This window comes from Pontibacillus sp. ABV4_188, from assembly GCF_056311905.1.
Genome location: NZ_CM149975.1, coordinates 3052305 through 3109975 on the forward strand (window position 1 = coordinate 3052305; position 57671 = coordinate 3109975).

Here is a 57671-nt window from a genome sequence, read left to right on the forward strand (position 1 = left end):
TCAGCGGTATTAAACAATACCTGTTCTTGTAGCGTAAGTACCACACCTCGGTCCGTTCGATTGGCTGTAATCTTTTCCGTCAAATCATTGTTTTTAAGAAATGTTTCTACCTCTGTTACAAGCTGGTTTAGCGAATCCTTTGTATCTTCAGACCCAGTTTCCTTATCCTTATTCACATCTTCGTCTTCCTCTGATTCAAACTCACTTATATCTTGTTGCTCATCATTCTTTTTATCAGCGGGGGACTCTAACTCAACAACAGAAGGGTTAAAATCAAAGATGGCTCGGCTCCTGAACGATTCGGCTACAGCTTCAAATTTTTCTTTATCGATTTGTGACATGGAAAAAAGCAAAATAAAGAAAACAAGAATTAATGTCATCAAATCAGAGAAGGTGACCATCCATTTTGGGGCACCTTTGTCTTGTACACGGTCTTTCCGTTTAAGCTTCATACGGCGCTCCCTCCATTGCGTCTTGTTCAGTAAGCTCTTCCTCCTGACGTCGACGCTCATCTCCAGAAAGGAAAGCACTTAGCTTTTCTTCTAGGATTTTTGGATTCTGCCCGGATTGTACTCCGATGACACCTTCTATGGTAACTTGTTTGATAAAGATTTCTTGATCTGTTTTATTCGCTAGTTTCCCTGCCATAGGTGAGAACACAAGGTTCGCAAGGACTGACCCATAAAAAGTTGTTAACAAGGCAATCGCCATATTTGGTCCTAGAGTCGTTGGGTCTGTCAGATTCTTAAGCATAAGAACTAATCCAATTAAAGTTCCAATCATCCCCCAAGCTGGTGCATATTCTGCAGCTTTTTCGATGATTGCACGACCCCGCCTGTGCCTTTCTTCGATGGCTGATACTTCAGCATTCATAATATCGTTTATGACTTCTGGTTCAATACCATCCACAGCAAGCAGAATTCCCTTTTTAATAAAAGGGTCTTCTACTTCATCTAATTCTGATTCTAATGCCAAAAGGCCTTCGCGACGCGCCCTTTCTGATAAACGTACGAACAGATCAATTAGCCCTGACAAATTCTGATCATTTGTTTGGAAAGATTCTTTTAACACCTTTCCTGTCAGTTTGATCTCGTCCAACGTAAAGTTAATCAAGAGCGCAGCCGCAAGGCCACCAAGCACGATGATCATCGAGGAAATCTGGATAAAGGACACAACATCCTCCACTCCCCCAGTGGTAAAGATTCCTACAAAAATCATCGTAATTCCTATAAATATGCCAATTGGAGTTAATAAATCATTTCGTTTCATTTTCTCTCTCCCTAATATAAAACCTAATGATCTATTTTTTATATCGACATATTTATGATTTTGTTGAGTTTCTTTCAATATTTCGATGTGGAAGAATTACATTTTGTTCTTCGACTTTTTCGTTATTCATGTATTTCGTCAATAGACGCATGGAAACAGCACCAATGTCATACATCGGTTGTACAACGGTAGATAATGTAGGACGTACCATTGTCGCTAAACGCGTATTATCAAAGCCAAAGACTTCTACATCCTCAGGTACACGAAGACCTTTATCTTGAGCACCATGAATGACACCAAGAGCCATTTCATCTGATGCTACGAATACGGCACTTGGGCGCTCTTCCATGTTAATTAGTTGATCAAGAGCTTCAATTCCACTATCATACGTGTAATCTCCGCGTATCACATAACGATCTCCATAAGATTTACCTTGTTCTTCAATTGCACGGTAATAACCTGACAATTTCTGATCATTAATATTCGTCTCAAGCGGCCCTGAAATGAAGGCTACATGCTCATTACCTTTTTCGAATAATGTTTTTGTTGCTTCATAGGAGGCTTCATCATAATTAATGTTAACAGATGGAACAGAATTTGTTTCATCTACCGTAGCTGCTAGTACAACTGGAACAGACGCATTTTGGAACTCTCTTACGTGATCTTCTGTAATCTTGCCACCCATGAATACAAGTCCGTCTACTTGCTTCCCTAACATTGAGTTAATAAGGTGAATTTCTTTCTCTTTATTCTGATCTGAGTTGCTTAAGATAATGTTATAGTTATACATTGTCGCAATATCCTCAATACCTCGAGCTAATTCTGCAAAGAAGATACTTGAGATATCTGGAATAATTACGCCTACTGTCGTTGTCTTTTTACTTGCTAGACCTCGAGCCACTGCATTAGGTCGGTACCCTAATCGCTCAATTGCATCTAAAACTTTCTTTCTTGTAGCAGGTTTCACATTTGGATTCCCATTGACAACACGTGAAACCGTAGCCATTGAAACATTGGCTTCTCGTGCTACATCGTATATTGTTACATTCATTCCATTTAACCTCCTCAAAGTTACGTCTCTATCTTTATTTTCCCTCATTCTCTCTCTTCATTATCATACGACACTGCTAAAGAGAGCGCAATAAATCGGACATATTCATGCTTTTATATGCAGTATTCACCATACATTCAGAAACAACTCATATGTAAACAAAGTTGTCGTGAATCCTGGACGTCAAATACATATTTTTTTACAGAAAAAGAATACGCCAACAAATTGTTGGCGTACTTTTCCTCTTTAAAATATAGATTAAATTGTCTATTTATGCAAGAATCTATTTCAATTCTTTCATAAATTGATTAAATGTTTCAATATCCATTTGCTGTGCAGCGTCTGACAATGCTACTGCTGGGTCAGGGTGAACCTCTGCCATGACTCCATCTGCACCGACTGCAATCGCCGCTTTTGCTGTAGGAAGAAGAAGATCGCGACGTCCTGTAGAGTGGGTTACGTCTACCATTACAGGTAAGTGCGTCTCTTGCTTCAAGATCGGTACAGCAGAAATATCAAGCGTGTTTCGCGTTGCTTTCTCGTACGTGCGGATACCTCGTTCACATAGAATGATGTTTTCATTACCTCGTGATATGATGTATTCCGCAGCGTTCACAAATTCTGAGATTGTTGCAGATAATCCTCGTTTAAGTAGTACTGGTTTATCAACAGAACCTGCTGCTTTTAACAACTCAAAGTTCTGCATGTTGCGTGCACCGATTTGAATAACATCAATGTACTCAACCGCCGTTTCAATATCGGCTGGATTCACAATCTCACTTACAACACCTAAGTCATATTCATCGGCAACTTGTTTTAATATTTTCAAACCTTCAAGGCCAAGTCCTTGGAAATCATATGGAGATGAACGCGGTTTGAAAGCTCCTCCGCGAAGTAGCTTCAACCCTTGAGCTTTAACTGCTTCTGCCACTTTAGCAACTTGCTCGTAGCTCTCAACAGCACACGGTCCTGTGATGAAGGAAGGATCCCCAATTCCAATTTCTTCGCCTCGAACTGTAACAACTGTATCTTCAGGCTTCTTTTTACGTGAAACAAGAAGCGCTTTTCGGTGATCGTCTTCTTGAAGCTCAAGGCTTGCTTTAAAGATTTCTTTAAACAACTTCTCAACTGTAGAATGTTCAAAAGGACCTTCATTATGGTCCGTAATCGTATCTAACATCGCGCGTTCACGCACGGGATCAAAACGATTCATTCCTTGTTTTTTCTTCACCTGTCCAATTTGATGCGCGATCTCTGCTCTTTTGTTAATTAAATCTAGAATGTCTAAATTTAATGTGTCTAACTCTTGTCTTAACTGGTCTAATTCTTCATTACTCAACTCATACGCCTCCAATTTGTTTAGAAAGATGAAAATTATGATAGATTCATAATAATTAGACATCATTATAGCTAATATTATTTTAATTGTCACGGGAATTTTCAACATTTTTAGTAAAGAATTTTATTAAAGTATCGAGAAATTGAATAACAAGGATGAAATCTTTCTCATTTCATCCTTGTTATTCTAGGAAATATCTTTACACTATGGGCGTTTTGCCCTTTCATTTATTGGTCAGCATTAGCCAACGCATCTTCTTTAATATGCCAATGAGAAGTATTCCACGTTACTTCCTCTCCGTTAAATACCAATACCTGTGGAGACTCATGCTTCACACCAAATGCTTCTGCAACTTGATTGGAGAACTCTCTTGTTTCTTGGATATTTAAGATAAACATAGGAGTTTCTGTTTCTGAAGAATAGCTTTCGTATGCTTGTTTTGCCCCTGAACTAATAGGACAAGTCAAACTATGCTTTAACAACATCACTCGTTCATGTTGATCTAATTTCTCTTTTAACTCGTTGTAGTTCTGTAAAAGTGTTATAGCCAACGTCAATCATCCTCCTCTATTTAAGCCCCATCTCGAAAAGGGTCTTCATGACAACAAAAAAGTTGCTAGTATTAATGTAGCATACTAGCAACTTTTCCCCAAAATTATTCGTTTAATTACATCTCTTAGTAAGTAGTGGTCGTTGTTGTTTCCTGTTGTCTTTCAAGCTCTTCGGCTGCCTCTTCGATAGCTTCAGCTACTTCTTCAGCAGCTTGTTCAGCTTCATCATTTGTGTTGCGGAATTCGCCAACTTTCGTTTTCACTCGAGTACCAAGGTCCTGGGACTTCTCAGAAACGTTTTGAGACCACTGAGAAGATGTTTCTACAGCACGGTCCTTCCATTCCGTTCCCTTTTGGTAAGCGACATCTTTCCACTCGCCAGCACGCTCACGAACGTATCCTGACTTTTGATTTAGGTCATCTCTTACTTCTTTTCCTGACTTAGGAGCAAATAAAAGAGCTGCAGAAGCTCCTACGATGCCACCAATTAGTGTGCCTATCATAAAATCTTTACTGTTAATGTTTTCGTTTTGATTTTTGTTCTGGTTTTGATCTTGTGCCATACTCTATTCCTCCTAGTAAAATAAAATTATTGTACTGCTTTTTCGTCTTGTGGTTTTTCTTTTTTCCACTTTTTATAGAGATCAATACCGACCTGACCCCACTTCATGGCCTGAGCAGCATTGTCTTTATTCTGGTCAGCTGTATGCTTTAGATTGTTCGACATCGTGTGTAGTGATTGATTAAACTCATGAACAGAATCCCCAATCCCTTTAACACCGTCTACTAATGTATTTAATTTTTGACTCTTGTCCCCAATATCCTCTGCTAGGTGATTGGTCTTTTGTAATAATGATGTTGTTTCAGTTGTAATGCCTTCCATTTGCTTCTCTAAGCCGCCCATTGTAGATGCTACGTTTTCTAGCGTTTTACGAGCTGACTTTAGAGTTTTGGATATGTAAATAACTAAAACAGCAAATGCAATAGCAAAGATGAGTGCTGCGATATATAGTATGATGATCATAATCCCCTGATTCACCCCTTTAAAAATGTAGTATAGTTAATCGTCTTCCCTTTTACTAGTTCGTATAAACGTGTCGAATTCCAGATTGGGATTATTTTATAGTATTCTCTTTTTTTGCAGAAACTCCTGCAACTCATTTCTTTTTTTTAGCTAGAAATTTCTGTATCATTATAAATAGAAAAGGAGGAATTGTTATGCGCGATCCAAGACTGCAACAACTTGCACAACAAATTATTCACTACTCTATCGATTTACAAAAAGATGAAAAAGTACTTATAGAAAATACAGGGCTTCAACAAGAGTTGGTTTCCGCTCTAATTGAAGAGGTATATAAAGCAGAAGGTCAACCCTTCGTGAATGTGAAAGACCCAAAAGTGCAGCGTTCTTTATTAAAGAATGCGTCTGAAGAACAGCTCAACTTACAAGCAGAACAAGAGGCTTCTTTCATGAGCCAAATGGATGCATATGTAGCCATTCGTTCTGGTGAGAACATCTCTGAGCTGTCCGATGTACCTGCTGATAATATGAAGATCTACAACCAAACTGTTGGACAGAAAGTACATAGAGAAATTCGCGTTCCAAAGACGAAGTGGTGTGTGCTCCGTTACCCTAACGCTTCTATGGCTCAACTAGCAAACATGAGCACAGAGCAATTTGAAGACTTTTACTTCAATGTCTGTACGCTTGATTATAAAAAGATGGACCAGGCTATGGACTCACTAGTAAAACGTATGGAGGAAACAGACAAGGTACGAATTACAGGACCAGAAACAGACTTAAAGTTCTCTATTAAAGGCATACCAAATGTTAAATGTGCTGGTCACTTAAACCTACCAGATGGAGAAGTATACACAGCTCCAGTGAAAGATTCCGTTAACGGGACCCTTCACTATAACACGCCTTCTCCTTACAATGGTTTCACTTTCGAAGATGTCTTCCTTACGTTCAAAGACGGAAAGATTATTGAAGCAACAGCAAATGATACAGAACGAATCAACGAAATCTTTAATACAGACGAAGGCGCTCGCTATATTGGAGAATTCGCAATAGGTGTGAATCCTTATATTCTCCACCCAATGAAAGATATCCTCTTTGACGAGAAAATAGACGGCAGCTTCCACTTCACTCCAGGACAGTGCTACGACGAAGCACCAAACGGTAACGACTCAGCCATTCACTGGGACATGGTTATGATCCAGCGCCCTGAATATGGTGGCGGGGAGATCTATTTTGATGATGTTCTAATCCGTAAAGATGGCCGCTTTGTTGTACCTGATTTAGAGGCTTTGAATCCTGAGAACTTAAAGGAGTAGTTAGTTGACCTTCATTCTAAACTATATAAATTCATGATTATATCACGAAAAAGCGCGTAGGATCTCATCCTACGCGCTTTACTATTAGTAACAAACCGCTCACTTATATTAGGTAAGGAGCAATTATATGGTATACATTATTCCTTCTCATAAGCCTCTTGGAACTTCTGAATATCCCCAGCGCCCATAAAGATCAGCACACTATCCCCATGCTCTTTTAGGACAGCTGTTTCATCTAATTCCAGTAGTCGTGAAGCTTCAATCTTCTCCTGAAGGTCATTGATCGATAAATTACCTGACTCTTCGCGAGCAGATCCAAAGATATCGCAAAGGTACACGAAATCAGCTTCTTTTAAGCTATCGGCAAACTCTTGCAGGAACATTCGCGTCCTCGTGTACGTGTGAGGTTGGAAAATCGCGACAACGTCCTTCTTCGGGTATTTCTTCTTAGCTGATTCAATCGTTGCTAAGATCTCACGTGGGTGATGAGCGTAATCATCAATAACTACTTGATCATTGTGCTTCTTCTCTGTGAAACGACGCTTAACACCTTTAAAATCAGAAATATGCTTAATATCATCAGAAGGAATTCCTTCATATTGGCATAGCGCAATAACTGATAACGCATTTAATACGTGATGATTTCCATATCCAGGGATCGTATACGTGTTGTAATACGTGTTCCGAACAAAAACGTCAAATGTTGTACCATTCTCATCTTCTGAAATGTTAGATGCCTGAAAGTCATTACTATCATCTAAGCCATAGTAAACTACAGGTACTTTGGCCTGGATTTCTTGTAACTGATCATCATCTCCACATGCGATAATGCCCTTTTTCACTTTATAAGCCATTTCCTGAAAAGCATCAACCACATCTTCAAGGCTTGTAAAATAATCCGGATGATCAAAGTCAATATTTGTCATAATGGCATAATCCGGCTCGTAAGCTAAGAAGTGTCTACGGTATTCACAAGCTTCGAATACAAAGTACTCCCCATCTTCGTGCCCTACCCCTGTTCCGTCACCAATTAAGAACGACGTAGGCTTAATATTGCTTAGTACGTGAGCAAGCAAACCTGTAGTCGAGGTCTTGCCATGTGCACCCGTTACAGCAATACTAGTGTAATTCTGTAGCCATTCTCCTAAAAATTCATGGTATCGGAATAAAGGCAAACCTAATTCTTCCGCTGCCTTGATTTCCTCATGATCATCCCCAAATGCATTTCCGGCAATGACCGTTAAGTTGTCTTTAATATTTTCTTTTGAAAAAGGAAGAATTGGAATGTTTTTCTCTTCAAGAACTTCTTGTGTGAAAAAACGCTTCTCAATATCAGAACCTTGTACACTCTCTCCAGCATCATGAAGGATTTGTGCTAGTGCACTCATCCCGGTACCTTTAATACCAACAAAATGGTAAGTTGTCATATAGATAGAACCTCCACAATTATACAGTCATTTCTGTTTCATAGTATATGTATTCAAGCTCAACTTGCGCCTTATTTACTTTAACTTTTACGTCCTTATCCATTATAACAAAACAGTGTGTAGACGTGAATCAATTCGACAAAAACCGTTAGTAACCCCCATAACGTTTCCAAGTTTTTCTCTACGCACAAATGAACCGCTCTCCTATTTTCCCACCTTTAAGCCCCCACAAACCTAAACAGGGAAATAAACTTTAAGACTTGAAGTTGAGAGGATGTTTCCGTATGCGTTATTGGAGCGTAAGATGATTCAGGAAATTACTCGCTTTCCGCGGCGAGCCGTTCCCCAGACACCCCAAGCACTCATCAAACGTAACGGCCCTGTCTACACAAAAGTGTCTCAGTTTCTGTGTTCCATACAAGGAGCCTTATATGGAACACAGAAATTCAAAGAAAAAGACTGACAACAAAGTGTCAGTCTTCAGGATTGTAGTATTCCACTTTTTCTAAGCGTGGATTAGGACGATAGCGTCTTCCGTCTTTCGCTTCAGGCTTGCCATTGATCATAACATTATCCCCTGTGAACGATGTATTCATTTTCAATAAGCTACTGCCTACTCCATAAATATCTACAGGAACTTTAAGCTTCTCGAAATCACGAATGCGCTCTTCTGTGAAACCACCACTTACTACAATTTTCACATGCTGGAACCCTTCTGCATCTAATGCCTTACGAAGGGCAAAGATTAACTCAGGATTTACGCCTCTTGGATCAAATGTACCCATCAGGTGTTGATTTCTCAGGAAATACTTATCGACAAGAGCTCGGGATGTATCTACTCGCACACCTTTTAGTTCGTCTCCAAACTCCCTTGCGACTTTAAGCGAATCTGTAATGACATCGTTGTTGTAATCCACGAGTGCTGTAAGCTCATCATTAGGGAATTGCTTATGATACGCTTTAGCTGCTGCTACAATGTCTCCTTGGAACATTTGGATTAAGGCGTGAGGCATAGTTCCCATGCCTTCTTTCCCCCACCATTCGTTCATGGCATGAGTCGCCTGGGCCGTTGAGCCACCAATATAGGCTGCGTAGCCATCTCCTGCCTGTTGGGTGTAGTGGTCATCACGATCCCCCATAAATATAACAGGCTTTTGTTTGCCTGAGGCGCGTGCAGCCTTTACCACGTTATATACGTTCGTGGATACTGAAGTTCGGCGAGAAAGAATTCCGTCAATAATGCCTTCTAGATACCCAAAATACTGATATGGACCAGTAATGGTTAAGACTGTTTCAAAAGGCTTCACACGGTCGCCATCCTTCAATGAATGAATCTCTAACTCTTCCGGGTGGTCAGCAAATGTATGGATTAGCGCAATGGCTTCGTCTGTACCACATAGTACTGCGTCATCTTTTTGGAAAAACTGCATAGTGATATAGTTGTCTGGAAGTGTGCTTTCAACAATATCACGTGTTTTTAAAAAGTAAACAGCCGAGAACCAACCCTCTCGAATACGTTCATCAAACTTAAATGTTTGATTCGTGAGGCGCTTAATCTCGCCGTTCATCTTTTTTTCAATTTCTTTCATAACTTTGTAACCCCTCTTATGGTCATTCTCCTCGTAAATCATCCATCTTCTTATAGTATAAAATTCCTTGGATTTCGACAAGTTTTATATGTTAATGGGAAATTATTCATGCTCGCGTCGTAACTCTTCAAATCCAGCATGATCCATATAAACGTCACGAGGTTTACTACCTTTAGATTCAGAGATGATGCCTTTCTCCTCCATCGTATCAATTAGGCGTGCAGCACGATTATAACCTACTTTGAAACGTCTTTGCAGGAGAGAAGCACTTGCGCCATTTTGATCAATAACAAACTGAACCGCTTCTTCAAACAAATCATCTTCAGCTTCTTCAAAGTTAGGCTGTTGCATCAGCTCTTCTTGTTCAAATAAATAGTTTGGAGAAGCAATCTTTTTGACATGATTAGTAACCCGCTCAATTTCCTCATCTGATACAAATGCGCCTTGAATACGTTTTGTTTTCCCTGCCCCATTTTCTAAGAATAGCATATCTCCTCGACCTAATAGTTTTTCAGCCCCTGCTGAATCAACAATCGTTCTTGAGTCGACCTGAGAGGATACGCTAAATGCAACACGAGTTGGAATGTTTGCTTTAATAAGTCCTGTGATAACATCCACTGACGGTCTTTGGGTAGCTAATAATAAGTGAATTCCACAAGCTCTTGCTTTTTGGGCGATTCGGCAAATAGCATCTTCTACATCTTGTGGAGACATCATCATTAAATCGGCAAGCTCATCAATAACTATAACAAGATAAGGCATTTTGTCATCTAGTCTACCTTTAGCCTTTATCTTATCATTATAGCGATCAATATCGCGAACCCCTTCCTCCACAAAGCGTTCATATCGTTGCTCCATTTCTTTAACTGCCCATTTCAAAGCAGATGTTGCTGCTTTCACATCTGTAATAACAGGTGCTACTAAGTGTGGCAATTCATTATATGGAGCTAATTCTACCATCTTTGGATCGATTAACAGAAACTTTACATCTTCATGACTTGCTTTATATAACAGACTGAGCAATATTGTGTTGATACATACACTCTTACCAGAACCCGTTGCACCTGCTATTAACCCGTGGGGCATTTTCTTTAAGTCTGTCACAATTGGTGATCCCTCAATATCAAGTCCTAATCCAACCGAAAGAGGTGAAGACTCCCCTTGAAAAGCTTCACTTTCAAGGATTTCCTGAAGCCCAACCGCTTCTGACTTCTGATTCGGAACTTCAATTCCAATTGCATTTTTACCAGGGATTGGAGCTTCCATTCTTATATCCTTTGCAGCTAAGCTCATTTTAATGTCATCAGAAAGGTTTGTTATCTTACTCACCTTCACACCGGGCTCAGGCTGTACTTCAAATCGCGTTACCGCAGGACCCTTCATCGCATTAACGACTTTAGCCTTCACATGGAAATTATGAAGCGTTGTTTCAAGCAATTGCATTTGCTCTTCAATCCATTCATCCTCACTTTCCATACGTTTTGGTGGATCGTTTAATAAGTGATAAGGAGGGATGGTTGATTTAGTAGGAACTTTCTCTTGTAGCTCCTCCTTTTCTTCAACTACCTCTTCTTTAGAAGGCTCTTCGACTTGTTTAGGTTGGGTCGGTGTTACAGCCTTTTGTTGATCACGATGTCTTTTATCACGCGGTGTCATAATGACATTGAAAGGACGACTTCTACGTTTGGGACGCTCTGATTCTGCTTCTTTGGCTTCTACCTTTTCTTTGTCAGTCACCTGTGTCGCTTCAGCCTCTTCTTCCCCACTCTCATCTTTATAATCCGAGGATTGTTCTTTTGTTACAGTAGAATTTACTTCTTCAGAAGATGATGTTTGTATTTGGTGCAACACTTCTTCCTCAAAGCTTTGTTCAGAAGCTACATTCTCCGCTTCATCGTTATTGGAGCTTTCATTCACCAGTTGTTCTTCATTTGTTTCCAATGCATGGTTTTCTTCACCTTCTGGCTTATCTGTTGACTCGTCCTCAAACGTCTGTGTTTCATTCAAGGAACCCTCAACTTCATCCATTGCAAACGTTTCGTCAACTGTATCAAGCTCTTCAAGATCGAAGCTACTTTCTAATTGCTCGTCAACTGTCGGTTCAGGCTCTTCCGAATAGGCAGTATTCTCGGGAGTTCTTTCATTGTCTTCTTTTTCTTCAGCGCTGCTAGGCGTCTCACCTATTTCAAAACCATTCACCGCTTCCTCAGTCACCTGCTCGTCCTGGTAAGTAAACTCTTCATCCACTACAGAAATTCCTTCTCCCTCATAGGTTTCATCCATTTCTATCATGGAGGGAGGAAGATAACTTTTTTCTGGATCGCTTGCGGTCTCATCTTTCACTGGTTCTTCATTTTCTACTAATGGTTCGTCTGCAACGATCTCTTCATCCGAAGAGTTTGGTTCCGTATCACGAGACCCATACATAACAATAGTCGGTGGTACATCTTCTTCGTCTTCGTCTTCTTGATTTGAAAAATACTCCTCTTCATGGGAACTCTCATTTAGTTCCTCGTGATCGAATAGGCCAATAACATTATCCTTTTCTGGCTCTTCTACTTCTTCAACTTCCTGGTCTTTTGAAACTAATGCCACCTCTTCCTCCTCTTCTTGCATAGAAGGGGTCATAGACGTAGAAGGATGTGTTTCTGGCAATACTTTCGCTAAAGTAGATTCATAGAGTCGGTCGTCCTCATCTGCTTTCTTCATGATAGATGGCAGGTCATCTAAAACCGTCTCACTGAAGTGCCCTTCCCTTTTACCATACCCATAGATAGGAGAAGGAACGTTGCTTGGTGTGAATGGAGATCCTTGTTCGAAGGAGGATGGTTGGTATGTATCCTTTTTGCTCCATTCATTATTTTGTTTATTTGAAGAATATTTATATGAATCATAATTGGATCGTTGACTTTGAGTATGATTAGACTGTTCATTTTTAGAATTCGTGTTACGTTGACGTGGCTCTCGTTTCTGTTGACTATCAGGAATCATAGGGAAGCGAAAGTTACCTTGTTTCGGGTACTGATACACCATCTTTGTTTGAAAGTGCTGCTGACTTTGTTGACCTTGTTGTCTCTGATGTGTCGCTTCATCCTCTTGCGGAAATGGGGGCTGTTGATCTTCTGGAGATTGCTCTTCTTGTCGCATTTGCTGCAACCAATTTTTCATTCTATTCCACATGAAACCTCACTCTTTCTTTCAATTTTAGAATTAATCCTATTTTAACAGTTTTTTGTCTATTTGAGTGCGCCATAATGCCCGATTCTAAAAATCTTACTTTAGACGCACAAATCCATACACTATTCGTATCCCTAGTCTCTTTCAAGGGGGAGGAATGGATTGCTTTTCATAAGGAACCATTTTTTTCAGATGCAGATGAACAGCCTATCCAATTACCATTCGTAACAAATGAACAAAACGACCAGAGAATCGTCTCTGGTCGCTTTGTTTGTCTTTCTATTCATTTCAGCATTACGCTAAGCTGAAAGGTTGTCCTACTTCATACGAATCCTCAAGGACAAGAATTCCTTTTTCTGTAGGTGCATCAGGAAGACCAAGTTCTTTTGCAGAGCAAATCATACCGCTCGATGGAACACCACGAAGTTCAGCATCCTTAATTTCCATGCCACCTGGCATCACAGCGCCTACTTTTGCTACAACTACTTTTTGACCAACATCTACGTTAGGAGCTCCGCACACGATCTGAACCGTTTCGTCCCCTAAGTCTACTTGGCAAACGCTTAGTTTATCAGCATTTTCATGTTGATCTTTCTCTTTCACATATCCAACTACAAATTTTGGAGAAAGATCTACGTTTAACTCTTCAGCTAGTTCATTCTTCTGGAAGATACCATGAATCTCTGTAAGCCAATCATCCGTTAGTTGAATGGCTCCTTTTTCGTTAATATTCAAGTAGGAAGAAGCGTTAAAGATATTGTACCCTAATAGTTTTCCATTTGACTGATCAGTTATCTTCACAACATCACCAAAGCGCTCTTGCTTCACCTCATTGCGATCTCCTTGTGCTACAGGGATAATTAATACATCCCCAATTCCATCTCGGTTATAAAATACTTGCATTCACTTGACTCCCTTTCTATTCCATTTAATCTGATTTCGGTTTATTTTGAGCTAAAACGAAGATCGGTTCTAGGTTTTTATCTTCATAAAGGAATGGCAACGACGTAATCGGTACACGGCCTTCTGCAAAAAACTTCATATTCATCTGAGCTAAAATATCATAACCAGATGCATTCTGAATGTCTGCGAAGATACACACATCCCCATGAGGGACAGCTACAGCTAGTTCACCCACACTCTGAGCTTTCATTTGCTCTAATAAAGCTTCATTTAGAATACGTGACGCATCATAGCCATCATTAGAAGATAAGAAATAAAATGTGTTACCTGCGACTTCATCTTGTTTCATACCTGTTTCTAAAGAACGAAGGTTAAAGCGCGCAATTTCTCTAATTCTTTCTTGATCTAATCCCTCTTCTTGTAACATAGCATGATCGATTAAGCGATACGACTTCCCAAGATCCAAGGCATAATAAATACGCGTCTCCGCAGTATGTTCATCCGTAACAAGCTTTTGTCCTTCATTGGATTCTGTCGGGAAAGAAGCAGCTCGGACCACAGGATAAATACTCTTTTCTTTGCCAGCTAACTGCTGTTTCTCATTCATAATGCGTAATGCTTCATGAATGTGTTCTTCTAGTTCATCAAGAGCTTTTTCTTTCTTTTGCTCATATTTAGAAATAATGCCTGGTAATGAAATCTCTATCCCTTGTTTCGTATCTGCCCATTCTACACGGAATGTATCTTTATCACGGTTGAAATGAGTCTTCCATTCTGGATTTTGTAACCTAGACTCTAACAACTTCTTCATCTTAATGCTCGTCATCTTCATTATTCTTCCTCCTTTATATGATGAAGGAAACATATACGTTTGTTATTTTAGCATGAATTCGAGAGGGAAAAAAGTTTCTACCCTAACCCATCTAATCTGCTCTGTTGGAAAGAAAGAGCTGTCCTGAAAGGATTTCAGAACAGCCCCGTATCCATTTATTAAGCTAACTCTTGAATAAATGATTCAATTTCATCACGAGTCTTACGATCCTTACTTACAAATCTACCTGTTTCTTCCCCATTTTTGAACGCCACAAAGCTTGGGATACCAAATACAGATAGATCTGCACATAGATCAATAAATTCATCTCGGTCTACATAATAGAACTGAACATTTGTATACGTTTCTTCTAACTCTGGAAGGAACGGCTCAATAACACGACAATCCGGGCACCAAGTTGCAGAGAACAGCAGTATGGTTTGTTGATCTCCTTGGATAATCTCTTTATATTGTTCAATTGACTCTAATTGCTTCATTCTAATCGACTCCTTATTCATACTCAATAGTTAGATCGCCATATTGGATCCAACCTTTTTTTCTAAACCACTCTGATAATAACAAAGTGATCAGGGCTGGACCAACAATATGCAACAACAAGATTTGAATTAGTATTTCAAAAGAAAACCCATATACTTGAAAGGTCATGATTTGCCCTACGAAGCCACTAGTCCCCATACCTGCTCCAGGTGCATTGTTTTCTAATTGTAGCCACACTGTAGCAACAGGCGCCAAAATGGCCCCTGCAATGGTAGGAGGAAGTATAAGAATCGGCTTCTTCAAAACATTCCCGACTTGAAGCATAGACGTTCCAATTCCTTGAGCTAACCAACCGCCCATCCCGTTTTCTCTATAACTCATCGTTGCAAATCCAATCATCTGCGCCGCACATCCTACTGTCGCAGCTCCGGCTGCAATTCCACTAATGTCTAACATAAGAGCTATTGCAAGGCTTGAAATAGGTGCCGTCAACGCCCATCCCATCAAAATGGCGACGATCATCCCCATAATAAAGGGTCGCTGATCTGTTGACCACTGAATAACTTCACCGAAGCTAACCATAAACGTGTTTACGGGAGGCCCTATAACAGAAGCAACTCCGTACCCTACAAAAATCGTCACAAGAGGCGTTAAAATGATATCTAAACGTGTTGTTTTATTGATCAACTTTCCAGCTTCAACAGACAACAGAGTAGCCACATAGGCTCCTGCTGGCCCACCAAGGCTTGCCCCAAATGCACCGCTAAATAGAGCCGTGAATATAACAAGGGGCGGTGCTTTCAGCCCATAAGCAATCGCAACGCCAATCGCCCCACCCCATACTTTTGTATCCATAGCAAACGTCCCCATCTCCACAAGCATAGCAGAACCCGGAAGCGCAACTTGTTCACCAATTGTTTTAATAATAAGTCCTATAATTAAAGATGAGAACAAACCAAGTGCCATATAACTAAGGGCGGTAATAACATACTCTTTCCAAGAAAGGCTTACCCCTTTCTTGTGCAAAAATGCTTTGAGCTTATTCACTCCACATCAGCCTCTCAATAGTATCAATCGATTACATCTTACCGAATTACCAAATCCAAAACAACTAAAAACAAGGCTCTGTTCATTTTTTACTCATTCCATATAAGACCTCTTATATAGTCAACTTGAAGTTGAGATAGCTTGTGAGGAGTCGTTTCCGTCAGCCTTAATGGAGCGTAAGGCGGGCCAGGAAATCACTCGCTTTCCGCGGGCGAGCTGTCGAGCCTCCTCGGGAAAACCACCCTGCGGGGTCTCGTCTACCTCTTTCTCCCGCAGGAGTCTCGCAATTTCCATGCCCGCCTTTTCCAAATGGGAAGAGACGGAAACACACCATATTTTTGGGGGGAGGGGGGTTAAGAGCAACTATAATAAGTGGGTCCGTTCACCTCATTAGCGTCAGGGCAGGCTTGGGGACTGCGAGACTCCCTCGGGATTAGGAGCCTATCCAGTTCCGGAGTGGAGGACCTAGCGAGATAAGTCATCTTTTTTACAAAGGCTAGTCGCCTTTTCCAAAAAGCTGTCTTATCCGTACGGTCCTAGGCACCACGCCTGCACTTTAAATTCTAGGTGAGACCCCGCAGGCCGGCTTTGCCGGTTGAGGAGGCTCGCCAGCTCCCCACAGGAAAGCGAGTGGTTTCTAGGCCCATCTTACACTCCATTAAAGCAAACGGAAACATTCTCTCAGCATGAAAACAAAAGCGGAAGTACACGTTTAGCAACGTATAGACTGGACCAAACCGCATAATATGCTTATTATAGACCGCGTTAAAAAAAGCTGACCAAATATGCTTGGTCAGCCTTTTCATACTTCGTTAGTTTGATGTTGATAGAACAATGGAGTGAACAACCTTCATCATTTTTCCGGCGTCTTCTTCCATTGCATTTAAGTCCGTTTCGGTCGTCATCTTGACGCCGCCTGCTCCAACTTGTAATTCATACGTGTCATCATCAATGGATGAAACTTTCATGTAACCAAATACTTCATCACTCTCAAATGCTTCGACAACAAGAATATTTCGGTCTTCTTTTGCCGACTGATAGAACGTTTTACTCGTTTTCTTTTCAAAAGGGTTGTAAAAAAGAATAAACTGTTTCTCATCAGATTCTAAGAGGATATTGTTAGGAGAATTAGATACTACTTCCATAGAATCAGGCAAATACATGGATACGTTCTCAAGCTCCGTATTTAACGACAAGTCATCTTCATTTATTGAAGATTCAGCAGCTTGTTTCGCTTCTTGAATGACAGCTTCTTCTGACTTAAAGAAACCTCCAACAAACAAACCTAGCAGAATAACAACAGCTATCCCAATTAAAAACATTAATAGCCATTTAGGGTTGAAAGCTTTCACACACACTCTCTCCTTGAATAGTCTCGATACTTCCTTCAGTAACCGTTCCTATACATATCATACTATGGAATACAAATTTGACAAGTAAAGATTTGAAACTTGCAATCTGTTATATGAAAGCGTTTGTGCTACACTTTAGGATGAACTATATAGAGTAAAGAAAGGGGAAAATTTTAATGAAACTAACCGTGTATTTAGCAGGTCAGATTCACGATGATTGGAGAAAAGACCTAGAAAAGAAAGCCGAGGAAAAAGGTTTACCCGTGCAGTTTGTAAGTCCTCAAACGAACCATGACCGGTCTGATTCTATAGGAGAAGATATACTAGGTGAACAACCAGATAACATTTATCGTGATGACACCGCCTCAAGTATTAACAATTTAAGGACCAAAATTTTATTAAATAAATCCGACCTTGTTATCGCGCTTTTTGGAGATAAGTATAAACAGTGGAATACGGCAATGGACGCAGCTACAGCAATCAATCAAGATATTCCTACTATACTCATTCGCCCTGAATTCCTACACCATCCACTCAAAGAACTATCAAACAAAGCCAACGTAACCGTCGAAACCATCGACCAAGCCTTAGAAGTAATCGAGTACATTTTCGAATAGACCCGAACCTTTACAAGTAGGGCATGAAGCTGAGACATTTGTGTGTATGGGGCCGTTACGTTTGTTAAGTGGTTGGGGTGTCTGGGGAACGACTCGCTTTCCGCAGGCGAGCTGTCGAGCCTCCTCACTCACTACGTTCGCTCCGGGGTCTCGTCGACCTCTTTCTCCTGCAGGAGTCTCCCCGTTCCCCAGACACCCCTTATCAGAAGTTGTATAACGTCCCCTCAGCTCGAGCATGGTGAGGCATCAACAATACGCCCTCCTTATGTAGCATGCTTACGTTCCCTCAATATACGGCAAAGGTGGTTCGGGAAATTGCGAGACTCCTGCGGCAGTAGGAGCCTAGGGGAGACCGCGGAAAGCGCGTAGCGATTGAGGAGGCTCCCCAGCTCGCCGCGGAAAGCGAGTGATTTCCCGAACCACCTTACTCTAAATAACGCTAATGGAAACATTATCTCAGTTTCGTATATTCAATACCACACAAAAAAGGGCGATTATTCATCGCCCTTTTTACTATAATAAAACTCATATTGACCTCTTAATAGTTGAACAATGTGAGCAAACATACCGGATCGATTCACAAGTTCGTTTGTGAACACACCGATTGCGCCTTCATTGTGACGAACGTTCTCGCCCTTAGCATAATCATCTATTACTTCGCCAAGTTCTTTTCCTTTGTTTAACTCATTTGCAATTGAATCGGGTAGAGGGATTCGTGCACCGCCTGCAACAAACGTATTCTCCTCAGAGTCCACTAGCGCTCCCCAGTTGCATAGGTACAAGTCATTCTCTAACTCCATCACGCCACCTTCAAGACCGATTCCTACAACACCTTTTTCTGTTTTGGCGCATTCTCTAGCACGATTAATCGCTCCTTCAAGTGTCTCTTCGTCACAAAAAGGTTGAGAAGAAACCTTGGAGGAAACTTCAATCCCTTCCACTTGATCATTACCAAAGATTTGTTGCACAGCTTCAAGTTTTGCAGGGTTGGTAGAGCCAACGATTATTTTCATCGTTACATCCTTTCTTGGATCAAAAACCTACATATTAACGAATCAAAGGTTGTTCTATTTGTTATAAGAGAACAACCTTTGAACATGTTACCCGTTTTGTTTAATTTGTTCAAGAGTATTTTGATCAGTTGTTCGTACTAGCTTCGTAATCAGTTCCTTGGCAGCTGCATAATCATCCACGTGGATCATTGAAGCGGAAGTGTGAATATAGCGTGAGCAAATACCAACAACAGCGGAAGGAACCCCTTCATTCGAAGTATGAACGCGACCTGCATCTGTGCCACCCTGTGATATAAAGTATTGATATGGAATATCATTGGATTCAGCTGTATCAAGAATAAAATCACGGATGCCTCGATGCGTTACCATCGTTCTATCAAAGATACGAAGCAATGCTCCTTTTCCTAGCTGACCGAACTCTTTCTTATCTCCAGACATATCATTTGCTGGAGAGGCATCAAGAGCATAGAAAATATCTGGTTGAATCATGTTAGCAGCTACTTGCGCACCACGCAACCCTACTTCTTCTTGTACCGTAGCTCCAGAATACAATTGATTTGGAAGCTTTTCACCTTGAAGTTCCTTCATAAGCTCCACAGCAAGCCCACAGCCATATCGATTATCCCAAGCTTTAGCTAAAATTTTCTTCTCGTTCGCCATTGGAGTGAACGGGCAAATTGGCACAATTTGTTGCCCTGGTTTAATGCCAATGTGTTTAGCATCATCAGCATCGTCTGCTCCGATGTCGATCATCATGTTCTTAATTTCCATCGGTTTCTTACGTTGTTCAGGAGTAAGGTTATGAGGAGGAATAGAACCAATCACCCCTGTAATTGGACCGTTCTCAGTCATAATCTGAACTCGTTGTGCTAATAGCACCTGGCTCCACCAGCCGCCTAGTGTTTGAAAGCGAATCATTCCGTTTGGAGTGATTTGAGACACCATAAAGCCGACTTCGTCCATGTGGCCTGCAACCATAACTTTTGGCCCTTCACCATTTTTCACTCCGAACACGCCACCTAAGCGATCTTGAATGATCTCATCTGAGTATTTCTCAAGTTCCCCTTTCATAAAAGAACGGACAGCATGTTCATTCCCCGGAGCTCCCTGTAGCTCAGTTAAAGTCTTGAATAAATCCTGCGTTTCTTGATTCATATGTATTCATCTCCAATTTTTTATCACTTGATCTCTTCATTATTTTAACGAATGTTCTGAATTGTTTCCACCTATCTAACCCTATTATTTTCTATTTTGCTCATTTTCGTCTATACTATTAAGTATAAATCGTTAGTAGAGAGGTGTTAGGTATGAAATTGAAACGTTCATTGTTAGCTTTAGGTATCGGTACAGTAGTCGGTGTTGTGGCTTGGAAACAGATTAGCGATAAACAGCAGCTATCTCCTGAAAAGGCTCTTAAGCTCGCAAAGGAATCCTTTAAACGTCAGGGTCCTATTAGCGGCTCTTGGATTCACATGAAGACCGAAGAATTCTCAAATGACGATCTCCCTTACACAGTTTATCGCGGGGGAGTTTCACGCTCTCTTGATGGCCAGACAAAGCAATATGAATTCTATATGGATGCCGTTACAGGCACTATTTTAGATGTTAGCGTTGTAGCCTAGATTGTAGACAAAAGGTATCTCCATATATGGAGATACCTTTTTCATGTCTAACGATCCCTTTTTACTTGGTCTATGATCTCACCACTTGGATTAAACTGTAAAGCCCTATAGTACGCATCATGATAGAACGTATACCAAGCTTTACGTTTATATCCATACTTCATCCAATCTTCCTTCTGATGAACAGATGTAACAGGATAGTCATCATAAGCTAATACCCATAGGACGTTTTGATGAGCATGTGTGGGCATGATGTCAGCCATATGAATGAATAGATTTTCTTCTTCAGAAAACTTTATGACGCTATGACCCCCACTATGTCCACCAGTGTGAATCATGTATAACCCTTCTGTTATCTCTAGAGATTCATTAAATGGCCGAACTCTTGACTCAATTGGCTTCCAATTCTCTTCCCAATATGTATTCTTTGAACGAATATTAGGAGACCTCATCTCATCCCATTCAACAGAAGAAGTATAGATTACAGCATTTTCGAAAGCAGGAACCCACTCATCTTCATTCCATTTGGTTAATCCACACGCATGATCAAAATGAAGATGCGTCATTAAGACCCCATCTATTTCACTTGTATGGTAACCTAATTCTTTAAGGGAATCTTCTACAGCAGACTGCTCATCTACACCGAAATTCCTTAGTTGTTTCTCTGTCATCTTACCATTCCCAATACCTGCATCAATTAAGAACTTTTTACCGTCTAGTTCTAGCAGAATAGGGTCTGTTCTAAGTTCTATTTGGTTTTTTTCATTGTGTGGATACTTCTGGCTCCATAGAGGTTTTGGAACAACTCCAAACATCGCTCCGCCATCCAAGTGTGTCACGCCTCCATTTAACCAGGTCAACTTTGCACGTCCAACTTGTAACGTTTCCATATCATCCCCCCCATTACTTTAATAGTTTAACATAGAGGAAACACGAAATGTAAACGTTATCAGTCCGTTAGTTTTTCCGGAAAACGGACACGACAACGATAAATAGGTTGTCCTTTATTTGAGAATTTCTCTTCATATTCCGTCATGACATTATAAGGATCTTCTAACGTATGAAGGTCTAAGTTAACTTCTTCAATTTTACAACCATATTGCGAAAAGCTCATAAGAGAGTATTCAAAGAGTTGTTGGTTGTCGGTCTTCATAACGATTTGACCATTAGGTTTTAATACTGCTTCATACTGTTCCAAAAAGGTATGGAACGTTAAGCGACGTTTCTCATGACGTGATTTAGGCCATGGGTCAGAGAAGTTTAAATAAATTTGGTCTACTTCATTATCCCCAAACAAATCTCTCAGATCACTTGCGTCTACATTAAGAAGACGAACATTGGATACTTCTGCATTTAATACTTTACGAAGTGCACCTACAATTACACTCTTAACTCTCTCTATACCTATAAAATTGATTTCAGGATGTTGCTTGCCCATACCAGATATAAATGCACCTTTACCTGAACCAATTTCTAAATGAAGAGGTTGATCCTCTGTAAATTCGTTTTTCCAATTTTCCTTTTTCGAAAAGGGCTCTTCTACAACAACATGGTTATTCTCATGCATGAAGTCATCGGCCCACGGTTTGTTCCGAAGTCGCATCTTGCCTTCCTCCTTACCATAATCAATGTATACCTTATCACGAACAAATGAAAAGTGAAAGTTTTTGTCGATACGTAGCAATACCGTATATCTTTGAGGAAAAGAACGCTTTTTTAACTCTGAGTACTTCTTGAGACCTTATATCACTATATAAGTTGAAATTTCATCCTTAAAAAGGGAAAAATGCTGTTGGGTTGGAAGCGCTTTCTGTTTTATGATATAGAAAGTGTTCAAATACGGGAAATGGAGTGATTACATGTTAACTCTCTTATCTAAATGTACAGAAGCATTCGTTTTGTTTATGCTAGGCCTATCCTTTGTAGGTTACGCTGTTTTTGTTTATCCATTTGAAAAGCTTCATGAGAAAACAAATAGAGAAGTAAAAGCCAACCAGCTAAAATATGCGCCTAATGCGTAACAAACTTTAGACACATTAATTACATTTACATGTGTAATTATAAATATAGCCTAATAAAAAAGAACTTTGGGATAGAATACCCCAAAGTTCTTTTTTTACGCTATACGACGACGCTTAAGTACTTAAATGTTGATAATGGTGTACATATTCCCTCTAAATCCGTAAAAACTACGGGTAGAAAGGGGATAGACAGAATGCCATTAACAGTGAAAGATCAAGTAAATGTACTTTATGATTTACTAAGTGAACATTCAGAAGACTGCTGTGGCAGCGTATCTGAGTGCCAGCAAATTCAAAGGCTAGTTCGCTCCATTCTAACTAAAAAAGAATTACAGGATGAAAATGTCCTACGTTCTTTACCGGCCATTTATGATTATGGAAAAGCAGGAGAAGATTCAGGTGACTTAACGGGTCATATTACATCGAACCAGTCTCAATTAGAAGAATGGGTAACATCGATTGGAAATGTTAAATATTAATAATCCCAAGCTTCACCATAAGCCGCTTAAGGTCCTCAAGCCAACGAGCGGCTTCTGATTCTTCATGTCTGCTATTATGCCACTGAATAAATGAAACGGTTTGGGCTACAATGTACCAATGCATACGAACCAATAAGGGTTCATCCAACTCAATACCGTAAGTGTCTAGCCAAACATCCCATTCCTCTTCAGGGATGTACCAATGTAAAATCATCCCCAAATCCATAGCAGGATCAGCTACCATCGCATTGTCCCAATCAATTAGAAACAGTTGATCTGCATCTGTCAAAAGCCAGTTATTGTGGTTCATGTCACTATGACATACCACTTTCTTTTGATTTTGAACATGGGGGAGTTGCTTATCAAGATAACGCAATGCTTGATGAATTTCTATTTGAGTATTTATGAAACTTGAACACTGCTCTTGCTTCCGTAAATCATTTAAATAATCAATAGGATCTAAAGGTTGTTTCCCTAATCGCATAAGCAGATCTAACAATTCGGAAGAATGATGAATTTTACTTAACAGTTGGGCTACTCGAGGGTGCTTGATCTCTTCAGGCTTAAGCTCTCTTCCTTCTAACCACTGTTGGGCGGTAATTACATCACCATTTTCCATTCGTTTCGTCCACACAAGCTTAGGAACGATTCCTTCCGCTGACAGCACAGCTAAAAAAGGTGAGGAATTTCGTTTAAGAAATAGGCGCTTTCCTTCACGGTGTGCATAGTAAGCTTCTCCTGTGGAGCCGCCTGCTGGGGTAATAGTCCAATCATTACCGAGTATTTGTTCCAACCAATTCACCTTCAATTCCTCAAATCTGTTCAGGTTTGTTTTCTTTATCATCGTAAGAATGTATAATTGTTATAAATATCGCACAGAGTCAGTACGTGCCTTATTAGTAATGCAATATTATCATGTTGTTTTTAAAGACACGACATCAATAGATTAACGCATTTTAACTATCGAATTCAAGTCTTATTCCGTTATTTCTTTCCTCTGTATACGGGCCTGGGTATATTCATCTTTTGGATATGACAAGCTTGGCATGAACCAGACTCCCCGTCCACATGATAAGACAAATTCTCTTCACTCTTAACAGAGATAGTAGAGCCAGTCAGAACCTCTACTTCTTTAAATCGGACATGCCCTCCCCAAAAAACGCTCACAAACAGGACAAGTACTTTCCATTTAGAAATATCATGAAGAACAAGTAGCGCCAATTGGCTTGATTGCATGCGAGCATTTGGTAATATCCTCATCCCACCACCGTAGTACCCATGAATTCCTATTGTGACCATCCATACATTTTCGAGTGTTCGCTTCTCCCCATCTACTGTTAACTCTATTGCTTTCGGTTGAAAGGATCCTAACGTTTTTAATAAAGCTAAACAATAGATAAGAAAACCAATATTGTAATGATTTAACCACTTCTTTAGGATTGAATGATTTGCTACCTTTACAATCTCTCCATCAAAACCAAATCCAATACTATTCGCAAAAAGTCTTTTGTTCTTTGTTTTACGATAATCTGTTTGATAGGTTCCTACACGATATTCTGAATAGTTCTCCTCGCTTCCTACAATGTCTTCAAATAGTTCAATAGGACCTTTCTTCAAAAGGGTAGCCTTGCCAAAGTCATTACCAGATCCACCAGGGATAAAAGCAACAGGAACAGACGGGTAATGTTTAAGTCCATTTAAGACTTCATGAATTGTGCCATCTCCTCCTATAGCAATCATACAAATTATTCTTTCTTTATATATTTCTGCAACTTGTTGAGCCAGCGCTTCTGCATGTCCTTCATGTTGAGTTATAAAAGCACGACATTCCACCTTTTTATAGGCAGGAGATTGTCGCACCTGTTCAAACACTTTCATAGCCTTGCCGCTTCCGGCAAAAGGGTTCACAATAACAATGTACATATTAAAACTTCCCCTTCTCCAAACCTTATCACTTCAGAAAATAGTCCTGTTTCTATTATACTAGTATATAAAGGAGTGATGATCATCTCTATCGATTGCCAATGGTGCGGAACATCTGTATCACTGCCTTCTAGTGGATACATGACCGTGCGAACAAAAACCAAACATCAAACTTGGAAACATTCTATTCAGCTACCAATTAGCCAGCAGCAAGAAAGCTTCCTTATGTATGAATTCAATTCTTATCACGAATTACTACAAGGTCTACAAACCTTGATGGACCACGAGATGCATCAAGAATGGGTTCATTTATCTCAAATACAGGGAAACAATTCTTTTCCTATGCAGATTAAACACTTATTTGAACGCCTCTCTCACCCTGATCTTGTAACAATAATTGAAGAAGGTCGTTTTACATCTTACCTTCAACCGATTGTGCACATGAACACAGGCGAGGTTTATGGATACGAAGCCCTCTTGCGATCAACAGAGAGCAATGTTTCTCCAGCAGATCTATTTTCTTTCGCCAAACGGGCAGGGCTTCACTCCATGTTAGATCAGAAAGCTCGAGAAGAAGCAGTAAAAGCTAAAGCTACACACCTTAATGATGGTCAAAAGTGCTTTATTAATTTTCTTCCATCCACAATCTATGTTCCGGAACATTGTTTAAGCCATACCTTTAACATTGTTAAAAAGTACAACGTTGACCCGGGAGATCTTGTCTTTGAAGTTGTCGAAACTGAAAGAATTCACAGCATTGATCACTTACATAATATTTTTTCGACCTACAAAGCTTCAGGCATGCACGTAGCATTAGATGATGTAGGCAGTGGTTATAGTACTTTAGAAGTCCTTAGTCTATTAAAACCAGACGTAGTCAAGATTGACCGAGGATACATCAGAGATTGTCACGAGGACTATAACAAACAAGCATTTTTGAAATCGGTCATCACAACCGCTAATGAATTGTCCATCACCTTACTAGCGGAAGGAATTGAAACCAAGGAAGAATATAGATGGCTAGAAGAGTCAGGGATCCACCTTGGGCAAGGCTATTTCATCGGGAAACCATCACCGCAACCTATTGAGGAATTTATTCTTCCTTAAATGTGTCTTCTTGGTTCCATTCCGTTCGTTTGACAGAAGTAAATTGTGTATAGTGGAGCAATTTCGCCATGACTTTCATCTGATGGTACTTTAGCGGTGACTTAAAGGATCTCATTCGTTCAAACCATTCTTCGTATTCATCTACTCCCACATACTCCGTTTGATAGGGTTCTAGATTAAACTCTATTTTGTTTCCTGGAGATAGGACTAGTTGTTTAACAGGGTAATCAATGTTATGAGCTTTCAAGATACTTTGCACGATTCGTGACGTTCTTTTCAGTGAAATTAAGGGACTCAGAAAACGAGTCCGGACATTACTTTCTTCTTTATACCATGAACGTTCATCTCCAGGGATCAATGTTGTGCTCTCAGCCTCGTCAATGAGTTTCACACAATAAATACCTTGGGGATGGATTATGATTGAGTCTGTTTCAATAGGCGCTTTTTTAATAAGAAAGATTGGTTCATATAAGAGAAGGAATGTGTCAGGAAATCGTTGTAAAAAATAACGGAGCGTTTTATCTTCCTCATATCCCCTGTCTATAAAAGACATCTCTGTTAACGATCGAGATGCCCACTTTAATTGGAATGGGAGTAACCCATCAAGGAAATATTGTTTAACTTCTTGCTCATTAGTGGGGACACTGCCTTTGTAAATGAAAGCACTTAAGGCTTCGTGATATTCCGTTTCTTCTAATTCAAACCTACGATCCCACAATGACTTCAACTTTTTCCAATTCCCTTGTTTGAGGCGTATGAATTGTCCGGGATAGCGATAAGGATCCACTGAATATCTTGATACATAGTCCTGAAGCTTAATTAACTGTGCCACGATAAACTCTTAAGCCTCCTCTTCTAACATAAATTTCTCAACTTCTTCATACATGGGAGTATTCCCTGGATGGATTCGAAACAATGTAAAGTGATCTACAACGTATGTCTCTTCGAACTCTACTATATCATCTAAAGGTTTACAGAGCAGCTGATTCCCTTTCCATTTCTTGGCAAGTGTGATGTGCGGTGAATACGACCTTTTCTCTTTTGGGTATCCCGCTTTCTCACACTCTTCGCTCACACCTGTATAAAGTTGGACCAGAGCATCTACTTTCTCTACTCCTGCCCATAATACTCTTGGTTGATCGTGTTCACCAAACGTCCCCAATCCTCTTAAAGGGAGTGAGAAAGAAGATCGAACGTTGCTCAGATGCCTCATTCGATCTCTTAATTCTTCTACTTTGTTTTCGGCTACACTTCCTAGAAATGATAGAGTAACGTGAAAATCTTGATAATGTGTCCATTTCTTATAAGAGACATATGGTGCAACCTTATTCTGTATTACGCCTAGTCTTTGTTGCAACGACGGTGATAAAGGAATGCCGATAAAATAATGAGCTTCTGACATTATAAACCATCTCCTCCCTTACGTTCCTGCTTGTGCAGAATAAACCGTTTGATTAACTTCAGCCCGGACCAATAATATGATTATTAACCCAATCATAGTCATAAATGCAAAAAATCCATACATCCCATATACATTCCACCGATCAAGTAATACCCCACCTATAAAGGTAAAGAACGCGTTTCCCATTCCATTTCCGACAGCTGAATATAAGCCGACAGCTGTAGCTTGTACGTCCTTTGGAGCCGTTTGACGAACAAACAAAAGGGCTGCGGGAATGTAAAGACCAACGGATATTCCCTGTACGATTGTAGTACTGTAGACTAACATTGCCGAAGGTTCGAAGAAATAAAATAGCCACCTTGCTCCTGAAACCAAAGCACAAAGCATCATAACAGGAATAACCCCCATATTGTTGATAACTTTTTGGGACAAGTTCATGAAAGGTGCTTCACTTCCGGCAGCTAGTAAAAAGGCAATTCCCACACCAGACAACGTACCACCTACAGTAAGAATGAACGTTCCGAAGTAGTAATTATTAGCAAGTACTGGACCAAATATTAAAAAGTTAGATAATAAAAATAAAAGAAACGTCTTTTGTTTTACTAACGTTTTAAACCCTGACCTGAAACTTACGCCCACATGTTGACCTTTCTTAGGAAAGGCACTAAGAGCAAATGCAGATAGTACTAAACCAAAGCTAAACGCATAAAACACCCAAGTTAAATCCTGAGTAATATCTGTAACCCGTCCTACAATAAAGACGGCAACGGCAAAACCAACCGCTCCCCATAAGCGTATATTGCCATACTCCTTATCATATTGTTGAACAAAGTGAAGAGACAAACTATCGGATAAAGGAACGACAGCTGATTGGAACAGTGCAATTGCTACAATTCCTAAAAATAAGGTTAAGAAAGTATCCATTTGTGTATAAAGAAGTGACATTGCGCTAGCCATTAGGACAGCTATGAACAAGAGCAATCTAGGACGTCTTGTAATGTCACTGATCATCCCCCAAATCGGTTGAATAAAAATGGTCACAATAGGAATAGTAGCTACAATGAGCCCAATTTGGGTATGATCCAATCCCTGTTCATTTTCTAAGTAAACAGAAAGTAGAGGGAACAAGGATCCAAACCCAAAGAAAGCTAGTACATAGAATAGTTGAAAGAATCGATACGTCCGATTTGGTGAAGTAACATTCATCGTTGTTTCATTTCCCTTCTTTAATCTTAATCACTTGTAACAAGTTCATACAATGCTTCTGCATAAATGATCGCTGCTTGCAGTAAATCATCTATAAATACATGCTCATCTGCATTATGTGCGGTATCTGGGCTATGAGAGAACATTGCCCCGTAAGCTACTCCTTGTGTCAACGCCCGTGCATAAGTTGCTCCACCGATTGCAAGTGGCTCAACACTTTCACCAGTATGCTTCTCATAGATTGCTAACAGTTGTTGGACAAACGGATGGTCTTTAGGTAGATAAATAGGTTCGAGGTGTTCTTTTATATCTACAGAAGCCTCATCTTTATCTAATGCTTCGGTAAATGCTTGGAACCATTCATCGAATGGAACGGCTACAGGATAGCGCGTGTTTACACCCATCTCACAAATACCATCCTTAAATGACAGAGTTCCTAAATTCATTGTTAATGGGCCAGATAGTTGATCCCCGCAGTTTATTGAGAAGGCCGTCCCTCGTCCATCTTCATAGCAATTGTCGATCCAATCCATAAGCTCTCTCACTGGTTGTGAGAACGGAAGTGTTGCTAGAAACTTCGCTAGACCTACAATTGCATTTGCTCCGTTCTTAGGCTCCATAGCGTGAGCGGATTTACCTGTGACGGTAACCGAATATCCGTTGTCTTCTTCAATGATTGAACCCTCATAATTAGATTGTAGAAGGAAGTCTTCAAATAAAGCATCTATTTCTTCTTCTGACTCCCCTTCAATTCGGGCCGTAGCTTTATAAGGAACCATATTTAAACGTTCTCCACCTTGAAAGTGGACGAGATCGAGAGAAGCGGGATGATCCGCATCAATCTGCCTCGTGACTTCCATGTCTATTAATCCCTTCTCTGCATGAATAACAGGAAACATAGCGTCAGGTGAGAACCCTACAACAGGCATTTCCTCTTTACTAAAATAGTGATCCATACATGCCCAGCTTCTTTCTTCATCCGTACCAAGAATAAGACGAACACGCTTCCTAGGTTCAACTCCCATGTCTTTTAACCACTTCATAGCTAAGAAAGCAGCCATAACTGGCCCCTTATCATCCTGAGCACCCCGTGCAAATAATTTCCCCTCTTTTACGTAAGGATCAAATGGGTCATGAGACCACCCTTCCCCAGGTGGGACGACATCAAGGTGTCCAAGAACTCCTACGAGGTCTTCACCTTGCCCCCACTCAATATGACCTGCATATCCTTCTACATCTTTTGTGACAAAACCTTCTGACTCACCCAATTGAAGCATATACTGTAAGGCATCTTGAATGGATGCTCCAAATGGTGCGCCTGGTTGAATCGTATTGGAGTCATACATACTAGGGAATCTTAACAACTCTTGTAAGTGTTCAAGGAAAAAAGGTTGAAGTGTTTCTAATTGGTCTTTCTCAAAATGAATCGTCATTCTGTACCCTCCTTAAGAATTTGTTTATACGTCTCAGAATCACAAATAGCATACAATTCTGCATCCTCCGGGATCTGTTCATCCAACATCCGATTGATACTAAGGTTTTGACGATCTGCAATTAATGTTGCTCCGTAGCTAAGTAAATCTTGGAATGCATCACGGTAGGTCTTCCAACTAGACTTAGTGGGGATATGAAACAAATCATCCCCTTGTGTTCGGTGAAGCAACTGACTAAACACACCGGATATTCCTTTAATAAATGCAGATCGCACTGCTAATGATGAGATCGTTTCATGAGAAAAAATAAACTCATTCACATTCACATGCTCGAAGTTTCGAATATGATGTTCTTCCATCACTTCTACTACAGTGTGTACCTCTGGATTTAACGATTCGATTGTGGAAGAAATTAAGAGTGTCTTTCCATCTTTTAATTGTGAATTATGTATCTCATCATCTGCAAATACAAGGACTGCTTTCGCTTCCATTATATTTGCTTGCTGCAACGTACCAGGAGAAGCAGCGTTTCCACGCACATAATGAACCGTTTCTGCTAACAGAGGCGCTTTTTCTATTGTATCAATGATGACAACCTCGGTGTCAGGCTTTGTTGCCAAGATTTCTTTAACTGCAAATGAAGCTTTTTGGGACCAACCAATAATAATGTAATGACCTTTATCCTTATACACAATCGTTCCATCCTCTCTCATTTTTCTAAATATCGTTAAACCATCAACAACTTTTCCAATGACGACACCGATCAGACCAATACCTACTATATATAGAAAGATCGCAATCAATCGACCGCTGACAGTGACAGGCGATAAATCACCATAACCAACTGTTGTAACAGTTGTCATCACCCACCAAAATCCATCAAACACTGTCGGAAACGTTTCAGGCTCTACCCATCTAATCAGGAGAGAAGAGAAAGAGACAAGCGCAACGGTGCTAAAGAATAATAGCTGGTTGTTAATCTTAATCATTTTTAAAATAATTCTCCTTATCAAAATCATGAAGACCTCCTTTTTTTACACCCTTATTACACTTTATTAATAAAGTGAAGGTTCTGTAAATTTAAGTTGCTACACTAGCTATTATATAACGAAATGTAGTAAAATTAATTCAACTTCCAAGATTCACAGGCACCACATCTAAAAACAATCTCTAAGGAGTGGTTTTTTGAATCGTTCAACTACCCGTATGTTAAGTAGAGTAAAGGCTGTCTATTTATTTATTAGAGAGCACGGGACGGTATCAACAACAGACTTATCAGAAGAGTTTGGTATTACACACAGAACGGTCCAACGCGACCTGCACGTTTTGCAATACAATGGATTGGTTGAAAGTCCGAATCGAGGAAAGTGGACTATAACAAGAAAAAAAGTCAAGATATCATAGTCGGTAAACGGAAAACATAATTTCCTAAAGGAAGACCCGGATGAACGTATATCCGGGTCTCTTTTATCTATTATTCACTCTTTTGACCAGTTTGCTCATACAAGAAGTTAATTTCTTCGTCATTTAATTCTCTGTATTCACCTGGTTCTAAATCTTCATCGAGTTCAAGACCTGCCATACTCATTCGCTTAAGGTAGGTAACAGTTTTCCCCACACTTTGGAACATCCGCTTCACTTGATGAAATTTTCCTTCTGTAATAACAAGTTCAATTTCGGATTCTTCTCCTGATTGAAGGATCGTCAGCTCTGCTGGTTTTGTTTTATATCCATCGTCTAGCGTAACACCAGCTTGAAAAGCCAACACATCATCTTCTGTTACCTCTCCATCAATTAAAGCATAATACCTTTTCCCAACCCCTTTCTTAGGGGAAAGAAGCTGATGAGTCAGTTTGCCATCATTTGTGATGAGCAGAAGACCTTCTGTATCTTTATCCAATCTCCCTACAGGAAATGGTTCAAAGATAGAATCCTCTGGTTGTAATATATCAATTACCGTAGTATCATTCTGGTCCTCAGTAGCAGAAATTAACCCTTGAGGCTTGTTCATCATGAGATAAATATATTCCTTGTACTCAACAGCTTCACCAAACACAGTCACTTCCTGTTGCTCAGGATCAACATGCGTCTTAGCATCTTTCACCGGTTGGGCATCTATTCTCACAACACCGGATTTAAGGATTTTCTTTACTTCTTTGCGGGTTCCATAACCCATATTCGCTAACAATTTATCAATTCTCACACTATTTCCTCCTTACTTCCTTTTCAAGAAGCGATCAAGCACTTTGACACGGTTCCCTAATACTCTTTCTAATAACGTGGTCTGATAAGCTACCCACAGGTAGAATACTCCACCAAAACCTGCACTTATAAGTAGAACGATAAGGCTTTGGAAACGACCATTTTCATAACTTAAACCAGTTAAACTTAACAACCATTTAACGATTAATACAATGAATGTCATCAAGATTGTTAAGATGATAATAAATAAGCTTCGTTTGTAAATCTGTTTATAAGAAAAGTTTGCAGCTGACCGGATCTTCCATAAATTTAAAACTACAGCTGTGAATGCAGCAATTCCAGTTGTCAGAATGATCCCTTTAGCACCAAACCAGTGGATAAAAGGAATGTTAAGGATTAATTTTAGTAAAACCCCTGCGCCCAAACTAATAACTGCAAAACGCTGTTTGTTTAATCCTTGCAATATGGAAGAGGTTACAGTGAATAAAGCATAAAACATAGCAACAGGTGCATACCAACGTAGTAAGTTCCCTTGTTGATCTATACCAACCGTTCCACCGTTACCTATAGTAACTCCAAAGAATGTTCCATATGCTTCATAGGATAATACTGATATCCCAACGACAGCCGGAAATATTAAGACAACAATAATCTGTAAAGCTTGATTTAGCTGATTATTTAATTGCTGACGTCGATCTTCTGTAAATGATTTTGTAATTGTTGGTAGTAAAGCGAGTGACAACCCTGTCGCAAGGGTTACTGGAATAATAACTAGTTTATGACTATATAAATTTACAATTCCAAATAACTTCTCTGCAACTTCTCCATTCCCAACTTCAGCCATTGCCCTGTTAAAGGTAAGACTATCGATTTGCTGATAAAGAGGAGTAGCAAGCCCAACTAAAACAAACGGTCCTGCATAAGTTAATAATTCTTTAAACAATGATTGCATGGAAATATCAACAGTTTCTTGTTGTTGTTCAATCCGCTCATCTAGCATTGGTCTCTGTTTACGCCAGAAGTACCATAGTACAGCAACAGAAGCAAGGGCTCCTATAAAGGCAGCAAATGAAGCAAAGTTCACAGCTGTAGGAATATCACCTGAACCCAATTCCATCACAACGTAAACTGAAATCAATAAGAAAGCAATACGAACGAGTTGTTCAGCCACTTGAGAAAAAGCAGTTGGCTCCATGTATTCGTAACCTTGGAAAAAACCACGCACAATGCTCATGCCTGGTATAATAAGCAAAGCAAAGCTAATCATTTGAATAACTTGAGTAACATCTTCCTTCGTAATCCCTTTAGGGTCATCGGATATAGAAAGTTCCGCTAACAACCCTGCGCTAGAGTACATAATAATAAAAGAAAGAACTCCAGTAATAGCCATTAAGCTCATTCCAGCTTTAAAAACCCGTCGGCCTGTATAATAATCACCAAGAGCATTATATTTTGAGACGAACTTTGAAACAGCTAATGGTACACCGATTGTTGATATACTAATAAAAATAGTATATGGAATATAGGCGAAGCTTAAAAGTGTACCTCCTGTATCACCTACTAATGCTTCAAACGGAATGACATAGATCATTCCAAGAAGTTTCGATAAAAATGTGGCAGCGGTAAGAAGCATTGTGCCACGTAATAGTGTCGATCCTGACATAATTTCACCTGCATTTATTGTAGTTTGCAATGGATCTATTTTATCATAGATAGAGTGAACATCGATTTCATTCTGATTACAAAATCAGATTGTCTATAGAAAGGACGAACCTAAATGTATGATGTAACTGTACTAGGAGGAGGACCCTCCGGCTTAATGGCAGCCATTGCCGCTGCCGAAAACGGAGCCAACACCCTCTTAATCGATAAAGGAAAGAAGCTCGGAAAGAAGCTCGCTATTTCAGGTGGAGGACGTTGCAACGTAACCAATCGTTTACCCCAGGAAGAGGTTATTAAACACATCCCCGGTAACGGACGCTTTCTGTATAGCGCTTTTTCGACATTTAATAACTACGATATCATCGAGTTCTTCGAGAATCTAGGGGTCGAATTAAAAGAAGAAGACCACGGCCGTATGTTTCCTGCGAGCAATAAAGCCAAAGATGTCGTAAATGCACTTCTAACCCGCATGGATGAGCTAAATGTCACCATTATGAAAAATACACCAGTGGAAACAGTAAATTATGGTAATGATCATCACACCATCCTCTTGGCTTCTAAAGAAGAGATCGAAACGAAGTCTCTAGTCATTGCTGTGGGAGGCAAGTCTGTGCCTCATACTGGCTCAACCGGAGATGGGTACGCATGGGCAGAGAAAGCCGGTCATGTAATTACAGACCTCTACCCAACAGAAGTTCCACTTCTTAGCCAAGAACCATTTATCCAAAGTAAAGAACTACAAGGCTTAGCCTTGCGTGATGTCGCATTATCTGTCCTAAATCAAAAAGGAAAGACCATTGTAACACACAAAATGGACATGCTGTTTACACACTTCGGCATCAGTGGGCCGGCCGTGTTACGTTGTTCTCAGTATGTAGTTAAAGAATTTAAAAAAGGACACAGACCGGTTCCGATGCAGATTGATTGTTTTCCAGATCAGAAAGAACACGTAATCTTCGAGGAAGCAAGAAAGTTAATGGATGAGAACCCAAAGAAGAGTGTAAAAAACATATTCAAAGGGTGGGTTCCGGAACGATATCTCGAGTTGCTATTAACTCAAAATGATATCGGCCTTGAAGACCGCGCAACCAACACGTCTAACGAGAAGCTCCAAGGTTTTGTTAAAGACCTTAAACAGTTCATCTTCCACGTGCAAGATTCACAATCAATCGAAAAAGCCTTCGTCACAGGAGGAGGCGTCTCTGTAAAAGAAGTCGTTCCAAACACCATGGCTTCAAAGAAAATGGATCGCTTATACTTTAGTGGGGAGATTTTAGATATACACGGATATACAGGCGGGTATAACATTACCTCAGCGCTTGTTACAGGTCGAATCGCCGGAACTTATGCAGCATATGATTCTTACCAATAGTATTATTATAGACGAAGAGGGTGCCTCCGTAACAGCGAGACACCCTCTTTTTCTTTTTGTCTTGGTAAAAAGAACACTTATAACTCCTTAATAGCTGCTTCCGCCATACTCTGTATGACCATATCGTCCATGGGCGGATTATGCTGTCCAGCTCGAACATCTCGATAATACTGCTCAAACGGATAGGATTTTGATAAGCCTCTTCCTCCTGCTATACGCATTGCTAAATCAACGACATCATTTGCAGCATTAGTCGCCACCGTCTTAACCGCCCCTAGAGAAGGAGCTAATACGTCTCTTCTTTCCGGGTGTTGGTCCCATTGCTCTGCAACAGAATACATAAAGTTCCTAGCCTGAAGTAACTTCAATTCCATTTCTCCAATTTTATCCTGAATGTGAGGAACTTCTGAAATCGGACGGTCAAGACTGTTTGGTTGAAATCCTTTGGCGAATTCAATCGCATCGTTTCGAGCTGCTATAGCAATACCTAAATAAACAGCTGGAATGTGTAAGAGCCAGCCCTTAGGTCCACCTTTTTTGTCCCCTTTTATTTCTACCAAATCCTTTGGTGATAGCTCTACTTCGTTCAGCACTAGGTCATGACTACCTGTCCCTCTCATGCCAACAGTGTCCCACGTATAATCAATCTCAATTCCTTCTTTGCTAGAATCAATTAAAAACCAGCCAACGGCGTCTCTGTCTTCTACATAAGCTGAAACGATATAGTAATCGAGATGACTCGCCATCGAAGTAAACGTCTTGCGGCCAGTCAGTTTGTATCCAGATTTGGTTGGAACAGCTTTCGTTTCAGGGACACCGCCTCGTGTAGGGCTTCCTGTAGCTGGCTCAGAAGCAGCTCGATTTACAACTTTCTTCTCTTTAGCTACTTCTTTCGCTAACTTGTCATATACCTCTTCATCCCATAAAGGTTCTTCATTTAGTTCCATCATTACGCCTAAATGCCACCCAATCGACAGTGCTGTTGCTCCGTCCCCAATGGCTAATCGCTCCTGCGCAAGAAGAAGTTCATATAACGATACCTCTTCTCCTCCATACTCTTTAGATAATGTTAACGTTACATAATCATTCTCTTTTAAATCCTGAAGTGTTTCGTATTGAAAGTCTGCTTCCTCATCTCCTTGCTTTCGCCTGGACTTAGCAAGATCCCCTACCTTTTCTGCTTTTTGATAAATGTATTCATGTCGATCATTTTTTATAAACGGTTCATAGATTTTAAACACTTGAGATCCCTCCATGGTGTGATCTAATTAAATCATACTAAACCAATCAGAATTATGAAAACATATTGCATCTTATGCATCATAAAAAAGATCGCCTCTGTCTAGAGGCGATCTTTCTTTTCGTATGACTATATCATTCCCTGCTTCTAACAAGCAAAACTTAGGAAGGAGAGTTCAGTTGATCATTCTTTTGATTATACGTATTCTGTAGTTCTTGAATTCGTTGACGCCCTTGATCACGAAGTTGCTTGTTTTCATCTTCAATCGCTTTTGTATCTTCCATTCCTTTAAGAATTGTATTAAAGGACTCTTCAATGGTTTCGATTTTAATGCTAGGTGCACCAGCAAGCTTAGCAATTTCCGTACTCTGTTGAGCAACATTTTGAGCATTTCGTTGCAACATTTCATTCGTACGACGGTCAAGCTCGCTCATGCCGTCTGCCACAAGTTTCTGACGTTTAGCTGCAACGGCTTGAATGACGCTCGTCTTGAATATAGGAATGGTTGTGACAAAGGCTGAGTTGATTTTGTTCACAAGCTTTGTATTCCCTCGTTGTAATAGACGAATTTGCGGCGCTTGTTGGAACGCAACCATCTGAGCCATCTGTAAGTCATAGATTCGTTGGTCCAAGAGCTCCACTCCATTTCGAACCGTTTCAAGTTCCATAGAGGCTCTCTGATTACCTTCAGCTGCTTGCTGCTCAAGTTTAGGCATGACTTCATTCTTTAATTCTTCTGCTTTTAGCTGTCCCGCTACGATATATTTATCTAATTCAAGGTAAAATTCATAGTTCTTCTCATACATGTCTTCTAGGGTATGAGTATTATCAACCATTTCATCACGGTATTTCGAGATTTCAATATTGATCTTCTCAATTTCTCCACCTAATGTTTGATATTTATCAAAGATCTTTTCAATCATCTTTTTACTACGATTAAAGAACTTTCCAATAAAGCCACCTTTGGAGTCTTCAAAGTCCTTCTTATCAAACTTGTCCATCACTTTACCAAGCTGCTTTAACATCTCAGATGAATCTTCCATGCTTGAATTCTTCATGGTACCTAGAATTTGGTCAGAGAACTTAGAGATCTCATCCGCAGGCTCTTTACCAAATGCTAATAGCTCCGTCTGTTGACGCTCATCAATGGATTCTTTTAATTGTAGAACTTGCGGATCATTTGATAGCTCTTGCTTAATCTCATTCGCTTTATCTTCCGTTAACTTTTCTTCAACAGGCTGCAGGTCCTGTTCTGTTTGAGTTCCTTGTACCATCTGATCACTCTCCTAATAATTTTAGCAATCTTGATTTCAATTTATCTTTTATACCAAAACTTTGCTTAAACTCTAAATCAAACACAATATCATCAAGCATGTGGAGGTCAAATACATCATCATCAACATACTGTTCTAAATCTTTGTTACCTGTTGGACTATAGAGAACAAGATCTACTCCTAGCTCATGTAACAAAAGCAGGAGTACAGCATCGCTTCTAGTTAACTCTCCGTTATACTCATTATTATAAAGGATAACTTTTGGAACATCTTGAGAATAATCGAACTTCTGCAAGAGACGCATAAACACATCTGGCATTTGGGTGCATTGCTTAAACAGATAGAGGGAGACATCCTCAAACTTCTCCCCGCTTTGTGGGAGAAGTTTACTTTGTTCACATAAGCGAATAATCGCTTGTGCAATACCGCGCTGCAATCCATCAGGCAAATGTTTGTATTGCCAGAAGTTCCCCTCCATTATCTTAGATGCATCTAACTTTCCTTCTCCATTTAACGAATTTCGATAGTGATAGAGATAGTTTCCTTTTATTTCATCTGTAAAAGGAAACTGCTTAACAAGATGTACGTTCTCTTCCTCTAGTAATTGTTGCACTCTAGACCAATATTCGTTTCTGTTTTCCGTTACACCCACTACTTTCGCAAAGATCGAAGGAATGTGGACTGTTTGATTTTCAATATAGAAATCCGGACGAACAAATGCTTTCTCTTTAGATAGAATAAAGATTTCATCATATGTTGTCTTCATTGTAACAGAAGCAGGAATGTACTCTCTGAATTGCCATGGTTTGTAGATTTGGGAGTTATCATGATTAATCGCACGCTCAATTTGCTTAGATGCCTTGTAAGCTACCGTCGAACTCCGTTTCTTACGCTCAGTTGGAAAAGGCAATGGATCTGCCGAGTAGGCATTTTCCACGACGATCGACCTTGAGACATCCAGATCAAAGCGTTCAAAGATATTTAATTTAGCCGGATGATAGAGAACTAAATCAAACCCGAGTCTATACAAATAATACAAGAAATACGCTTGACTTTTAGTTGCATCTCCGTACCACAGTACTTTTGGTAAATTCCCTTCTCCAACACTCTCATCCATCCACGGCTGAACATGATTGTTAGTCCATTTGATAAGATCAACAATCACACGCTGAAAGTCAGGATCTTTTAGCTGCCCAGCATGCTTTTCCCCATAAAGAGACAAAACTTCCATCAGCACTTTTCGAATATGTTTATTATAAATAGCATTGTCTAACCTTGGGAGGATCTTCTTTCCATCAAGAAAGGCTACGAATCGATTTGGGGTTAATGGATTTTGCTGATGCATCTTAATTAACTCTTGTAATGCTTTTAACGTGTCAGACTCAATTTGTTTATTTAACTCTACGTTTAACGTATGCAGGCGCGAATAAGCTTCATCATAAGTAAGATCATAAATTTCATTGTAATACTCATCTTCGTCTTCTGTAATCCCTAATACATGTGCTATATATTGTGGTATATATAGTGTTTTTTCTTCGACGCCATACCCTTTTCGTTCTTCATTCAGTTGCGGTATGGTTTCTTTCCACTTATACTCTTTCACTCCTTCTACGAGTGTAGAGTGAACACTCTGAAACTGCGTCACAGGGTAACCCTCCTTTCGATTGAAGATGTGGACGGTAAAGGGGCACCAAAGACCGCTTTCATCCCACTCACGGTTACAGCATAGGATGATCCGAATTTTCGGATCGTACCAGGAGGAAAGTCATCTTTTCGCTTACGTAGAGTTGAAGAATCAATCCCCCACAATGTACATGCAGCCTTCGAACTAAGAATTTCTGGTTTATCAAGATTAGATGAGCTAAGTAATAATACTTCTAAAAGGAGGCTCTCTGCAGATAAAATACCTTCCTTTTCAGTAACACGAAGTGCTAGAAGGTCCCCTTTACCCTCGTCCAAATCGCTTTTCTTTGCAGTATAGGCAATTGTTGTGGCCTTTAGCATAGGAAGGTCTAGTAAAGAATCACCAGCTGAAACGGAGAATGTTTGATCTTCTTTCTCTTGTATATAAGTCACAGCATCTCCTTTATTAATAGGAGTGGGGATTAAATAAAATTTTCTCCCATGTAAAGTAGCTTCCCATCCTTGTGTATGACACCACTTCTGAAAAGAAGAGAGAACCTCGTAATCTGTTTTCTCCGTGTCAATAATGTAATAGAAAAACCAACCATCTGCATCTCGTTCTTCCTTTAACCATTCTTTTGAAAAGCTTTCTTTTAGTTTATCACGAACGGTCTCCCTGCTCACACATTCCTGACTACATCTTCTTAAGATATGATGATGCCATTCTTGATCTACTTCTCCATTTCTAAGAATCGTAGCACCGTTTCCGACTACTGCATAAGATGGGATCTTGTTTCCCTGAAACAGCTGAATTCTTTCATATTGCTCTTTTGTACGAGTTGTTACAGGAACAAACATAACAGAAGATCGAACTTTATTCAGAAGGTGAAGAGCTGTTTCTGTGATAAAAGAGCGATGTTGCCCGTTTACCACTTCAACCACCTGGTAACTTCTATCTTCTACACATTGCATAAAGCGACTGGAAAAAATAATGGTTCTATCTAAATCACTTACAAATAACATCATAATCCCCTCATACTTTTTTAATTAAGCCACAGCACGCATAAGACATTTCCTTATATTCCTCAATCGGTACATTATTCTCCTTGGCAAGTTGAAGAATATGTCCTAGTGCAGGGTCTTTCTGATCCTTAACAAGGACCTTCCACGGAACTCTTCGAAGCAACACTCTTGTTGTCTCTCCTACTCCAGGTTTTATATGATTAATCTGCTCAATTCCCTGTTTGGCTTGAATACTTCTAACTTCCTCGAGCCCCTGCCAAGTAGGAGCTAATTCTTGGTTATCCAAAAACTCACTTATTCCCTTAACCATGTCTAACTCTTCTGTGATCACATCAATATACTCATTTGAACGATCATCATTTAATAATTCTTTATAATACTTGGCTCCATGAAAATCATGTTCGCTAATATAGTTATGGTTCAAAACGGTTCTACTTACTAGACCTGATACTGTAGAATTTAAGCATGCATTTGGGATCAAGAAGTCTTCTCTCGTTCCATAAAGAGGAGAACAATGACCAGGGTCCGCTAATACCGCTAAGGAGGGATCAATAGAAAGACCTTGTTCATTTAATTTTTTACAAGAATGATTTAATTCTTGTGTGATCGCACCTTTTCCAGTCCAACCATCTATAAATTGTATTTTCTCTTTAGGATGGTTTCGCCTAATATAATGGATTGCATTTTCATCAATCCCCTTCCCCCGAATAATCGACACGCTGTAATGAGGAACATTTAACCCATGAAATAATTTAAGGTAACGTTTTACTAGTATGCCAATGGGGGTTCCTGCACGCGCTAACGAAACAAGCACTATATCCTTTCCGTTCCGCTTCCGTATTTGCTCAGCCACTACGCTAACTGCATGTGCGACTTTGCCCTTATTATGGTCCAATGCTTGTTTATATAAGTTCAAATAGACTTTGGTCGGCTTGTACTCTATGGGAAGCATCTCCGAGTAATGAACACCTGATTGTATAGCTTTCTCTCTGACTTCTAACCCTTCTTCTTCCACCTGACCGTTTAAATTTTTAAGAAGAAACTGTACATCTTCACGAGCATAACTTCCGAATGCTTCGGCGGTTTGATTATTGTATTGAGACATGTTTGTTCCTCCTATGAACTGAAATCGACAAGGTAAATGACGGAAGCTCCCGTTCTTTTTAGTTGATCGATGAAAGCTTGGTCGTTCTCCCCACTTAATCCATGCTCTAGAAATACAAAGATTTCGTCATAGTGCTTGTAAGGAATATTATAAAAGTAGTGTGGAATGCTATTGTCCTCAGGACTCGGGTAATAATAAGCATTATGGACGCCGTATCCTTCACGATTGAGCGCATGAATCGGACTTCTGGTGGTAGATTGATAACGAACATTTCCATCCATAAAAGAAGCGATCTTCATAGGAATGTACATAAACTCTCCCGTGCCAAGACATAAGATCGATGTTCCTTTGCTGACCATAGATAGGTAAGCTCCTAATCTCTTCAGGGAACCCTCAAGCTCATATTGACCATCACTACTTAAACCAAATCGTCCCGAATGAGTTAAGTAGGAACGTTCTGTTCTATCTCCTTCTGTGGAGATAGCGTGCGTATACTCATCAGATTGATAAGGAAAGGTTGGCTTCACTTTTAACGTTCGAACATCGGCTTCAGTAAATTGGTTAAACTCTTCTGAACTAGATGCTAAGTTGGGTACACCACTCACTTCAATCGTACCACTGACAAGGCTTAAAACATGGATAGTTATCCCTAACCTTTCTTCTAATTCAACGAATCGTTGCCTATGTTCTTTAGAACGCCAGTCTAAGATAGAGAGAACCGTGTATTCTTTACGAGGATAAGTCTTTTGAAGAGCTTCAATGATATTAAGAGACGTTTTACCAGTAGTAATTTCGTCATCGACTAAAACTATCGGCTGATTATTTTCGAACAATTCATGATTCCCGTAACATACTTGATCTGTTGCATGAGAATGTTCTTCTTGGAATTCAAAAGTAGGTTCAACCCCGTCTAATACTTCTCTTGTTGAATGGATATAATGAGCATTTTGAAAGTTCTCAAATACTGACTGCCCCAAAGCAGTAGCCGTTTCAGCAAATCCTATAAATAGATGAGGTTGCGGAAGTATCATTTGAGCTGAACGCTCTTGGTGTAGACTCTTTTTATGATAAGCTACTGAATTAACCCATTCAGCACGTGAAGTATGTTCAACTCCAAGAACCCTTTCTTGATAAAGAACAGCAAGCAAAGCTCCAGTATCTAGAGCTCTTTGAGGTTCTACAGGAATGTGCTTACCTAGAAGCTTACTAACAAATAGGAAGCTTCTATTCTTGTTTATTCGTGCTGCCATACAAAAAAGCTCATTCATATCCAAATCAAAAGGATTGGACTCTTCCTGCACCGTTACTAAAAGGTCATCCGTTATTTGAAATGGGAATACATTCTTTTTCGAGTAAGTTAACGTATGATTTGTCTTCATGGAACACCCCGTATACTTTTGATTTCATGATTATTTCTCTGGCCCAGCGAAGATGCGGTTTGGCTTCGTTCATCTTGTTCTCATAAGGGCTAATCGACACCCCGTTTTCTCCGCCTTCTCCATTTTTATGTACAATCTCAAGCGCGTCTCTATAATCTTCCTTTGATACAACGTGCATGGCGTTAACAAGCTGAATATGAGAGGGATGAATAATTGTCTTTCCACATAGTCCATTAAGCTGATCCTTTTGAACTTCCTCAATAAACCCATGAACATAAGGGGATCCTTCAATAATCGCTGTATGTATATCAGCATACTTCCTATCAAAGAACTCCCAAACAGGTCCTGAAATCATATACTCTCCCCTGTTTCTCCCAAAGAAATTGACCATATCTCCAATAAAATCATTTAATAAAGAAATATCATAAATGGTACTATCAAATTTCCTTCTCATACCATATATTCCACTCAAGTCAGTTCCACCGATTCTAATATTTAAGATAAGGTGTTGGTACTCATCGAATAAAGTTCGAATCGAATTCATTTCTTGAAGCCGCGTTTCTTTAAACAGAAACTCTTCTGTTTCAATAATTGGCATCGCATAAAGCTGCAAGTTCAAATGTTTATTAAGGTCCTGCAGTTCTTTTAGATACATCATCCCGTTTCGAGAACAAAACTTAGGAAATACAAACCCCGTTATGATGTGTAGAACCTCTTTTAATTCTTGAGCAATGCGTTTCATCTGTTCAACGTTACGAACTCTAATGAACAAGAAAGGTAGATCTTCTTTCTCTATCCCCAACCCTCGAAGAGATTGTACTTCTTGAATAAGATGCGTTTCTGCTTTTTGAACATCTTCGTCATTAATTGAATCCTCTAAGCAGAGAACGGCTGAGGACAACCCAGGTAATTGATACGTAAGCCTGTGTCCAATTCGATCTTTAAGAGCAGGTATGTACAACGTAGCCCCGAGCGCTCGTGCGATCTCTCTTTTAGGAGAAAAAGGACCAATGCTCTGAGGAACCTTGTAAAAAAGCTCTTCATGATCTGTTGAGGTTAACATATTAAAATGCTTCATAGTTCAAGTTCCTCTCAAATTTCAAAATGAATGATACAAAAAAAGGAGGAATAGCTCCCCCTTTATTGCTGATCTTCCGTAGCTGCAGTTTGAGCAGAGGAAGAACCTTTTCTCATATAGTGAACAATAAATGTAATCGCAAATGCAGCAACAATAAAGCCAAAGAACCACCAATGTCCAATATGAACATGTACGATACTTAGCCCCATCTTAACTGCAATAAAGCCTATCAAGACGTGAGCCGTTACTTCTAACTCCGGCACATTGTGCAGAAGTTTCAAGAACACGCCAGCAATACCACGCATCATTAGAACGCCTAACATTCCACCGACAAGCAAAACCCAAACTTGTTCACTTACAGCAAAGGCAGCTAAAATGCTATCTACAGAGAATGCGACATCCATAATTTCGACCCCGATAACCGTACCCCAAAACAGACCGAAAGTACGGACTAGAATGCCGTTTTTATTCATGCCAGTTGCTTCAGCATCATCTTCAGATTGTTTTTGCTTATAATAATCAATAAAGAACTTAATACTTAACCAGGCAAGATAACCTGCTCCTAGTATCTTCACCCACCAAAGTTTGATAAGGAACATTCCTAAACCAATAGCTATGAACCTAAACAGATAAGCACCTAATAAACCATAGAATAGAGCTTTCTTCTGCTGTTTATCTGGCAAGTGTTTAACCATAACCGCCAATACTAATGCGTTATCAGCGGAAAGTAGGCCTTCAAGGATAATTAATGTCCCAATGTAGCCCCAGCTTACTGGATCTGATAACACTTCAGCCCACATGGACCAATTAAAAAACTGAGCATATGTGTCTAATATGCCTTGTAAGATCTCCATAATTCTCCTCCTAGATGATTAAACCTCTAAGCCGTAATTTCTGCATAATGCAGCCAGACCTCCGGAGAAGCCACTTCCTACAGCACTAAACTTCCATTCTCCATTATGACGGTACAACTCACATACAACAACAGCTGTTTCAATAGAAAAATCTTCTCCCAAGTCATAGCGAACCAATTCTTGCCCATCTTCTTCGTTAGCCACACGAACAAATGCATTATGGACCTGTCCGAAATTTTGACTACGTGAATCCGCATCATGAATGGTTACCGTAATGGCAACCTTTTCCACTGTTGAAGGAACTTTTGTAAAGTCAACCGTTAGCTGCTCATCATCTCCCTCACCTTCACCAGTGCGGTTGTCGCCCGTGTGTGCCACAGCACCACTTGGGTCTTGTAAGTTATTATAAAATACAAACTCAGCATCATTTTGAACGTTACCATTAGCATCTGTTAAGAATGCTGAAGCATCTAAATCGAAACTAGCCCCACTATCATATTGATTAATGTCCCAGCCAAGACCAATAACAGCTTTAGTTAAACCCGGATTTGTTTTAGTTAGATCAATGCGTTGTCCTTTGGAAAGTGAAATAGACATAGATACGTCTCCCTTCGTCCTTTATGATTCTAAATGGTTTCTCATATAAAAAGGGGCTTCCCCCTTTCAAGACATAAGCGTACGTGTCCTTAACAGGAGGAACAGCCCCATGTAAACGATAAATATTTACGCTACAGTTAGTCCGAAGTCAGTTGCTAAAGCAGCTAATCCGCCTTCGTATCCACTGCCAATTGCGGTAAACTTCCATTCGCCACTATGACGGTACAGTTCACCTACAACTACAGCTGTTTCAATAGAGAAGTCTTCTGCTAAGTCATAACGAATTAGCTCTTCTTGGTTATCTGAATTCAAGACACGCACAAAAGCATTTGAAACTTGTCCGAAATTCTGCCCGCGTGCTTCTGCATCATGAATTGTAATGGTAAAAGCGATCTTTTGCACATCTTGTGGAACCGTGCTTAAATCAATTTGCACTTGCTCATCGTCACCTTCACCTGCACCTGTTAAGTTATCACCTGTATGCTCAACCGCTCCATCAGCGCCAGTATTATTGTTGTAGAAGACAAAGTCTTGGTCTGAGCGAACTTTACCGGAATCATTTAATAAGAATACAGAAGCATCTAAATCGAAATCTTTTCCTGTATCAAATTTGTTAACATCCCAACCAAGACCTACTGTGATCTTTTTAAGGCCTGGATTACCTTTTGTTAAATCAACTTTTTGTCCTTTTTGTAAACTTACAGCCATTTTCATTCTCTCCTTTTATAAATTAATAGTTTATGAGTATTTCTGCACAATTTCACTTAGGGAAACGTCATTCGTTGCTTCTCCAACAGCAGCAAACTTCCACTCTTTACCGTCTCGGTATAACTCACCTGGTATAAGCGTTGTTTTCCCTGTATGATTGTCTGTCAAATTGAAACGGATAAGCTCTTCGTTATTCTGATCGTTCTGAATACGGATAAATGCATTCTCTATCATTCCGAAATCTTGATTACGTCGTTTAGCATCATAAATGTTAACAACAAATACGAGCTTATTATATTCAGAAGACACTTGATCTAAGTTAATAAATACTTGTTCATCATCGCCTTCGCCTGCTCCAGTTAAATTATCTCCAGTGTGAGTAATGCTTTGATCTGAGCTTTTTAGATTTCCAAAGTACACAAGGTCACCTTTATGTACGAATTTGTCATCTTTTAGCATGATAACGGATGCGTCACAGTCAATTTCAGGACCGCCACCGCCCCCACCAAATAGCGCACCTAGTAGTCCGCCTTTTTTGCCAGAGTTCTGAACTGGGTCCCAACCAAGACCTACCATAACTTTCTTAAGTCCTGGGTTGCTTTTTGTTAAATCAACACGTTGACCTTTCTGTAATGAAATAGCCAAATTCTCACACTCCTTAATAATATACAACCATATGTCACGCTTGCGTGACCCACATACCGACCATACAGTTTATTGATAATTTTGTCAAATAAGCACACTTGTTTATGGCTTTTTGCGCTTCTATATGTAATACGGTTTAACCCTCGATATCGTTTCATATTTTTAAGTTTTTTTTCGATTTGTATTTTTGGAATGTAAAATCGAAATAGATATAGGAGGATAATAGAACCTAAGCGCCCCCTTAGCACGTACTCACACCCTCTCACACCAGATGGTTTCAACTGATAAAATATGTTAATCTTTCTCTACCCATACTTACATAATTGGCTTTGTTAAAGTTTTAAGTTCATTCAAGAATAGGGCAGGAGTGTTGAAGACTCTAAGCTGAGACACTTTATTGTGAGTTGGGACGTTACGTTTATTGAGTGGTAGGTGGGCTGGGGGAGACCCCACAGAGAGCGAAAGCGAACGAGAAGGCTTCCCAGCTCGCCGTGGAAAGCGAGTGATTTCCCGAACCCCCTTATTCTCAATTTGGTAAAACGGAAGCATTCTCTCAACTCCAAGTGTTCCATATAAGGGGGCTTATATGAAACAAATAAATCAACATTAAACAGAGACACATCATTTGTAGTCATGGAAATATAATCAGGAAAGGAGAGCTTAATGAAATATTTCGACATTACGATCGTGAATAGAGAGAACCGCGAAAATATGTTTTCGCTATTAAAACTAGCGGATGATAGTGAAGATAAAATTCGTGAATATATACATGAAGGAGAACTATATGAGGTTTCTCAAAACAATCAAACCATTGGAGCTATCCTTCTTACGTTCCCCGCAAAATATGAGGTCGAAATCAAAAATATGGCTCTTGTTCAAACAAAAAGGGGACAAGGAATTGGGAAGAAACTAATTCAAGATGTCTGCACAATCTATAGAAGAAAAGGGTATTCAAGTATCATTGTGGGTACGGCCAATTCTAGTATTGGTAATTTAGCTTTTTATCAAAAGGCAGGATTTCGATTCGACTCTATTAAGAAGGATTTTTTCAACTCCTACAAAGAACCTATTATGGAATATGGGATACAGGCAGTAGATATGATCATACTAAAGAAAAGTTTATATAAATAAAAACACTGACTCTTAAGAGTCAGTGTTTTTTTATGCATGGCGGCGTCCTACTCTTGCGGGGGTGAAACCCCGACTACCATCGGCGCTGAAGAGCTTAACTTCTGTGTTCGGCATGGGAACAGGTGTGACCTCTTCGCCAAAACCGCCATACTATTGTTTTGTTGAAGGAGTACCTTCAAAACTAGATAAGAATTAAGACATCGTGCCTTTTACGTTTTGCGCTTGAACTGGCTTCCAGCTCCAACTCCCAGACCCTAGCGTATAAGTCATCTTTTCTCCAAAGGCTAATCGCCTTTTCCGAAAATCTGTCTTATCCGTACGGGTCTAAGCGGTCGTTTGCGCTTTAGATAGATAAGTCCTCGATTTATTAGTATCGGTCAGCTGCACGTGTCACCACGCTTCCACCTCCGACCTATCAACCTTGTCGTCTACAAGGAATCTTACTCACTCGAAGTGATGGGAAATCTCATCTTGAAGTGGGCTTCATGCTTAGATGCTTTCAGCACTTATCCCTTCCGCACGTAGCTACCCAGCTGTGCTCCTGGCGGAACAACTGGTGCACCAGCGGTGCGTCCATCCCGGTCCTCTCGTACTAAGGACAGCTCTCCTCAAATTTCCAACGCCCACGACGGATAGGGACCGAACTGTCTCACGACGTTCTGAACCCAGCTCGCGTACCGCTTTAATGGGCGAACAGCCCAACCCTTGGGACCGACTACAGCCCCAGGATGCGATGAGCCGACATCGAGGTGCCAAACCTCCCCGTCGATGTGGACTCTTGGGGGAGATAAGCCTGTTATCCCCGGGGTAGCTTTTATCCGTTGAGCGACGGCCCTTCCATGCGGTACCGCCGGATCACTAAGCCCGACTTTCGTCCCTGCTCGACTTGTAGGTCTCGCAGTCAAGCTCCCTTGTGCCTTTGCACTCTGCGAATGATTTCCAACCATTCTGAGGGAACCTTTGGGCGCCTCCGTTACTTTTTGGGAGGCGACCGCCCCAGTCAAACTGCCCACCTGACACTGTCTCCGGACCGGATTACGGTCCTGGGTTAGAATGTCAATACAGCCAGGGTGGTATCCCACGGATGCCTCCACCGAAGCTAGCGCTCCGGTATCGACGGCTCCCACCTATCCTGTACAAGCTGTACCAACATTCAATATCAGGCTACAGTAAAGCTCCACGGGGTCTTTCCGTCCTGTCGCGGGTAATGCGCATCTTCACGCATAGTATAATTTCACCGGGTCTCTTGTTGAGACAGTGCCCAATTCGTTGCACCTTTCGTGCGGGTCGGAACTTACCCGACAAGGAATTTCGCTACCTTAGGACCGTTATAGTTACGGCCGCCGTTTACTGGGGCTTCGGTTCAAAGCTTCGCCTAAGCTAACTCATCCCCTTAACCTTCCAGCACCGGGCAGGTGTCAGCCCCTATACTTCACCTTTCGGTTTCGCAGAGACCTGTGTTTTTGCTAAACAGTCGATTGGGCCTTTTCACTGCGGCTCCTCCTATGAAGGAGCACCCCTTCTCCCGAAGTTACGGGGTCATTTTGCCGAGTTCCTTAACAAGAGTTCTCCCGATCACCTTAGGATACTCTCCTCGTCTACCTGTGTCGGTTTGCGGTACGGGCACCTCTTTCCTCATTAGAGGCTTTTCTTGGCAGTGTGAAATCAGGAACTTCGGTACTATAGTTCCCTCCCCATCACAGCTTGTGATTGATGCACGGATTTGCCTATGCATCTCACTCACTGCTTGGCCGCTCACATCCAGTGGAGCGGATTCCCTATCCTACTGCGTCCCCCCGTCATTCAAACGGAAAGGAGGTGGTACAGGAATATCAACCTGTTATCCATCGCCTACGCCTTTCGGCCTCGGCTTAGGTCCCGACTAACCCTGAGCGGACGAGCCTTCCTCAGGAAACCTTAGACTTACGGTGGAAGAGATTCTCACTCTTCTTTCGCTACTCATACCGGCATTCTCACTTCTAAGCGCTCCACCAGTCCTTACGGTCTGACTTCACTGCACTTAGAACGCTCTCCTACCATTGTTCGTAAGAACAATCCACAGCTTCGGTGTTATGTTTAGCCCCGGTACATTTTCGGCGCAGAGTCACTCGACCAGTGAGCTATTACGCACTCTTTAAATGATGGCTGCTTCTAAGCCAACATCCTGGTTGTCTGAGCAACTCCACATCCTTTTCCACTTAACATAAACTTAGGGACCTTAGCTGGTGGTCTGGGCTGTTCCCCTCTCGACTACGGACCTTATCACTCGCAGTCTGACTCCCAAGGATGAGTCGTTGGCATTCGGAGTTTGACTGAATTCGGTAACCCGATGAGGGCCCCTAGTCCAATCAGTGCTCTACCTCCAAGACTCTTACCTTGAGGCTAGCCCTAAAGCTATTTCGGAGAGAACCAGCTATCTCCGTGTTCGATTGGCATTTCACCGCTACCCACACCTCATCCCCGCACTTTTCAACGTGCGTGGGTTCGGGCCTCCAGCCAGTGTTACCTGGCCTTCACCCTGGACATGGGTAGATCACACGGTTTCGGGTCTACGACCACATACTATTTCGCCCTATTCAGACTCGCTTTCGCTGCGGCTCCGATTTTTCATCTTAACCTTGCATGGGATCGTAACTCGCCGGTCCATTCTACAAAAGGTACGCTGTCACCCATTAACGGGCTCCAACTACTTGTAGGCACACGGTTTCAGGTTCTATTTCACTCCCCTCCCGGGGTGCTTTTCACCTTTCCCTCACGGTACTGGTTCACTATCGGTCACTAGGGAGTATTTAGCCTTGGGAGATGGTCCTCCCGGATTCCGACGGAATTCCTCGTGTTCCGCCGTACTCAGGATCCACTCCGGAGGAAACAAGATTTTGACTACAGGGCCGTTACCTTCTTCGGCTGACCGTTCCAGATCATTCATCTATCTTGTTTCTTGATAACTCCAAAGGAGTGTCCTACAACCCCAGAGAGCAAGCTCTCTGGTTTGGGCTGATTCCGTTTCGCTCGCCGCTACTCAGGAAATCGCGTTTGCTTTCTCTTCCTTCGGGTACTGAGATGTTTCAGTTCCCCGAGTCTACCTTCCTTAACCTATGTATTCAGTTAAGGATCCTACCCCATTACGGGCAGTGGGTTTCCCCATTCGGAAATCTCCGGATCATAGCCTACTTACGGCTCCCCGAAGCATATCGGTGTTAGTCCCGTCCTTCATCGGCTCCTAGTGCCAAGGCATCCACCGTGCGCCCTTATTCACTTAACTATCTAAAATCAATGTGAAAAGACGCATCATAATGATGCTTACGTTAAATCTAACGTTGGTTTAATGTCTAATTCTTATCTAGTTTTCAAGGTACTGTTTGAAAGCATTTGAGCTTCCAAAACCGAACGAAACAAACATGAACGCGAAATTGTGTCTAGCTCCGGCGGCTAGAGGCTAGCGAGATAAGCAATCAAGCTGCAGTGGCTTAACGCCACTTCCGCTTGCTTACTTATCCGTACGCCTCTGTTCAAGCCGCCTTTCGCTTTCCGTGTTATCCTTAGAAAGGAGGTGATCCAGCCGCACCTTCCGATACGGCTACCTTGTTACGACTTCACCCCAATCATTGGCCCCACCTTCGGCGGCTGGCTCCAAAAAGGTTACCTCACCGACTTCGGGTGTTGCCAACTCTCGTGGTGTGACGGGCGGTGTGTACAAGGCCCGGGAACGTATTCACCGCAGTATGCTGACCTGCGATTACTAGCGATTCCGGCTTCATACAGGCGAGTTGCAGCCTGCAATCCGAACTGAGAATGGTTTTTTGAGATTTGCTTGACCTCGCGGTCTCGCGGCCCTCTGTACCATCCATTGTAGCACGTGTGTAGCCCAGGTCATAAGGGGCATGATGATTTGACGTCATCCCCGCCTTCCTCCGGTTTGTCACCGGCAGTCACCTTAGAGTGCCCAACTGAATGCTGGCAACTAAGATTAGGGGTTGCGCTCGTTGCGGGACTTAACCCAACATCTCACGACACGAGCTGACGACAACCATGCACCACCTGTCATTCCGTCCCCGAAGGGAACTCCCTATCTCTAGGGATAGCGGAAGATGTCAAGACCTGGTAAGGTTCTTCGCGTTGCTTCGAATTAAACCACATGCTCCACCGCTTGTGCGGGCCCCCGTCAATTCTTTTGAGTTTCAGCCTTGCGGCCGTACTCCCCAGGCGGAGTGCTTAATGCGTTAACTTCAGCACTAAGGGGCGGAAACCCCCTAACACCTAGCACTCAACGTTTACGGCGTGGACTACCAGGGTATCTAATCCTGTTTGCTACCCACGCTTTCGCGCCTCAGCGTCAGTTACAGACCAGAGAGTCGCCTTCGCCACTGGTGTTCCTCCACATATCTACGCATTTCACCGCTACACGTGGAATTCCACTCTCCTCTTCTGTACTCAAGTTCCCCAGTTTCCAATGGCCCTCCACAGTTGAGCTGTGGGCTTTCACATCAGACTTAAGAAACCGCCTGCGCGCGCTTTACGCCCAATAATTCCGGACAACGCTTGCCACCTACGTATTACCGCGGCTGCTGGCACGTAGTTAGCCGTGGCTTTCTGGTTAGGTACCGTCAAGGTACCAGCATTTCCTCTGGCACTTGTTCTTCCCTAACAACAGAACTTTACGATCCGAAGACCTTCATCGTTCACGCGGCGTTGCTCCGTCAGACTTTCGTCCATTGCGGAAGATTCCCTACTGCTGCCTCCCGTAGGAGTCTGGGCCGTGTCTCAGTCCCAGTGTGGCCGATCACCCTCTCAGGTCGGCTACGCATCGTCGCCTTGGTAAGCCGTTACCTTACCAACTAGCTAATGCGCCGCGGGCCCATCCATGAGTGACGGCCGAAACCGCCTTTTACCAGTGAACCATGCAGTTCACTGGGTTATTCGGTATTAGCTCCGGTTTCCCGGAGTTATCCCGATCTCATGGGTAGGTTGCCCACGTGTTACTCACCCGTCCGCCGCTCGATCCACAACAATCACCCCGAAGGGATCATGTTGATTCACGCGCTCGACTTGCATGTATTAGGCACGCCGCCAGCGTTCGTCCTGAGCCAAGATCAAACTCTCCATAAAAGTTGAGTTTGCCTAGCATCAAATAAATGATTACTGGCTTTAAAAAATAATTTAAAGACATTGACGTTACATGTTGTTTCGTTCAGTTTTCAAAGATCAAATGTAACTTGTCCTCTTGTCGAGGAAAGTAATTATATGTTATCACATGTCTTAACATGGAGTCAATGAAAAATTAACATTTCCTTAATATTTCTTCAACTCGATGCTGACTCAGCTGTGCGTTATCGCGACAGCAAAAACAATATTACAGCATTACCTTGAAAAGGTCAATAAAATAATAGCATTTTTTTAATTTAATTTTATTTACTACACTTTTAAAGTTATTCCATTCCAATAATACGGAGGTACTTCCTACAATATAAGGCTTCTCTAATCTTTTAATATCCTTCTTTCAGATTCTAGTACACTAGTTTTTCATCTATTCTTCTACACTATATTTAAAAGGGTCGCTACCTACTTACAGATAGCGACCCTTTTGCTTACATAGGTTGAATGTAATAAACAGATTGATGTTTCTTTTTTCGAATCATTTTAGCAGCCATTCTAACTCCCCTAAGATCGTCACTAATGAGCACGATCTCTTTAGTACATTCAAATTGCTCCTTCAATGCTCTGGGAAGGTAGGAGAGTGGAATATTTTCCGCTTTTGGATACGGGCAACGATGCGCCGACACATAGTCCCTTACATCAATCACACAATAGTCATCCGAAACAGATTGCTGATCGATTTTCTTCATATAAAGAAGGGGTGCAATAAACTGTTTCATAATAAATAAAGCCAATAGAATAAATAATGCAATAAGACCTATAATTTCCATGCTGAAACCCCCTTGCGATTTATCATTTAACTTCTCCGTTCCAATCGAGCATTCCTCCGGCTAAATTCGTAGCCGTAAAACCATGTTGAGCTAGGAACAAACATGCATTCATACTTCGAACTCCGGCGCGGCATACAATAATATATTCTTCATCTTTACGAAAGTAATCTAATGAATCAGGAATTTGTTGAAGAGGAATATGCTTAGCAGAAGGAATGATACCTTGCGTAACTTCCTCATATTCGCGTACATCTATAATATGTGGTTGATCATTTTGATTTAGCATTTTTTCTAATTCTATTGCTGTAATTTCTTGCACTTCGTACACGGCTAGCTCCCCCTTTTAACTTATGCACTGCCTTATTTTATATCATTTTTTATTGAAGTCAAGAGATACGTTTATGGGTATTTATCCCGATCAGAATACTATGTTTTAAAGCCTTTTCATAGTTATTTACTATAAAAAAGAGGTTGCTTATATAAGCAACCTCTTTTGCATTAGTTTGCAACAATATTTACAAGTTTGCCAGGGACAGCAATTACTTTGCGGACCGTTTTACCTTGGATCCATTCTTGAATCGTTTCATCTGCCATCGCAAGTTTTTCAAGTTCCTCTTTAGACGCATCTTTTGGAGCACTTACTTTAGAACGAACTTTACCCATAACTTGAAGGACAATTTCAACTTCATCATCAATTAGCTTCGCTTCATCGTGAATCGGCCAGGCTTCATAACTAATTGTACCTTTATGACCTAGTATACTCCACAATTCTTCAGCTAGGTGCGGTGCCACAGGAGAAAGTAGCTTCACAAATCCTTCTGCATATTGTGCAGGGATTTCACTCGCTTTGTATGCATCATTAATGAAGACCATCATCTGTGAAATAGCTGTATTAAAGCGAAGTGCCTCAAAGTTTTCAGTTACTTTTTTAACTGTTTCATGGTAACTACGTTCAAGGTCTGTATTCTGACTATCATATTTGACTTTGTCAGAAAGACTACCATTATCAGCAGAGAAAAGGCGATGCACACGATCTAAGAAGCGGCGAGCTCCATCTAAACCATTCGTAGACCAAGCTACCGATGCTTCTAGTGGACCCATAAACATTTCGTAAAGACGTAATGTATCTGCTCCGTGTGTCTCGACGATATCATCTGGGTTCACAACATTCCCTTTAGACTTACTCATTTTCTCGTTGTTTTCTCCAAGGATCATACCTTGGTTAAATAGACGCTGGAACGGTTCTTTTGTCGGTACAACACCAATGTCGTAAAGGAATTTGTGCCAGAAGCGAGCATATAGAAGGTGAAGAACCGCATGTTCTGCTCCACCGATATACATATCTACCGGTAACCATTCTTTTAGTTTTTCAGGATCAGCTAATTGCTCGCTATTGTCTGGATCAATGTAACGAAGGAAGTACCAACAGCTACCTGCCCATTGAGGCATTGTATTCGTTTCACGACGACCTTTCATGCCTGTCTCTGGATCTACGACATTCACCCAATCTTCAATGTTTGCAAGCGGCGATTCGCCAGTGCCTGATGGCTTAATATTTTCTGTCTTCGGAAGTTCAAGAGGAAGATTTTCAACTTTCTCAGCCGTTACAGAGCCATCTTCCCAATGAATAACTGGTATTGGTTCTCCCCAATAACGCTGACGGCTGAATAGCCAGTCACGAAGACGGTACGACGTTTTCTTCTCACCCTTACCTTCTGCTTCAAGCCATTCAATCGCTTTTTGTATTCCTTCTTCTTTATCAAGACCATTTAGGAAATCAGAATTAATATGTTTTCCATCTCCTGTATAGGCTTCTTCTTCCACATTTCCGCCTTCAACAACAGCACGGATTGGAAGATCAAACGTTTTGGCAAATTCATAATCACGTTCATCGTGAGCAGGCACTGCCATAATTGCACCAGAACCATAAGACATTAGAACATAGTCCGCTATCCATATCTGAATGCGTTCTCCATTTACAGGATTAATCGCATAAGCTCCTGAAAACACACCTGATTTCTCTTTCGCAAGGTCCGTGCGCTCTAAGTCACTTTTCTTAGTCACTTCATTGATATAATCTTGAACCGCTTCATTTTGTTCAGCCGACACAACCTGCTCAACAAATGGGTGTTCAGGGGCTAGTACGGCATACGTTGCACCAAATAAAGTATCTGGACGGGTCGTAAATACGGTGAATGTTTCATCGTGTCCATCGACCTCAAAGTGGACATCTGCCCCCTCAGATTTACCAATCCAGTTTCGCTGCATATCTTTAATACTCTCAGGCCAGTCTAGGTCTTCAAGGTCTTCTAATAAACGATCTGCGTAAGCTGTAATTTTAAGCATCCACTGTTTCATCGGTTTACGAACAACAGGGTGTCCCCCGCGCTCACTCACACCGTCTACGACTTCTTCATTCGCAAGAACTGTACCAAGTGCAGGGCACCAGTTAACAGCAACTTCATCTACATAGGCTAAGCCTTCTTCATACAGCTTCGTGAAGATCCACTGTGTCCACTTATAATAGTTTGGATCTGTTGTATTTACTTCACGATCCCAATCATAAGAGAATCCAAGTGCTTGAATTTGACGACGGAAGTTATCGATATTTTGCTGCGTGAAGACAGCTGGATCATTACCTGTATCAAGTGCATATTGTTCAGCAGGAAGTCCAAATGCATCCCAACCCATTGGATGAAGAACTTCGTACCCTTGCATGCGTTTCATGCGAGAAACAATGTCTGTTGCTGTCATCCCTTCAGGGTGTCCAACGTGAAGACCAGCTCCTGATGGGTATGGAAACATATCTAGTGCATAAAACTTTTCTTTATTACTACTACTGTCAGTTTTGAATACTTTTTCACCAACCCAGTAATCTTGCCATTTCTTTTCGATCGATTTGTGATCGTATGCCATTGCTTTGACCTCCTAGAACTTGTGCTGAATAACGTGATTTGATTATAAAAAAATAAACCTCTCGCCCCAAACTCTGGGACGAGAGGTTTCGAATACCCGTGGTACCACCCAAATTAACGCCAGTTGACGCTCACTCGAATCCTTAACGCGGAGAACGGCGAACCCTACTCTTACGTTCAGGCGCGCAACATCAAAGGTGAGTTCATAAAGGTCAAGGATAGCTTCCACCAGCCGCCATCTCTCTTCTTGCTTGACACTTTTATTACTAGTCCTTATCACAGTTATTCAGACCGTTAGTTATGATAGTAAATTGTAAGCAATTCTTCTAACAATGTCAAGAAGACAGGTACCTGATCAAACCGCTATGTCCCGTTTCCTGAACGAAGTGTACATAAGTACATGAAATATAACCAAATACACAAGAATGACCATTAACGAAAATAAGGGAGTGACGTCCATAAATGGCTGGCTAAGGTGCATCGAAAACTCGTTATGTGCAAACAAGATGTACTTAGCCCATTCATACTTTCTCAACATCAACATTGCAGGTAACGTAGCGAAAGATAAGAACATTGTAATCCCAATAGCCAAACCGCTTGAACGAAATAGTGCTCCTATCACAAAAGCAATCGTACCCATTACTACAACGTTTACCATAGCATAAAGATAGCTTTGTAAGATCCAGAATATTGCAGGCCACTCTGAAACCTCCTCACCATTCCAAGTTAAGAAGGTGTAAGAATCATACGGGAAGTATATGATTG

The 57671-nt window shown here is 40.9% G+C and carries 53 protein-coding genes, 3 rRNA genes and 1 other annotated feature (2 of these 57 cut by a window edge); of the genes, 10 read left to right on the plus strand and 46 right to left on the minus strand.

Annotated elements, in window-relative coordinates; all coding sequences use genetic code 11:
• From motS to ACYX4O_RS15700, 7 genes are all read right to left on the minus strand, one after another.
• On the minus strand, positions 1-452 hold the 5' portion of the coding sequence (gene motS / locus ACYX4O_RS15670) for a flagellar motor protein MotS (RefSeq protein ID WP_476352050.1). It extends 346 nt beyond the left edge of the window; only the first 452 of its 798 coding nucleotides appear in the window; it begins with the start codon at positions 450-452; its stop codon lies off the left edge, out of view.
• Positions 442-1269, minus strand: a complete 828-nt coding sequence (gene motP, locus ACYX4O_RS15675) for a flagellar motor protein MotP (protein WP_476352052.1) — start codon at positions 1267-1269, stop codon at positions 442-444. Before motP ends, motS begins: the two co-directional genes overlap by 11 nt.
• 52 nt (positions 1270-1321) lie before the next feature.
• Positions 1322-2320, minus strand: a complete 999-nt coding sequence (gene ccpA / locus ACYX4O_RS15680; RefSeq protein ID WP_476352054.1) for a catabolite control protein A — start codon at positions 2318-2320, stop codon at positions 1322-1324.
• A 283-nt stretch (positions 2321-2603) separates the two neighbouring features.
• Positions 2604-3659: a bifunctional 3-deoxy-7-phosphoheptulonate synthase/chorismate mutase gene (locus tag ACYX4O_RS15685; protein ID WP_476352056.1), complete on the minus strand. Its 1056-nt coding sequence runs from the start codon at positions 3657-3659 to the stop codon at positions 2604-2606.
• Positions 3660-3886: 227 nt separating this feature from the next.
• A complete protein-coding gene (ytxJ, locus tag ACYX4O_RS15690) occupies positions 3887-4210 on the minus strand; it encodes a bacillithiol system redox-active protein YtxJ (protein WP_476352058.1) in 324 nt (107 codons plus the stop codon).
• Between the two features lie 125 nt (positions 4211-4335).
• Positions 4336-4773 carry a YtxH domain-containing protein gene (locus ACYX4O_RS15695; protein ID WP_476352060.1) on the minus strand — a complete coding sequence of 146 codons (438 nt, stop codon included), beginning with the start codon at positions 4771-4773 and terminating at the stop codon, positions 4336-4338.
• Between the two features lie 26 nt (positions 4774-4799).
• Positions 4800-5234: a DUF948 domain-containing protein gene (locus ACYX4O_RS15700; protein ID WP_476357167.1), complete on the minus strand. Its 435-nt coding sequence runs from the start codon at positions 5232-5234 to the stop codon at positions 4800-4802.
• A 194-nt stretch (positions 5235-5428) separates the two neighbouring features.
• On the opposite strand from ACYX4O_RS15700, the gene ACYX4O_RS15705 reads away from it, so the two are divergent.
• Positions 5429-6547: an aminopeptidase gene (locus ACYX4O_RS15705; RefSeq protein ID WP_476352062.1), complete on the plus strand. Its 1119-nt coding sequence runs from the start codon at positions 5429-5431 to the stop codon at positions 6545-6547.
• Between the two features lie 137 nt (positions 6548-6684).
• Here the strand turns inward: ACYX4O_RS15705 and murC are convergent, their stop codons facing one another.
• From murC to ACYX4O_RS15720, 3 genes are all read right to left on the minus strand, one after another.
• On the minus strand, positions 6685-7974 hold the full coding sequence (murC, locus tag ACYX4O_RS15710) for a UDP-N-acetylmuramate--L-alanine ligase (RefSeq protein ID WP_476352064.1): 1290 nt from the start codon (positions 7972-7974) through the stop codon (positions 6685-6687).
• Positions 7975-8447: 473 nt separating this feature from the next.
• Positions 8448-9563 carry a nicotinate phosphoribosyltransferase gene (locus ACYX4O_RS15715; protein ID WP_345243400.1) on the minus strand — a complete coding sequence of 372 codons (1116 nt, stop codon included), beginning with the start codon at positions 9561-9563 and terminating at the stop codon, positions 8448-8450.
• Positions 9564-9665: 102 nt separating this feature from the next.
• Complete coding sequence (locus tag ACYX4O_RS15720) at positions 9666-12731, minus strand: DNA translocase FtsK (protein WP_476352066.1); 3066 nt, start codon at positions 12729-12731, stop codon at positions 9666-9668.
• An 86-nt stretch (positions 12732-12817) separates the two neighbouring features.
• Here ACYX4O_RS15720 and ACYX4O_RS15725 point away from each other — a divergent pair, with 86 nt between their 5' ends.
• Positions 12818-13048 carry a hypothetical protein gene (locus ACYX4O_RS15725; protein WP_476352068.1) on the plus strand — a complete coding sequence of 77 codons (231 nt, stop codon included), beginning with the start codon at positions 12818-12820 and terminating at the stop codon, positions 13046-13048.
• Here the strand turns inward: ACYX4O_RS15725 and ytpR are convergent.
• The 5 genes from ytpR to ACYX4O_RS15750 form a co-directional block, all read right to left on the minus strand.
• Positions 13035-13643: a YtpR family tRNA-binding protein gene (gene ytpR, locus ACYX4O_RS15730; RefSeq protein WP_476352070.1), complete on the minus strand. Its 609-nt coding sequence runs from the start codon at positions 13641-13643 to the stop codon at positions 13035-13037. The genes ACYX4O_RS15725 and ytpR overlap by 14 nt on opposite strands.
• Before the next feature lie 25 nt (positions 13644-13668).
• Positions 13669-14475 carry a DUF1444 domain-containing protein gene (locus tag ACYX4O_RS15735; protein ID WP_476352072.1) on the minus strand — a complete coding sequence of 269 codons (807 nt, stop codon included), beginning with the start codon at positions 14473-14475 and terminating at the stop codon, positions 13669-13671.
• A gap of 158 nt (positions 14476-14633) precedes the next feature.
• Positions 14634-14951, minus strand: coding sequence for a thioredoxin family protein (locus ACYX4O_RS15740; RefSeq protein ID WP_476352074.1), 318 nt, complete (start codon positions 14949-14951; stop codon positions 14634-14636).
• Between the two features lie 13 nt (positions 14952-14964).
• Positions 14965-15999, minus strand: coding sequence for a PTS sugar transporter subunit IIC (locus ACYX4O_RS15745; RefSeq protein WP_476352076.1), 1035 nt, complete (start codon positions 15997-15999; stop codon positions 14965-14967).
• A gap of 812 nt (positions 16000-16811) precedes the next feature.
• Positions 16812-17351, minus strand: coding sequence for a hypothetical protein (locus ACYX4O_RS15750; RefSeq protein ID WP_476352078.1), 540 nt, complete (start codon positions 17349-17351; stop codon positions 16812-16814).
• 176 nt (positions 17352-17527) lie between these two features.
• On the opposite strand from ACYX4O_RS15750, the gene ACYX4O_RS15755 reads away from it, so the two are divergent.
• Positions 17528-17968, plus strand: coding sequence for a YtoQ family protein (locus ACYX4O_RS15755; RefSeq protein ID WP_476352080.1), 441 nt, complete (start codon positions 17528-17530; stop codon positions 17966-17968).
• A 494-nt stretch (positions 17969-18462) separates the two neighbouring features.
• Here ACYX4O_RS15755 and ACYX4O_RS15760 read toward each other — a convergent pair whose 3' ends face one another.
• Entirely contained in the window at positions 18463-18981 is a 519-nt protein-coding gene (locus ACYX4O_RS15760) for a DUF84 family protein (RefSeq protein WP_476352082.1), read from the minus strand.
• 87 nt (positions 18982-19068) lie between these two features.
• Complete coding sequence (locus tag ACYX4O_RS15765; RefSeq protein ID WP_476352084.1) at positions 19069-20136, minus strand: M42 family metallopeptidase; 1068 nt, start codon at positions 20134-20136, stop codon at positions 19069-19071.
• 152 nt (positions 20137-20288) lie between these two features.
• Here ACYX4O_RS15765 and ACYX4O_RS15770 point away from each other — a divergent pair, with 152 nt between their 5' ends.
• On the plus strand, positions 20289-20603 hold the full coding sequence (locus ACYX4O_RS15770) for a PepSY domain-containing protein (RefSeq protein ID WP_476352086.1): 315 nt from the start codon (positions 20289-20291) through the stop codon (positions 20601-20603).
• Positions 20604-20650: 47 nt separating this feature from the next.
• Here ACYX4O_RS15770 and ACYX4O_RS15775 read toward each other — a convergent pair whose 3' ends face one another.
• Positions 20651-21493, minus strand: a complete 843-nt coding sequence (locus tag ACYX4O_RS15775; protein ID WP_476352088.1) for a YtnP family quorum-quenching lactonase — start codon at positions 21491-21493, stop codon at positions 20651-20653.
• 59 nt (positions 21494-21552) lie between these two features.
• The gene (trmB, locus tag ACYX4O_RS15780) at positions 21553-22206 is read right to left on the minus strand and encodes a tRNA (guanosine(46)-N7)-methyltransferase TrmB (RefSeq protein WP_476352090.1); all 654 of its coding nucleotides are present in this window, start codon (positions 22204-22206) and stop codon (positions 21553-21555) included.
• A 256-nt stretch (positions 22207-22462) separates the two neighbouring features.
• Here trmB and ACYX4O_RS15785 point away from each other — a divergent pair, with 256 nt between their 5' ends.
• Positions 22463-22624 (plus strand): hypothetical protein, encoded by a 162-nt coding sequence (locus ACYX4O_RS15785; RefSeq protein ID WP_476352092.1) that lies wholly within the window; start codon positions 22463-22465, stop codon positions 22622-22624.
• 194 nt (positions 22625-22818) lie between these two features.
• Positions 22819-23103 carry a YtzH-like family protein gene (locus ACYX4O_RS15790; RefSeq protein WP_188654515.1) on the plus strand — a complete coding sequence of 95 codons (285 nt, stop codon included), beginning with the start codon at positions 22819-22821 and terminating at the stop codon, positions 23101-23103.
• On the opposite strand, the gene ACYX4O_RS15795 is transcribed toward ACYX4O_RS15790, so the two are convergent.
• On the minus strand, positions 23093-23896 hold the full coding sequence (locus ACYX4O_RS15795; RefSeq protein ID WP_476357169.1) for a phosphotransferase: 804 nt from the start codon (positions 23894-23896) through the stop codon (positions 23093-23095). The two genes, ACYX4O_RS15790 and ACYX4O_RS15795, sit on opposite strands and share 11 nt — an antisense overlap.
• A 191-nt stretch (positions 23897-24087) precedes the next feature.
• Positions 24088-25026, minus strand: coding sequence for a diacylglycerol/lipid kinase family protein (locus tag ACYX4O_RS15800; protein WP_476352094.1), 939 nt, complete (start codon positions 25024-25026; stop codon positions 24088-24090).
• Positions 25027-25104: 78 nt separating this feature from the next.
• Between ACYX4O_RS15800 and ACYX4O_RS15805 the strand changes: the two genes are divergently transcribed.
• Entirely contained in the window at positions 25105-26133 is a 1029-nt protein-coding gene (locus ACYX4O_RS15805; RefSeq protein ID WP_476352096.1) for an EAL domain-containing protein, read from the plus strand.
• On the opposite strand, the gene ACYX4O_RS15810 is transcribed toward ACYX4O_RS15805, so the two are convergent.
• From ACYX4O_RS15810 to ACYX4O_RS15830, 5 genes are read right to left on the minus strand one after another with little or no spacing between them, the layout of a single operon-like run.
• Entirely contained in the window at positions 26120-26965 is an 846-nt protein-coding gene (locus ACYX4O_RS15810) for a nuclease-related domain-containing protein (protein ID WP_476352098.1), read from the minus strand. The two genes, ACYX4O_RS15805 and ACYX4O_RS15810, sit on opposite strands and share 14 nt — an antisense overlap.
• A gap of 9 nt (positions 26966-26974) precedes the next feature.
• Positions 26975-27535, minus strand: coding sequence for an RNA 2',3'-cyclic phosphodiesterase (gene thpR / locus ACYX4O_RS15815; protein ID WP_476352100.1), 561 nt, complete (start codon positions 27533-27535; stop codon positions 26975-26977).
• An 18-nt stretch (positions 27536-27553) separates the two neighbouring features.
• Positions 27554-28741, minus strand: coding sequence for an MFS transporter (locus tag ACYX4O_RS15820; protein WP_476352102.1), 1188 nt, complete (start codon positions 28739-28741; stop codon positions 27554-27556).
• Between the two features lie 26 nt (positions 28742-28767).
• Entirely contained in the window at positions 28768-30174 is a 1407-nt protein-coding gene (pepV, locus tag ACYX4O_RS15825) for a dipeptidase PepV (protein ID WP_476352104.1), read from the minus strand.
• Positions 30171-31193, minus strand: a complete 1023-nt coding sequence (locus tag ACYX4O_RS15830; RefSeq protein ID WP_476352106.1) for a potassium channel family protein — start codon at positions 31191-31193, stop codon at positions 30171-30173. Before ACYX4O_RS15830 ends, pepV begins: the two co-directional genes overlap by 4 nt.
• A 166-nt stretch (positions 31194-31359) precedes the next feature.
• Between ACYX4O_RS15830 and ACYX4O_RS15835 the strand changes: the two genes are divergently transcribed.
• Positions 31360-31578, plus strand: coding sequence for a DeoR family transcriptional regulator (locus ACYX4O_RS15835; RefSeq protein WP_084599682.1), 219 nt, complete (start codon positions 31360-31362; stop codon positions 31576-31578).
• Between the two features lie 70 nt (positions 31579-31648).
• Here ACYX4O_RS15835 and ACYX4O_RS15840 read toward each other — a convergent pair whose 3' ends face one another.
• Together ACYX4O_RS15840 and ACYX4O_RS15845 are read right to left on the minus strand one after the other, a co-directional pair.
• Positions 31649-32377, minus strand: coding sequence for a pseudouridine synthase (locus ACYX4O_RS15840; RefSeq protein ID WP_476352108.1), 729 nt, complete (start codon positions 32375-32377; stop codon positions 31649-31651).
• 12 nt (positions 32378-32389) lie between these two features.
• The gene (locus ACYX4O_RS15845; RefSeq protein ID WP_476352110.1) at positions 32390-34069 is read right to left on the minus strand and encodes a putative polysaccharide biosynthesis protein; all 1680 of its coding nucleotides are present in this window, start codon (positions 34067-34069) and stop codon (positions 32390-32392) included.
• Between the two features lie 84 nt (positions 34070-34153).
• Here ACYX4O_RS15845 and ACYX4O_RS15850 point away from each other — a divergent pair, with 84 nt between their 5' ends.
• Complete coding sequence (locus tag ACYX4O_RS15850) at positions 34154-35410, plus strand: BaiN/RdsA family NAD(P)/FAD-dependent oxidoreductase (RefSeq protein ID WP_476352112.1); 1257 nt, start codon at positions 34154-34156, stop codon at positions 35408-35410.
• A 77-nt stretch (positions 35411-35487) separates the two neighbouring features.
• On the opposite strand, the gene ACYX4O_RS15855 is transcribed toward ACYX4O_RS15850, so the two are convergent.
• The 11 genes from ACYX4O_RS15855 to ACYX4O_RS15905 form a co-directional block, all read right to left on the minus strand.
• A complete protein-coding gene (locus ACYX4O_RS15855) occupies positions 35488-36651 on the minus strand; it encodes an acyl-CoA dehydrogenase family protein (RefSeq protein ID WP_476352114.1) in 1164 nt (387 codons plus the stop codon).
• 160 nt (positions 36652-36811) lie between these two features.
• Positions 36812-37924, minus strand: a complete 1113-nt coding sequence (locus ACYX4O_RS15860) for a toxic anion resistance protein (RefSeq protein WP_188654538.1) — start codon at positions 37922-37924, stop codon at positions 36812-36814.
• A gap of 4 nt (positions 37925-37928) precedes the next feature.
• Positions 37929-39569, minus strand: a complete 1641-nt coding sequence (locus tag ACYX4O_RS15865; RefSeq protein WP_476352116.1) for a YceG family protein — start codon at positions 39567-39569, stop codon at positions 37929-37931.
• Complete coding sequence (locus ACYX4O_RS15870; protein WP_476352118.1) at positions 39566-40573, minus strand: helix-turn-helix domain-containing protein; 1008 nt, start codon at positions 40571-40573, stop codon at positions 39566-39568. The genes ACYX4O_RS15865 and ACYX4O_RS15870 overlap by 4 nt, the downstream gene beginning before the upstream one ends.
• Positions 40574-40580: 7 nt before the next feature.
• Positions 40581-41675, minus strand: a complete 1095-nt coding sequence (locus ACYX4O_RS15875; protein ID WP_476352120.1) for a cysteine protease StiP family protein — start codon at positions 41673-41675, stop codon at positions 40581-40583.
• An 11-nt stretch (positions 41676-41686) separates the two neighbouring features.
• Positions 41687-43054, minus strand: a complete 1368-nt coding sequence (locus ACYX4O_RS15880; RefSeq protein WP_476352122.1) for a phosphoribosyltransferase family protein — start codon at positions 43052-43054, stop codon at positions 41687-41689.
• Positions 42990-44132 (minus strand): HpcH/HpaI aldolase/citrate lyase family protein, encoded by a 1143-nt coding sequence (locus ACYX4O_RS15885; RefSeq protein ID WP_476352124.1) that lies wholly within the window; start codon positions 44130-44132, stop codon positions 42990-42992. Before ACYX4O_RS15885 ends, ACYX4O_RS15880 begins: the two co-directional genes overlap by 65 nt.
• Positions 44133-44194: 62 nt before the next feature.
• Complete coding sequence (locus tag ACYX4O_RS15890) at positions 44195-44986, minus strand: TerC family protein (protein WP_476352126.1); 792 nt, start codon at positions 44984-44986, stop codon at positions 44195-44197.
• 18 nt (positions 44987-45004) lie between these two features.
• Positions 45005-45583 carry a TerD family protein gene (locus ACYX4O_RS15895; RefSeq protein ID WP_476352128.1) on the minus strand — a complete coding sequence of 193 codons (579 nt, stop codon included), beginning with the start codon at positions 45581-45583 and terminating at the stop codon, positions 45005-45007.
• Between the two features lie 126 nt (positions 45584-45709).
• Entirely contained in the window at positions 45710-46291 is a 582-nt protein-coding gene (locus ACYX4O_RS15900; protein ID WP_476352130.1) for a TerD family protein, read from the minus strand.
• Between the two features lie 30 nt (positions 46292-46321).
• Positions 46322-46936 carry a TerD family protein gene (locus ACYX4O_RS15905; RefSeq protein WP_476352132.1) on the minus strand — a complete coding sequence of 205 codons (615 nt, stop codon included), beginning with the start codon at positions 46934-46936 and terminating at the stop codon, positions 46322-46324.
• A gap of 663 nt (positions 46937-47599) precedes the next feature.
• Here ACYX4O_RS15905 and ACYX4O_RS15910 point away from each other — a divergent pair.
• A complete protein-coding gene (locus ACYX4O_RS15910; RefSeq protein WP_476352133.1) occupies positions 47600-48067 on the plus strand; it encodes a GNAT family N-acetyltransferase in 468 nt (155 codons plus the stop codon).
• 34 nt (positions 48068-48101) lie between these two features.
• Here the strand turns inward: ACYX4O_RS15910 and rrf are convergent.
• The 7 genes from rrf to ACYX4O_RS15945 form a co-directional block, all read right to left on the minus strand.
• A 5S ribosomal RNA gene (rrf, locus tag ACYX4O_RS15915) occupies positions 48102-48217 on the minus strand.
• A 197-nt stretch (positions 48218-48414) separates the two neighbouring features.
• Positions 48415-51329: ribosomal RNA gene (locus tag ACYX4O_RS15920) — 23S ribosomal RNA — on the minus strand.
• Between the two features lie 281 nt (positions 51330-51610).
• A 16S ribosomal RNA gene (locus ACYX4O_RS15925) occupies positions 51611-53173 on the minus strand.
• Together the 16S, 23S and 5S rRNA genes form the textbook arrangement of a ribosomal RNA operon.
• Before the next feature lie 479 nt (positions 53174-53652).
• Positions 53653-53991, minus strand: a complete 339-nt coding sequence (locus tag ACYX4O_RS15930) for a rhodanese-like domain-containing protein (RefSeq protein WP_345244130.1) — start codon at positions 53989-53991, stop codon at positions 53653-53655.
• Between the two features lie 22 nt (positions 53992-54013).
• Entirely contained in the window at positions 54014-54319 is a 306-nt protein-coding gene (locus ACYX4O_RS15935) for a rhodanese-like domain-containing protein (protein WP_345244128.1), read from the minus strand.
• Between the two features lie 170 nt (positions 54320-54489).
• On the minus strand, positions 54490-56907 hold the full coding sequence (leuS, locus tag ACYX4O_RS15940; RefSeq protein ID WP_476352136.1) for a leucine--tRNA ligase: 2418 nt from the start codon (positions 56905-56907) through the stop codon (positions 54490-54492).
• Between the two features lie 71 nt (positions 56908-56978).
• Positions 56979-57195, minus strand: a binding site (T-box leader).
• 66 nt (positions 57196-57261) lie between these two features.
• Positions 57262-57671 carry the 3' portion of an ABC transporter permease gene (locus ACYX4O_RS15945; protein WP_476352138.1) on the minus strand. The gene runs 550 nt beyond the window's last position, so 410 of the gene's 960 nt are visible here — the last part of the coding sequence; the start codon falls outside the window, past its right edge — the gene reads right to left on this strand; the stop codon is at positions 57262-57264.

What these genes read in the sequence shown, in the direction of transcription:
- ACYX4O_RS15785 (WP_476352092.1), top strand. Translation starts at nt 22,463, where the DNA reads ATGTTAACTCTCTTATCTAAATGTACAGAAGCATTCGTTTTGTTTATG.
- ACYX4O_RS15830 (WP_476352106.1), bottom strand. Translation starts at nt 31,193, where the DNA reads ATGATTTTGATAAGGAGAATTATTTTAAAAATGATTAAGATTAACAAC.
- murC (WP_476352064.1), bottom strand. Translation starts at nt 7,974, where the DNA reads ATGACAACTTACCATTTTGTTGGTATTAAAGGTACCGGGATGAGTGCA.
- ACYX4O_RS15705 (WP_476352062.1), top strand. Translation starts at nt 5,429, where the DNA reads ATGCGCGATCCAAGACTGCAACAACTTGCACAACAAATTATTCACTAC.
- ACYX4O_RS15715 (WP_345243400.1), bottom strand. Translation starts at nt 9,563, where the DNA reads ATGAAAGAAATTGAAAAAAAGATGAACGGCGAGATTAAGCGCCTCACG.
- ACYX4O_RS15700 (WP_476357167.1), bottom strand. Translation starts at nt 5,234, where the DNA reads ATGATCATCATACTATATATCGCAGCACTCATCTTTGCTATTGCATTT.
- trmB (WP_476352090.1), bottom strand. Translation starts at nt 22,206, where the DNA reads ATGCGACTTCGGAACAAACCGTGGGCCGATGACTTCATGCATGAGAAT.
- ACYX4O_RS15725 (WP_476352068.1), top strand. Translation starts at nt 12,818, where the DNA reads ATGCCCGATTCTAAAAATCTTACTTTAGACGCACAAATCCATACACTA.
- ytpR (WP_476352070.1), bottom strand. Translation starts at nt 13,643, where the DNA reads ATGCAAGTATTTTATAACCGAGATGGAATTGGGGATGTATTAATTATC.
- ACYX4O_RS15875 (WP_476352120.1), bottom strand. Translation starts at nt 41,675, where the DNA reads ATGTCTCAATACAATAATCAAACCGCCGAAGCATTCGGAAGTTATGCT.
- ACYX4O_RS15770 (WP_476352086.1), top strand. Translation starts at nt 20,289, where the DNA reads ATGAAATTGAAACGTTCATTGTTAGCTTTAGGTATCGGTACAGTAGTC.
- ACYX4O_RS15820 (WP_476352102.1), bottom strand. Translation starts at nt 28,741, where the DNA reads ATGAATGTTACTTCACCAAATCGGACGTATCGATTCTTTCAACTATTC.
- ACYX4O_RS15760 (WP_476352082.1), bottom strand. Translation starts at nt 18,981, where the DNA reads ATGAAAATAATCGTTGGCTCTACCAACCCTGCAAAACTTGAAGCTGTG.
- thpR (WP_476352100.1), bottom strand. Translation starts at nt 27,535, where the DNA reads ATGTCAGAAGCTCATTATTTTATCGGCATTCCTTTATCACCGTCGTTG.
- ACYX4O_RS15880 (WP_476352122.1), bottom strand. Translation starts at nt 43,054, where the DNA reads ATGAAGACAAATCATACGTTAACTTACTCGAAAAAGAATGTATTCCCA.
- ACYX4O_RS15740 (WP_476352074.1), bottom strand. Translation starts at nt 14,951, where the DNA reads ATGAAGCAATTAGAGTCAATTGAACAATATAAAGAGATTATCCAAGGA.
- ACYX4O_RS15910 (WP_476352133.1), top strand. Translation starts at nt 47,600, where the DNA reads ATGAAATATTTCGACATTACGATCGTGAATAGAGAGAACCGCGAAAAT.
- ACYX4O_RS15860 (WP_188654538.1), bottom strand. Translation starts at nt 37,924, where the DNA reads ATGGTACAAGGAACTCAAACAGAACAGGACCTGCAGCCTGTTGAAGAA.
- ACYX4O_RS15755 (WP_476352080.1), top strand. Translation starts at nt 17,528, where the DNA reads ATGAAACTAACCGTGTATTTAGCAGGTCAGATTCACGATGATTGGAGA.
- ACYX4O_RS15850 (WP_476352112.1), top strand. Translation starts at nt 34,154, where the DNA reads ATGTATGATGTAACTGTACTAGGAGGAGGACCCTCCGGCTTAATGGCA.
- ACYX4O_RS15805 (WP_476352096.1), top strand. Translation starts at nt 25,105, where the DNA reads ATGATCATCTCTATCGATTGCCAATGGTGCGGAACATCTGTATCACTG.
- ACYX4O_RS15885 (WP_476352124.1), bottom strand. Translation starts at nt 44,132, where the DNA reads ATGAAGCATTTTAATATGTTAACCTCAACAGATCATGAAGAGCTTTTT.
- ACYX4O_RS15695 (WP_476352060.1), bottom strand. Translation starts at nt 4,773, where the DNA reads ATGGCACAAGATCAAAACCAGAACAAAAATCAAAACGAAAACATTAAC.
- ACYX4O_RS15720 (WP_476352066.1), bottom strand. Translation starts at nt 12,731, where the DNA reads ATGAAAAATTGGTTGCAGCAAATGCGACAAGAAGAGCAATCTCCAGAA.
- ACYX4O_RS15900 (WP_476352130.1), bottom strand. Translation starts at nt 46,291, where the DNA reads ATGGCTGTAAGTTTACAAAAAGGACAAAAAGTTGATTTAACAAAAGGT.
- ACYX4O_RS15765 (WP_476352084.1), bottom strand. Translation starts at nt 20,136, where the DNA reads ATGAATCAAGAAACGCAGGATTTATTCAAGACTTTAACTGAGCTACAG.
- ACYX4O_RS15895 (WP_476352128.1), bottom strand. Translation starts at nt 45,583, where the DNA reads ATGTCTATTTCACTTTCCAAAGGACAACGCATTGATCTAACTAAAACA.
- ccpA (WP_476352054.1), bottom strand. Translation starts at nt 2,320, where the DNA reads ATGAATGTAACAATATACGATGTAGCACGAGAAGCCAATGTTTCAATG.
- ACYX4O_RS15930 (WP_345244130.1), bottom strand. Translation starts at nt 53,991, where the DNA reads ATGGAAATTATAGGTCTTATTGCATTATTTATTCTATTGGCTTTATTT.
- ACYX4O_RS15735 (WP_476352072.1), bottom strand. Translation starts at nt 14,475, where the DNA reads ATGAAGATGACGAGCATTAAGATGAAGAAGTTGTTAGAGTCTAGGTTA.
- ACYX4O_RS15890 (WP_476352126.1), bottom strand. Translation starts at nt 44,986, where the DNA reads ATGGAGATCTTACAAGGCATATTAGACACATATGCTCAGTTTTTTAAT.
- pepV (WP_476352104.1), bottom strand. Translation starts at nt 30,174, where the DNA reads ATGACGATTCATTTTGAGAAAGACCAATTAGAAACACTTCAACCTTTT.
- leuS (WP_476352136.1), bottom strand. Translation starts at nt 56,907, where the DNA reads ATGGCATACGATCACAAATCGATCGAAAAGAAATGGCAAGATTACTGG.
- ACYX4O_RS15800 (WP_476352094.1), bottom strand. Translation starts at nt 25,026, where the DNA reads ATGTACATTGTTATTGTGAACCCTTTTGCCGGAAGCGGCAAGGCTATG.
- ACYX4O_RS15870 (WP_476352118.1), bottom strand. Translation starts at nt 40,573, where the DNA reads ATGATGTTATTTGTAAGTGATTTAGATAGAACCATTATTTTTTCCAGT.
- ACYX4O_RS15775 (WP_476352088.1), bottom strand. Translation starts at nt 21,493, where the DNA reads ATGGAAACGTTACAAGTTGGACGTGCAAAGTTGACCTGGTTAAATGGA.
- motP (WP_476352052.1), bottom strand. Translation starts at nt 1,269, where the DNA reads ATGAAACGAAATGATTTATTAACTCCAATTGGCATATTTATAGGAATT.
- ACYX4O_RS15790 (WP_188654515.1), top strand. Translation starts at nt 22,819, where the DNA reads ATGCCATTAACAGTGAAAGATCAAGTAAATGTACTTTATGATTTACTA.